The organism is Pseudomonas putida (assembly GCF_004357765.1).
In the GTDB taxonomy this organism is placed as follows: domain Bacteria; phylum Pseudomonadota; class Gammaproteobacteria; order Pseudomonadales; family Pseudomonadaceae; genus Aquipseudomonas; species Aquipseudomonas putida_U.
This window is the reverse complement of the sequence record NZ_SMTE01000011.1, coordinates 111,485-168,875: the sequence shown is the minus strand read 5'-3', so window position 1 is coordinate 168,875 and position 57,391 is coordinate 111,485. Positions and strand designations below refer to the sequence as shown.

General features: G+C 62.8%; 49 protein-coding genes (1 of these 49 only partly in view). 22 read left to right on the top strand and 27 right to left on the bottom strand.

Annotated elements, in window-relative coordinates:
- Positions 1-14 precede the first annotated feature (14 nt).
- From lhgO to E2H86_RS18180, 5 genes are all read left to right on the top strand, one after another.
- The gene (gene lhgO, locus E2H86_RS18200; protein ID WP_133330282.1) at positions 15-1,256 is read left to right on the top strand and encodes an L-2-hydroxyglutarate oxidase; all 1,242 of its coding nucleotides are present in this window, start codon (positions 15-17) and stop codon (positions 1,254-1,256) included.
- 123 nt (positions 1,257-1,379) lie between these two features.
- A complete protein-coding gene (locus E2H86_RS18195; RefSeq protein WP_133330280.1) occupies positions 1,380-1,874 on the top strand; it encodes a hypothetical protein in 495 nt (164 codons plus the stop codon).
- 542 nt (positions 1,875-2,416) lie between these two features.
- The gene (locus tag E2H86_RS18190) at positions 2,417-2,659 is read left to right on the top strand and encodes a hypothetical protein (protein WP_133330278.1); all 243 of its coding nucleotides are present in this window, start codon (positions 2,417-2,419) and stop codon (positions 2,657-2,659) included.
- A gap of 156 nt (positions 2,660-2,815) precedes the next feature.
- Positions 2,816-3,097, top strand: a complete 282-nt coding sequence (locus E2H86_RS18185; protein ID WP_133330276.1) for a DUF3077 domain-containing protein — start codon at positions 2,816-2,818, stop codon at positions 3,095-3,097.
- Positions 3,098-3,286: 189 nt separating this feature from the next.
- Positions 3,287-3,538: a DUF3077 domain-containing protein gene (locus E2H86_RS18180; protein ID WP_165976088.1), complete on the top strand. Its 252-nt coding sequence runs from the start codon at positions 3,287-3,289 to the stop codon at positions 3,536-3,538.
- A gap of 82 nt (positions 3,539-3,620) precedes the next feature.
- On the opposite strand, the gene E2H86_RS18175 is transcribed toward E2H86_RS18180, so the two are convergent.
- From E2H86_RS18175 to hrpB, 10 genes are all read right to left on the bottom strand, one after another.
- Entirely contained in the window at positions 3,621-4,055 is a 435-nt protein-coding gene (locus tag E2H86_RS18175; protein WP_133330272.1) for a hypothetical protein, read from the bottom strand.
- Positions 4,056-4,236: 181 nt separating this feature from the next.
- A complete protein-coding gene (locus E2H86_RS18170) occupies positions 4,237-4,587 on the bottom strand; it encodes a hypothetical protein (RefSeq protein WP_133330266.1) in 351 nt (116 codons plus the stop codon).
- 59 nt (positions 4,588-4,646) lie between these two features.
- On the bottom strand, positions 4,647-5,348 hold the full coding sequence (locus tag E2H86_RS18165; protein WP_133330264.1) for a transposase: 702 nt from the start codon (positions 5,346-5,348) through the stop codon (positions 4,647-4,649).
- Positions 5,349-5,576: 228 nt separating this feature from the next.
- Complete coding sequence (locus E2H86_RS18160; protein WP_133330262.1) at positions 5,577-6,101, bottom strand: hypothetical protein; 525 nt, start codon at positions 6,099-6,101, stop codon at positions 5,577-5,579.
- Positions 6,102-6,568: 467 nt separating this feature from the next.
- A complete protein-coding gene (locus tag E2H86_RS18155; RefSeq protein ID WP_133330260.1) occupies positions 6,569-6,889 on the bottom strand; it encodes a colicin in 321 nt (106 codons plus the stop codon).
- Position 6,890: 1 nt separating this feature from the next.
- On the bottom strand, positions 6,891-7,007 hold the full coding sequence (locus E2H86_RS26515; protein ID WP_368773737.1) for a polymorphic toxin type 50 domain-containing protein: 117 nt from the start codon (positions 7,005-7,007) through the stop codon (positions 6,891-6,893).
- Between the two features lie 465 nt (positions 7,008-7,472).
- Entirely contained in the window at positions 7,473-7,763 is a 291-nt protein-coding gene (locus E2H86_RS18145) for a hypothetical protein (protein ID WP_133330258.1), read from the bottom strand.
- Entirely contained in the window at positions 7,760-19,288 is an 11,529-nt protein-coding gene (locus E2H86_RS18140) for a two-partner secretion domain-containing protein (RefSeq protein WP_133330256.1), read from the bottom strand. The genes E2H86_RS18145 and E2H86_RS18140 overlap by 4 nt, the downstream gene beginning before the upstream one ends.
- 24 nt (positions 19,289-19,312) lie before the next feature.
- Complete coding sequence (locus tag E2H86_RS18135; RefSeq protein ID WP_243744077.1) at positions 19,313-20,995, bottom strand: ShlB/FhaC/HecB family hemolysin secretion/activation protein; 1,683 nt, start codon at positions 20,993-20,995, stop codon at positions 19,313-19,315.
- A gap of 166 nt (positions 20,996-21,161) precedes the next feature.
- Positions 21,162-23,690, bottom strand: coding sequence for an ATP-dependent helicase HrpB (gene hrpB / locus E2H86_RS18130; protein ID WP_133330252.1), 2,529 nt, complete (start codon positions 23,688-23,690; stop codon positions 21,162-21,164).
- 117 nt (positions 23,691-23,807) lie between these two features.
- Between hrpB and E2H86_RS18125 the strand changes: the two genes are divergently transcribed.
- Entirely contained in the window at positions 23,808-24,227 is a 420-nt protein-coding gene (locus tag E2H86_RS18125; RefSeq protein WP_133330250.1) for a polyribonucleotide nucleotidyltransferase, read from the top strand.
- A 23-nt stretch (positions 24,228-24,250) separates the two neighbouring features.
- Positions 24,251-25,120, top strand: a complete 870-nt coding sequence (locus tag E2H86_RS18120; protein WP_133330248.1) for a cation diffusion facilitator family transporter — start codon at positions 24,251-24,253, stop codon at positions 25,118-25,120.
- A 12-nt stretch (positions 25,121-25,132) separates the two neighbouring features.
- Here E2H86_RS18120 and E2H86_RS18115 read toward each other — a convergent pair whose 3' ends face one another.
- Entirely contained in the window at positions 25,133-25,957 is an 825-nt protein-coding gene (locus tag E2H86_RS18115; protein ID WP_133330246.1) for a DUF6515 family protein, read from the bottom strand.
- 395 nt (positions 25,958-26,352) lie between these two features.
- On the opposite strand from E2H86_RS18115, the gene E2H86_RS18110 reads away from it, so the two are divergent.
- The gene (locus tag E2H86_RS18110; protein ID WP_003249795.1) at positions 26,353-26,829 is read left to right on the top strand and encodes an Lrp/AsnC family transcriptional regulator; all 477 of its coding nucleotides are present in this window, start codon (positions 26,353-26,355) and stop codon (positions 26,827-26,829) included.
- A gap of 18 nt (positions 26,830-26,847) precedes the next feature.
- Entirely contained in the window at positions 26,848-27,051 is a 204-nt protein-coding gene (locus tag E2H86_RS18105) for a DUF2788 domain-containing protein (RefSeq protein ID WP_133330244.1), read from the top strand.
- Between the two features lie 15 nt (positions 27,052-27,066).
- Here E2H86_RS18105 and E2H86_RS18100 read toward each other — a convergent pair whose 3' ends face one another.
- The 4 genes from E2H86_RS18100 to E2H86_RS18085 form a co-directional block, all read right to left on the bottom strand.
- Positions 27,067-27,696: a pseudouridine synthase gene (locus tag E2H86_RS18100; protein ID WP_133330242.1), complete on the bottom strand. Its 630-nt coding sequence runs from the start codon at positions 27,694-27,696 to the stop codon at positions 27,067-27,069.
- Positions 27,697-27,702: 6 nt separating this feature from the next.
- Positions 27,703-29,166: an AMP nucleosidase gene (gene amn, locus E2H86_RS18095; protein ID WP_133330240.1), complete on the bottom strand. Its 1,464-nt coding sequence runs from the start codon at positions 29,164-29,166 to the stop codon at positions 27,703-27,705.
- Positions 29,167-29,238: 72 nt separating this feature from the next.
- Complete coding sequence (locus tag E2H86_RS18090) at positions 29,239-30,891, bottom strand: acyl-CoA dehydrogenase family protein (protein WP_133330238.1); 1,653 nt, start codon at positions 30,889-30,891, stop codon at positions 29,239-29,241.
- 95 nt (positions 30,892-30,986) lie between these two features.
- A complete protein-coding gene (locus E2H86_RS18085) occupies positions 30,987-32,978 on the bottom strand; it encodes a sensor histidine kinase (RefSeq protein ID WP_133330236.1) in 1,992 nt (663 codons plus the stop codon).
- Between the two features lie 266 nt (positions 32,979-33,244).
- On the opposite strand from E2H86_RS18085, the gene E2H86_RS18080 reads away from it, so the two are divergent.
- The 4 genes from E2H86_RS18080 (at position 33,245) to E2H86_RS18065 (ending at position 36,716) form a co-directional block, all read left to right on the top strand.
- Positions 33,245-34,042, top strand: coding sequence for a hydroxymethylpyrimidine/phosphomethylpyrimidine kinase (locus E2H86_RS18080; protein WP_133330234.1), 798 nt, complete (start codon positions 33,245-33,247; stop codon positions 34,040-34,042).
- Between the two features lie 14 nt (positions 34,043-34,056).
- Positions 34,057-34,680 (top strand): thiamine phosphate synthase, encoded by a 624-nt coding sequence (thiE, locus tag E2H86_RS18075; protein ID WP_133330232.1) that lies wholly within the window; start codon positions 34,057-34,059, stop codon positions 34,678-34,680.
- A 17-nt stretch (positions 34,681-34,697) separates the two neighbouring features.
- Positions 34,698-35,981: a glutamate-1-semialdehyde 2,1-aminomutase gene (hemL, locus tag E2H86_RS18070; RefSeq protein ID WP_133330230.1), complete on the top strand. Its 1,284-nt coding sequence runs from the start codon at positions 34,698-34,700 to the stop codon at positions 35,979-35,981.
- Positions 35,982-36,170: 189 nt separating this feature from the next.
- Positions 36,171-36,716, top strand: a complete 546-nt coding sequence (locus E2H86_RS18065; protein ID WP_133330228.1) for a tetratricopeptide repeat protein — start codon at positions 36,171-36,173, stop codon at positions 36,714-36,716.
- A gap of 3 nt (positions 36,717-36,719) precedes the next feature.
- On the opposite strand, the gene E2H86_RS18060 is transcribed toward E2H86_RS18065, so the two are convergent.
- The gene (locus E2H86_RS18060; protein ID WP_133330226.1) at positions 36,720-37,046 is read right to left on the bottom strand and encodes a DUF1820 family protein; all 327 of its coding nucleotides are present in this window, start codon (positions 37,044-37,046) and stop codon (positions 36,720-36,722) included.
- A gap of 184 nt (positions 37,047-37,230) precedes the next feature.
- Between E2H86_RS18060 and E2H86_RS18055 the strand changes: the two genes are divergently transcribed.
- From E2H86_RS18055 to lnt, 4 genes are read left to right on the top strand one after another with little or no spacing between them, the layout of a single operon-like run.
- Positions 37,231-38,229, top strand: coding sequence for a PhoH family protein (locus E2H86_RS18055; protein WP_133330224.1), 999 nt, complete (start codon positions 37,231-37,233; stop codon positions 38,227-38,229).
- On the top strand, positions 38,222-38,695 hold the full coding sequence (gene ybeY / locus E2H86_RS18050) for an rRNA maturation RNase YbeY (protein ID WP_133330472.1): 474 nt from the start codon (positions 38,222-38,224) through the stop codon (positions 38,693-38,695). The genes E2H86_RS18055 and ybeY overlap by 8 nt, the downstream gene beginning before the upstream one ends.
- A 27-nt stretch (positions 38,696-38,722) precedes the next feature.
- The gene (locus tag E2H86_RS18045) at positions 38,723-39,562 is read left to right on the top strand and encodes an HlyC/CorC family transporter (protein ID WP_133330222.1); all 840 of its coding nucleotides are present in this window, start codon (positions 38,723-38,725) and stop codon (positions 39,560-39,562) included.
- 8 nt (positions 39,563-39,570) lie between these two features.
- Positions 39,571-41,088 (top strand): apolipoprotein N-acyltransferase, encoded by a 1,518-nt coding sequence (gene lnt / locus E2H86_RS18040; RefSeq protein WP_133330220.1) that lies wholly within the window; start codon positions 39,571-39,573, stop codon positions 41,086-41,088.
- Positions 41,089-41,123: 35 nt separating this feature from the next.
- Here lnt and E2H86_RS18035 read toward each other — a convergent pair whose 3' ends face one another.
- On the bottom strand, positions 41,124-41,885 hold the full coding sequence (locus tag E2H86_RS18035; RefSeq protein ID WP_133330218.1) for a YdcF family protein: 762 nt from the start codon (positions 41,883-41,885) through the stop codon (positions 41,124-41,126).
- Positions 41,886-42,013: 128 nt separating this feature from the next.
- On the bottom strand, positions 42,014-42,328 hold the full coding sequence (locus tag E2H86_RS18030) for a hypothetical protein (RefSeq protein WP_133330217.1): 315 nt from the start codon (positions 42,326-42,328) through the stop codon (positions 42,014-42,016).
- Between the two features lie 226 nt (positions 42,329-42,554).
- Here E2H86_RS18030 and leuS point away from each other — a divergent pair, with 226 nt between their 5' ends.
- The 5 genes from leuS (at position 42,555) to E2H86_RS18005 (ending at position 48,631) form a co-directional block, all read left to right on the top strand.
- A complete protein-coding gene (leuS, locus tag E2H86_RS18025) occupies positions 42,555-45,161 on the top strand; it encodes a leucine--tRNA ligase (RefSeq protein WP_133330216.1) in 2,607 nt (868 codons plus the stop codon).
- Between the two features lie 60 nt (positions 45,162-45,221).
- A complete protein-coding gene (locus E2H86_RS18020; RefSeq protein WP_133330214.1) occupies positions 45,222-45,827 on the top strand; it encodes an LPS-assembly lipoprotein LptE in 606 nt (201 codons plus the stop codon).
- A gap of 38 nt (positions 45,828-45,865) precedes the next feature.
- A complete protein-coding gene (holA, locus tag E2H86_RS18015) occupies positions 45,866-46,903 on the top strand; it encodes a DNA polymerase III subunit delta (RefSeq protein WP_133330212.1) in 1,038 nt (345 codons plus the stop codon).
- Between the two features lie 186 nt (positions 46,904-47,089).
- The gene (gene arfA / locus E2H86_RS18010) at positions 47,090-47,254 is read left to right on the top strand and encodes an alternative ribosome rescue factor ArfA (RefSeq protein WP_016489355.1); all 165 of its coding nucleotides are present in this window, start codon (positions 47,090-47,092) and stop codon (positions 47,252-47,254) included.
- A gap of 60 nt (positions 47,255-47,314) precedes the next feature.
- On the top strand, positions 47,315-48,631 hold the full coding sequence (locus E2H86_RS18005; RefSeq protein ID WP_133330210.1) for a lytic murein transglycosylase: 1,317 nt from the start codon (positions 47,315-47,317) through the stop codon (positions 48,629-48,631).
- 87 nt (positions 48,632-48,718) lie between these two features.
- Here the strand turns inward: E2H86_RS18005 and E2H86_RS18000 are convergent, their stop codons facing one another.
- The 9 genes from E2H86_RS18000 to mrdA all read right to left on the bottom strand — a co-directional run.
- On the bottom strand, positions 48,719-49,657 hold the full coding sequence (locus E2H86_RS18000; protein ID WP_133330208.1) for a S66 peptidase family protein: 939 nt from the start codon (positions 49,655-49,657) through the stop codon (positions 48,719-48,721).
- Between the two features lie 86 nt (positions 49,658-49,743).
- Complete coding sequence (gene lipA, locus E2H86_RS17995) at positions 49,744-50,760, bottom strand: lipoyl synthase (protein ID WP_133330206.1); 1,017 nt, start codon at positions 50,758-50,760, stop codon at positions 49,744-49,746.
- Between the two features lie 2 nt (positions 50,761-50,762).
- Complete coding sequence (gene lipB, locus E2H86_RS17990) at positions 50,763-51,410, bottom strand: lipoyl(octanoyl) transferase LipB (protein ID WP_133330204.1); 648 nt, start codon at positions 51,408-51,410, stop codon at positions 50,763-50,765.
- Positions 51,410-51,685, bottom strand: coding sequence for a DUF493 domain-containing protein (locus E2H86_RS17985; RefSeq protein WP_133330202.1), 276 nt, complete (start codon positions 51,683-51,685; stop codon positions 51,410-51,412). The genes lipB and E2H86_RS17985 overlap by 1 nt, the downstream gene beginning before the upstream one ends.
- 73 nt (positions 51,686-51,758) lie before the next feature.
- On the bottom strand, positions 51,759-52,919 hold the full coding sequence (locus E2H86_RS17980; protein WP_133330200.1) for a D-alanyl-D-alanine carboxypeptidase family protein: 1,161 nt from the start codon (positions 52,917-52,919) through the stop codon (positions 51,759-51,761).
- A 214-nt stretch (positions 52,920-53,133) separates the two neighbouring features.
- On the bottom strand, positions 53,134-54,135 hold the full coding sequence (locus E2H86_RS17975) for a septal ring lytic transglycosylase RlpA family protein (RefSeq protein ID WP_133330198.1): 1,002 nt from the start codon (positions 54,133-54,135) through the stop codon (positions 53,134-53,136).
- Positions 54,135-55,145 (bottom strand): lytic murein transglycosylase B, encoded by a 1,011-nt coding sequence (gene mltB, locus E2H86_RS17970; RefSeq protein WP_133330196.1) that lies wholly within the window; start codon positions 55,143-55,145, stop codon positions 54,135-54,137. Before mltB ends, E2H86_RS17975 begins: the two co-directional genes overlap by 1 nt.
- Before the next feature lie 17 nt (positions 55,146-55,162).
- Complete coding sequence (rodA, locus tag E2H86_RS17965; protein ID WP_165976092.1) at positions 55,163-56,266, bottom strand: rod shape-determining protein RodA; 1,104 nt, start codon at positions 56,264-56,266, stop codon at positions 55,163-55,165.
- Between the two features lie 38 nt (positions 56,267-56,304).
- Positions 56,305-57,391 carry the 3' portion of a penicillin-binding protein 2 gene (gene mrdA / locus E2H86_RS17960; RefSeq protein WP_133330192.1) on the bottom strand. The gene runs 803 nt beyond the window's last position, so 1,087 of the gene's 1,890 nt are visible here — the last part of the coding sequence; its start codon lies off the right edge, out of view — the gene reads right to left on this strand; it ends in the stop codon at positions 56,305-56,307.

Here is a 57,391-nt window from a genome sequence, read left to right as displayed (position 1 = left end):
GAAGGAACAGACTCATGTACGATTTCGTGATCATCGGTGGCGGCATTGTCGGCATGTCCACTGCCATGCAGCTGGCTGACCGCTATCCAGGGGCACGCATGCTCGTGCTGGAGAAGGAAAGCGGCCCGGCCCAGCACCAGACCGGCCACAACAGCGGCGTGATCCATGCCGGCGTGTACTACACCCCCGGCAGCCTCAAGGCCAAGTTCTGCCTGCAGGGCAACATTGCCACCAAGCGCTTCTGCGATGAGCACGGCATTCGCTACGACGAGTGCGGCAAGCTGCTGGTGGCCACCAACGAACTGGAAATGGAGCGCATGCGCGCCCTGTGGGAACGCACCGCGGCCAATGGCCTGGAGCGCCACTGGCTGAGCGCTGGCGAGCTGCGCGAGCGCGAGCCGAACATCGTCGGCCTAGGCGGCATCTTCGTGCCCTCCAGCGGCATCGTCAGCTACGCCGAGATCACCGCGCAGATGGCCAAGGAGTTCCAGAAGAAAGGCGGCACCATCGTCTTCGGCAGCGAGGTCACGGCGCTGACCGAGCGGGCGGATTCGATCGTGGTGCAGACCGCAGGCGACACCTACATCACTCGCTACCTGGTGTCCTGTTCCGGGCTGATGGCCGACCGTGTGGTGCGCATGCTGGGCGTCGAGCCGGGCTTCACCATCTGCCCTTTCCGTGGCGAGTACTACCTGCTGCCGCCGCAGCACAACCAGATCGTCAACCACCTGATCTACCCGATTCCGGACCCGTCGATGCCGTTCCTCGGCGTGCACCTGACGCGGATGATCGACGGCACGGTCACCGTGGGGCCGAACGCGGTGCTGGCGATGAAGCGCGAGGGTTACCGCAAGTCCGACGTTTCACTGACCGACCTTGCCGGCATGCTCGGCCACAAGGGCATTCGCAAGGTGCTCAAGGACAACCTGCGCCCGGGCCTGACCGAGATGAAGAACTCGCTGTTCAAGGGCGGTTATCTCAAGACCGTGCAGAAGTACTGCCCGAGCCTGCGCAAGGAAGACCTCAAGCTCTACCCTGCTGGCGTGCGGGCCCAGGCAGTGTCCAATGAAGGCAAGCTCATCGACGACTTCCTGTTCGTCAACACCGCCCGCAGCGTGAACGTGTGCAACGCGCCATCGCCGGCGGCCACTTCGGCGATTCCGATTGGGGCGTATATCGTGTCGAAGGTGGAAGAGCAGGTGGGGGATAGTTTGGCGAAGGTGGTGGTGCAGGTGCCTCAGGCCAAGGTGGGGTGAGATAGGCGTTGGGGCTGCGCCGGGCAGCCTCTCCTAGAACCTTTTCACGCTGCCTGTGGACCCAGGCCTGCAGCACGCTCCCAGGGAGCCGGGAAATCGCCCGGCCCCCCTTGGAGAGTAGTCATGTCAAACCCTGCCAGCGCTGACCTTTGGTACACGCGTTCATTCACCGGCAAGCTCTATGTGCGCAAGGACGCAACGCTGATTCCCACCCGCCAGCATGCCTATGGTGCCGACCCGGACAGGCCCACCTATGAGCAGGCCTATTCCAACGACGGCTGGTTGCGCATGGGCGGCAGCGAACCTACCGTCTCGCTTGCATGCTCGTATCTGTCGAAAGGTCCGGATGGGCTGAGGTTCACGATTTCAGGCTGCGACGAAGACAGCGAGAGGAAGCTTGGCGTCAGCCGCAATGGATACCTGGGTTTCTACAAAGTCGCCGCAGTCACCGATCCCTGGTTGATCGAACCTGTCACGGTGGATGGCGATGTGCTCGTTTGTCGGCTCAAGGACCACCGGGGGCATGTGGTGAAGGCCGAGTTGGGCACAAGTGACCAGTACCTGAATGTGGAGACAGGCACTTCGCTCGAGTTCGCGATCGTTCATGCGCCAGATTGACGCTTGGTGATTCGATGTCCCGCCTGTGGGAGCGGCCTTGCGTCGCGAAAGGGCCGCAAAGCGGCCCCGACAATCCCGCAGCGACGCCATCTTTCAATCACCGCACTGTTCTCTCCAGTAAGTCTTTTCCCAACTTGAAACCAATTCCTTCAAAGCGAAACAGTCCTTTTTTGCACTTTTGCCGCACAAGCCACGGTGTATTCATTTCTGTCCGAAACAATCCGAGCACATAGTTGAGGCAGAAAAATCAGATTTGGGCTCTTTTCTGTAGGACGTTTCCCAAAGATACTGTTGCGGCCTATTTTCCATTGCGGCCTGGTCGAGATGCATTTTAGTCTCGGGGTGTCGTTGCACATCAACGACCGGCTTTGACAGGCCGCGATTGGGTTTTGGCATACGGCACGTCCTTATGGCGGCTGTATATGGGGCACGTTCGCGTGCGCCGGAGCTTGCCAATTCCTTCCGGTCTGTCAACCCATGTACAGCTGCCACCCCAATGTTTGACAGCAAACGGGTAGCAGCATCTCAGAAGGAATTGGATGATGCTGAAAGTAGTTCCCGACCCACCGAACAATCCCTACTCCCTCGAAGACACGCTGATGGTCGCCTCGAACTATGCGCGGTGCGCTGAAGCCGTGGTGCAGCAGGCTCTCATGATGCAGCCCGCGTCGCCGGCCACAGTCCTGGTCATGGCGACGGCGCATGAACTTGGAAGCCTGAGAAAGTTGATCGCCTCAGCTTTGGCTCAAGTCCAGCAGCGTTCAGATCAGCCTCGGCCCCACTAAGCCACAAAACGTTCTGTCTGGCCTGGCCTAATCGCGAGCGACCTTGCCTTACATGCTCGCTCTTCCCTTCCCTCAGCTTGAACGGTGGGCGTGTAGGAGCCGGCTTGCCGGCGATAAGGCCAGCCCAGGCACCCAAAACTTCAGGGAGATAAAACCATGCCCATGAACGATACCAGCCGCAGCTTCACAGTCGGCAAAACCAAGTTCTACCAAGGTGAAAACCAGACCCAACCTTTGTTCTGCATCGAGCCCGGCATCCCTTGCCACTACGCTCGGGAACAAGCTTCGGAGTTAATGGGCTGCGCCCGCGACATGAGCATCGCCGGCGTGATGGACGACAAACCTCAATGTGTGTGGGCTGCGCACTACCTCAGCGCGCTGGCCAAGGCCCTTTTGGATGATGCCGAGTTGGGCATGCAGCGCCGAGATGTGTACTGACTGAGCCGGCCTCTTCGCGGGTAAACCCGCTCCTACAGGTACTGCGCCGAATTCAAGAACAGCGCTGTACCTGTGGGAGCGGGCTTGCCCGCGAACACGGGCGAAGCCCGTGCCATCCCCCACCAAACCCGAGGACAAACCACCATGCCACCCTGCAAACCATCCCGCATCCCGCCACCCGAAGACCCAATGCCGCTGCCAACCTTTCGCCCCTGCCAATCCATCTTCACCGTGACCCCAACCACAACCCTCTCCTACGCCCAGGCAGAGGCGCAGAAATTGATGGAATGTGCCCGTTACCTGAACCACACCGGTGTATTGACGGGGGATCATCGCATGACAGCGGCGTCCCACCACATCAGCGCCATGGTCAAGATGCTGCTGGATGAAATCGAACAGGGGATGCTGCCGTCGCGGCTTCGGGGGCAATATTACGCGTGACCCTGCTGGCGTGATCGAATTGTCGGTCACGCTCTCACGCGGCGCATCGCCGGCAAGCCGGCTCCTACATTTTTCAACAGGCCTATTCAAAAGAGGCCGCGCGCCGCCCTTTCCAGTACCACCATAGGCTATAAGCCTTGGCCAACTCCGATGCGATCAATAGACCCGCCCAGAGCCATGGATTGATAGTAGGCAATAGCAGGATTACCGAAACCGAAGGAATCAAGAAAAAGAGGCGAAATGGTATTTGCGCTAGCGCCAAATAGATACCCAGCTTTTTTCCACAGCAAAGTAGGATGCCCGTAGCCAGAACAGAAATTTGGAGTGCGCCTCCCACCCAAACAAAAAACTCGAAATCTCCACCCCAGCGGCGTACGTTCTCAAGCGCGGCATTGAAGTCACTTAAAAACGGCACCATTCCCCGTGAAACACTGCCAGCGACGAAGATGAGCACATAAATTATATCTAGCGCTCCCCACACGCGCAGCAGACATTGCCGCCTTCGTACGAAACTCATTTCACCAACCCCACTCACCCTTAGCTTCATAACTGTCATTTGCTACCACTGGACGCCAATGCCACGAGCATCGACAACAGCGGATAGATTTATTTAACAGAACCAAATGGGGGCAGGCCAATTCTATTCGTCTAGCGAAAATAAATCTGCCCCCATTTCTTCGCTTCTTCTATTGGCCCGGCTAACTATTCCCCCGCAACGTCCACCATTGACAACTCAGATCAGGTTCAAACATCACCCTTGCCTCTGAAATTAATTCAGCGAAACCAAATACAACGCGAACTCCCGCTCCTGACCCATCACGCACCACCTCAATTATGTCAACGTTTTCCGAAGAAACCACCGCCACTTCCTGCTTGGAGAGTCTCAACACAACCTGAAAAGACTCCATAACCGCACTAAATGAGAAATCCATTTCAAGATCGCTATTTCTTGACTTAATTGTGTAACTACATAGCGCTAAATTTGGATCCACCTCAATAGGTTCGATACCAAACTCTTCCAAAAAATCATTTTTACTCGGAAATTTCATCATTGAGCCCTTAACAGAAATGAACAGAAATGGAGAAAAGTGGAGAAAAGGGGACAGATTTATTTTTCGCGGTTTCGCCTAGGCCTGCCTTGACCTCGCAACTCCACGCGTTGTCCATGGATTTTCTCTATTTCATCCACAAAGCAAGCCCCTCCGGTTAGCTGCCCTCTCTGCAAGGCTACACGGATCAAATCCGTTTCACTTGATGGTACGGCTTGGCGCATGAACTCGACGTACCGTGCACGACGACTCTCTGGTGTGTCGCCAAGTTCAACGAAGCAGGGATCTATGTCCAGCCAGTTACTGTCACCGTGATTCGTAATCCGCAGCCGGTAGCTCGACCACGGATAGTCACTCGCTTCCGCCACCATTCGGGCTTGAACCGGGTTCAACTCGATGTAGCGGCAACAGGCAAGCAGGTAAGTATCCGAGTCGACCACACTCGACTTGAAGCGGCTTTCCCAGAGAGTCCCGGTGCGCCCTTCCTGACGGTTTCTATAACGAGTGGCACGTGCCCCCAGTGCTTTCATTAACTGCCCCAGCCCCATGATGGATTCACCCGGCGCCAGTAACAGATGGACATGATTCGTCATCAGGCAGTAGGCATAGACCTTGACTCCGAAAACGTCTTTCAGCTCACGGAGATCAGCGATGTAACGCTGATAATCCGGCTCAGCGGAAAACACCACCTGCCGATTATGACCACGTTGTACCACATGATGCGGGTAGTTGGGCAATACGATACGCCCCATTCTTGGCATAACAACCTCCTTCCATAGTGGCCCTCAGCCTAGCCGACATAAAAAATAAATCTTCTTCCTTCCCGCAACTTAACCCAGACAATTGTAACCGTTGGTTAACAGGGGCACGCCAAAAAATAATAAGAAATAAAACCGCCCCCTTTTCCCATCAAATTCTATTCGTCTAGCAAAAATAAATCCGTCCCCATTTCTGAGACCGGTGCTGGGTGGGATAGTGCGCTTGGAGAATTATCGAAAAGACCAATCATGTATTGAAATACATTCAATCATTTGACTCGGCGCATGCTCCAGCGAAGCTCTATAGTCGGTTATAAAGCTAATTCCTTCTATATATCTACCGCTTTCAATTATTAAAAAATCGTCATCCACATCATTGAAATCAAGGTCATAATAATCATTAAGCAGCAGTAGGTCATCGCCAGGCATAACCGACTTGAATTTCCCTTGGTAGCCCTTTCCAACCACAACTCTATATAGTTTCTTGGCATCTCCAAAATCCAATGAAACCACATCATTTAGATAGCTGAATGACTCAACAGTCTTGCCAAGTCCGATAGCCGTACCGACTTTTGACCTGACTCCAACCCATCCCGCACTGCTAATCAAAACCTCATCAAGGCATGCATCAGACTCATACCAGTCAAAGATTCCAATTCTTTCTTGAATGCTGGAAAAATCCTCCCCCAGAGAAAATCCCGCCGCGCTTATACCCGGAATCAGCGCCGCCTTAAGATTAGGAATTAACATTGCCATGCACCACTACTCCCAAGCTTTCCACTGGCCAGCCTCATACTTCAAGCGGCTACCTTGCTTATCGTAATACTGCTGATACTTGGTAATTGTTCCTGGCTTGAAGCCTGCACTTGAGTCAATCACCCTGACTTCAGTTCCATCTTTGTACGTAAACTTATAGTACTCCGCCTCATGCCGACCTCCGCCAGAGTGGTATTGGACTTCCTTAATCGCTGGATGCCCTTCCACTGTAAATGCTTGTGCATTGCCAGAAGTGCCTGGCTTGGGAAAAAGGGGACAGAATTATTTAATTAAATCGAATAAAGGCAGATCAATTCTATTCGTCTAGAGAAAATAAATCTGCCCCATTGCTATTTTCTCTCCTAGTCAAAAATAAATCTGTCCCGTTTTCTCCGTTTTCTCTTCTGGTCGCCCCCATTTCTGGTCCATTTCTGCGCCCCCCATTTCTGCCTCTTCCAGAAGAAAACTCAGCTGTACTCTCGCCTAGAATATATAAAACCACTTAGAGGCTCTAATTCTCGCTTAGAGCCTTCCGCGCAAACGCATTCGATATCAATCCTATTGATAGCCTGTTTTTTCCCTCCCATTGCGTCTAGATTTATAGCTACAACCTCCAGACTTTCCAGATCGTACTCTGTTGGTTCACGATCAAGATAATATCGAATCAACACCAAACCATTTCCATCGTATCCGACAGCAACAGCTCTAATATCAGGATAGATTTCGCCAAGGAGAGCAATTCGAAAACATGCCACGAGCCAATCGGGTAGTTGTGCAGTAAATAGCATCTCAATTCCTCGCATCTGGAACAATATGGGCACCATTTTTCCCATAGTGAATCTGGCCTCTGGTAACTGACTGCCCTGTCCGTCCGTCTACCCCAATTGGTCTTCCAAAATCCGCAATTGGGTTACCACGCGAAAAAAGGGGACAGATTTATTTAGTATAACCAAGCGAAAAAAGGGGACAGATTTATTTAATAGAACCATATAAAGCATGCCAACTCTATTCGCCTAAAAATAAATCTGTCCCCTATTCTGTCATCCCCTATTCTGTCAGCGCCATGGTCAAGACGCTAATGGATGAGATCGAACAGGGGATGCTGCCGTCGCGGCTTCGGGGACAATATTACGCATGACCTCGATGGGGCGTGATCGAATTGTCAGTCACGCTCCATCAGGCCGATCTGGTGAAATCAGGGCCTGCCTGACAGCTTCCCCGTTATCCTGACACCGGGGAAGCGCCACAGCCTAAAAATAAATCTGTCCCCTTTTCCCATTTAATGACCCAAATAGGGGCAGACCAATTTTATTCGTCTAACGGAAATAAATCTGTCCCCATTCCTTTGAATCCGCCCCCATTCCTTTTGAGTCACTGCGTATGGGGTGAATAGCCACGCTGCATGCTTACAAGCAGTTGCTGAACAACTAGGAGAATTAACTCGAAGTGTCGTTCAGATGACTCCGTATAAGTAATTTCTTCAATTCTATTTTCAGCATCGCATAGCAAAGACCTAAGCCATCGTTCCTCGTATGCGACAATCTCCTGCTCTGCCTTGTACAAAGCGGTTTGCAGGTCGCCCGCGGCTAGTTCACCGCTCAGAAATAAAGAGCACGCGCGCTCAACAGCTTCAACTGCTTTAGGGTATAACCAGTCATTCATTCGCTAGCCCTACGAAGAATAGTAACCACGAGCTTTCCTGAGTTCTCAGTTACCACCCCGACATTTCCACTCCAGTAAACCGTCCGAGGAACCCCATCAACAACGGTATGCACTGGTTGCCCTGAACGGATTACATCATCAACGAGATTTGGCGACACGTTCCTACCCGGCACTTTTTCTCCAGCAGGTGCACCCAAGCCAGATGGCTGCATGCGATTAACTGCGTGCTCTGTATATAGGCGATCTCCGATTTGAGCATATGTCTTTCCTCCCTCTGAGACCTTGAGATAATCCTTCCAAGAGCCCCACAGAATTTTATCTCCCCCTTTTGCACCAGGTAAAGCAGTCTTCCCCCCTCCAAGCCCCCCACCAATCGCAACCCCTATTCCTACCCCAAGCTCCGTAGACGAAGCCGACTCAGACTGTATAACCTCAGCCCCACTACCCTGCATTATATGCAGATTATCCAGATACCCCTTCAGCCGCAGCTCCGTCGGTAGCTCCAAAGCGGCATTCCAGGCATCTGCCACATCATTTGCAGCACAACTCGGGCAATTCGCTGCGCCTATAGCCCAGAGCACAGCTTTGGACGGACCACTCGCCATACCTTCCAACGCTGACGCAAGCCCTTCCTGGCTCCCCTGCCCCTTAGCATTGAGGACCTCACGCATGTACTTCACGTCAGTCCGATAGTCCAGAGGGTCGACCAGTGCGACGTTATCGAGCATCTTTTTCAAGGCAGTCTTGTCTTGGAAGAGCTCGATCAACCCAACCCGCTCGTTGTTGTAGTCTGCCAACGAGACTTGGAACAGCGTGTCGTCCTTGAACTGGCTCAACTCCGTTCGCAGATAATCCGCAGCTCGAACGGTGTTCCCATCAGTGAGCACGCTATTCCAGCCGCGATCCACCATGGCTGCGGCTGTACGCAGCAGTTCCTGTTGTGCCTGGTCCTCGGTCAACCCGTTTTCAGCGGCGAACCGCCTCACCCGATCCTTGTCACTGGCAAACTCGACCTCGTTCGGGTGAAGCTGGCGGTTGTACAGCGTACTGTTCTGTGCGGCCCAAGCGCCGGTTTGCAAATCCTTGCCATCGCCCCCTCCCGCTGCTGCCGCGAATGCGCCGATCAACTGGGAATTCATGGCCAGCAGCTTTTGCTTCTGCTCCAGCGGCATGCTCTCGTACTGCTTGGCCAACTCATCCACTACCGCTTCATTCAGACCGGCCGCGAGCGCGCCTGACTTGAAATCACCACCACTCGCTTCGGCTGCCAGTCCGCCCATCACCGCATGCAAACCAATCTTGGCGGCACCGCCATCCGCCAAGCCGAACTGCTTGCCGACATCACCAACCCAGTTGAACCCCGCCGCCGCAAAGGTATTCGCCAAACTGCTGCGCAGCGCGTTATCGAACTGGCTATCACCGCCCAGCGCCTTGTCCAACACCGTGGAGGTGCCGTTCTGCAGCAATTGGTTGACACCGAATCGGCCAATGCCCTGCAGGCTGGAAAGACCTCCTTCGGCTACCACCTTACCCGCGTTAGGAAGGGCACCTTCGACGTTGGTGGTGGTGTTGGTCCAACCGTCGAACACTCCGGTGGTCAGGCCTGCCGTGATACCGGAGACCGCATACCCACGCAGGGCATCACTGGATGTCACATCCTTGACGACCAAGCCCAGGTTGCCTCGGTTATTGATCGTACTGATCGTCGCGGTGCTGGCCGCCCCCGACGCTACGGCGGTCAGCGCAACGTTGGCCCAGCCAGCCGCAACCGTCGAGCCGGCTGTCGCCCCGCCTGCAATCGCGGATAGAGATGCAGTCCCCGAGGCGGCCATTGCCGTACCTGACCCTGCAGTAGCGCCAGCGGCGGTTCCCAGGGCAGCACTTGCCGCCCCGGCTGTAAGATAGGTGACGACGATCGCAATCACTATCTGAGCCCCAGCCCCCAACCCAGAGTGGCTGTACTTCCAGCTATCGTGGACTTCCTGCACTCTGCGCCAATCCACATCACCGCGGGCCTCAGCGTCTTTCAACCAAGCGAGTTGAGGATCCGCCTCCACCATCGCATCAATGGTCTGGCTCACGGTCTTCTGATCGATATGCTTCAGGTCGACCTTCAGCCCTTCCACCGCCTTGATCGTCAGCGCCCCCTGAGCAAGCAACTGACTCTGCCTCAGGGTCTCGTCGGTGCTGCCCTTGCCTTTCATGCTGTTCCAGGCAAGGTCACCTTTGGACTTCTCATGGCTTTCCTGATGCAGGTCTTTCATCCCTTCGAAGGTGATCCCCCCACCACTCTCCAGGGTCAGGTCCTTGCCACTCTCCAGCTTGGCGACCTGGTAGGTCTGATCGCCCTCGCTCTTGAGCGTCAGGTTGCCGCCCGCGTGGACTTCACTTCCCACGTGGGTTAACTGGGTAACCTCATCACGCTGGGTCTTCTTGCTCCCCCAGTCGCCCTTTTTCTTCATGTCGTACAGCGAGTAGTCGCTGTCTTGCTGCGCCAGCAGGTTCAACTGCCCATCCGCCACCAGATAGGCCTCATCCCCAGCAGTGACGCGACTTGAAACCAGATTGAGGTCAGCACCGGATGCCAACACCACATCACCGCCAGCGGTGACGGTGGTCGCTACCTGGCTGACGTGGTCTTCCTGACTCGTGACCTTCTTGGTCTTGCTCGCCGAATGGGTTTCATCCGCTGCGGACACCAGATTGATGTTTTCCGTCGCCGACATCACCACATCCCGCTTGGCCTCAATCGCACTGGCCACCGCACTGACATCGCGCCCCGCACTCACCGTCAGGTCCCGCCCCGCCTGCACACTTGAGCCGTTCTGGGTCACGCTGCTGTCGGTATGGCGCACGCCGCGGTCATTGATCACCACCTGCTCGACCGAGGTCAGCTTCACATCGCGCCCGGCCTGCAGGGTGGTGTCGGCACCGCTGCTGAGCACCCCGCCGTTGTTGTCCAGGTCACGCCCGGCCTTGATCACCAGATCGTTCGCCGCTTCCACCCGGGAAGCGGTGTCGACGAAGTCGCGCTGCTGGGCGTAGCTGCCGTTGCTGCTCTGGTGCGAGGTCAGGGTGCGTTCGTTGATCACGTCCTGCACGGCTGTCAGGCTCACGTCGCGCCCGGCGATGATGCCGCCGGCCTTGTTCACCAGGTCGTTGCCGGCCAGCAGGTCGAGGCGGTTGCCGGCTTGCACCAGGCCGCTGTTGATCAGGTCGTTGCCGGCCTGGGCCGAGAGGTTGTTGCTGGCGCGCAGGGTGCCGACGTTGTCGAGGTTCTGGCCGGCGATCAGGCTGACGTCGTTGCCGGCGATCAACGCGCCGTTGGGCGCCAGGCGGTCGGTGCCGTGGGCCAGGTAGAGCACCGGCACCAGCACTTGCTCGCCGTTCACCTCGGCGGTTTCCAGCCAGACGATGTCGTGGGTCAGGGCGGCGACCTGCTCGGAGGTCAGGCTCACGCCCACGGCCAGGTCGAGCTGTTGCTTGCTCTGGATGGCGTTGTCCATCAGGTACTTGAACAACTGCTCGTCGCTGCTCTGGCCATCGATGAAGCGTTGGCCGGTGCGGGCGAGCACGGCTTGCTGGATCAGCTTCTGTTCGTAAAAGCCGTCGCCCAGGCGCTTGGCGCTGTCGTCGGGGTCGTAACCGAGGTTCTCCAACAGGTAGTCGGAGCTCATGAACTGCTTGAGGTCGGTGAGCACCGGGTTGGTTTCGATCAGGTACTTGTGCGGGTTGCTGCGTACGTTGCTGTCCGGCAGGCCTTGCACCCGCTCGATGGTGAGCGGGCCCTGGCCATTGAGCACGGTCGCCTGGGTGATGCTGTCCTCCACGCCCAGGCGGGTGTCGACTGCGCTGGCGGGGCCGGCGCTAGCTGCCTGGGCACGCTCGGCGGTGCTCAATGCGGTACTGCTGGCGGTCGCCAGGCTGGCGTCGGCGGCACGAATGTCGCGCCCCTCCACCAGCGGCAGGGGTTGCTGACGTTGTGCCAGCCCCAGGCTTGCGCCGCCGATGCTCCAACTCTGCGGGCCGCTGGCAGAAGTGCTGCCCGCCTCGCTGCTGAGGCGGAACAGCCCGTTCTGGCCGGTGGGCAGGCTGAAGCCTGGGAGCGCCAGCGGGTTGACTTGCTGTTGGGCGAGGTCCGGGGGCAGCTGCTGGTTGAGGGTGATACGGGTGGAGAACGCGGTGCCAGGCGCCGTGGTATCGGTGCGCGCACCACTGCCGATGTAGGCATAGCCCGGGCGCACTACACTGTTGTCGATGCCATTGCCGGCAGTGATGCTCACTGCGCCATTGGCCTGCATGACGGCGGCATAGCGCTGGTCACCCGAGGACAGTTTGCGGGTGCTGCCAAGGCTTACCAATTCGGCTTCGGTCTTGCCGATGAACTGGGCCAGGTCGGCTTCCAGCCCACCCAGGTTCGCGGGGTCGTAGCCCGCGCTCTCGAACCAGTACTTGTTGGTGATCGAGCTGGCGAGCTGATACAGCGACCCTGCATTGTTGGTGCGCTGCGAGCGCACGATGCGGGTGGTCTCGGTCTCGCCGGTCTCCACGCCGGTGTTGGTCAGGTTGTCGACCGTGGCCACCAGGTTGCCGCCAGCGCCGATGGTGCTGCTGCTGTTGAGCAGGTCACCGCCGTGGATGGTCAGGTTGCCGCCGGTGGTGATGCTGGAGGCGGCACTGGCGTCGATGACTTCGAACTTGTCGCGCTGGACGATTTCCCAGACGTGGTTGCGCTTGCCGCTGCAGTCGCCGGCGTTGTAGCCCTCGATACAGGCGACTTCGCCGACGCGGGCGGTGTAGAGGCCTTTGTCATCGGTCTGCAGCACCGCACGCACGTTTTGAATGGTGCTGGCCGCCAGGCTCATGGACAGGTCGCTCTGCAGCGAACCGGAACTGTTGACGATGCTGTTGGCCAGGGCGCCCAGGCCATCGCGGTCGATGCTGAGGCGACCCAGGCTGTAAACGTCGGCATAGCTGTTGGTCAGGCTGGCGACCCGCAAGCCCATGTCCTGGCCACTGAAGATCAGACCGCCGTCGCTGTTGAGCAGAGCGCCGGTGGTCAAGGTCAGTGCCTCGCCCGCCCCCAGGGTGCCCTGGTTGCTGACGCCGCCGGCGCCGAGGGTGAGCCCGGCAGCCGAGGTCAACCGACCAGCATTGCTCAACTGCCCCGCCACGGTAACGCGGGTGGCGCCGCCACCGGCAATGCTGCCCGTGCTGCCGAGATTCACCTGCCCGGCACCCAGGCCGAGGGTGCCGCGGCTGCTCAGGCGACCATTGCCGGTGTAGGTGCCGGTCAGATCGAGGCTCAGGCTGCCATCGCTGGCGATCAGGCCGTCATTGCTCCAGTTGCCGCCGCTGCCCACCAGCCCCTCGCTGGCCAGTAACTGTCCGCTGGCGGTCTGGCTGAAGTCGCCGACATTGACGCTCAGGCGCCCGGCCTGGATGACGTTGCTGTTGCTCCAGCTGGAGGCGTTGAGGGTCAGGGCGCCGCGGGTGACGATGCTGCCGCCGGCGCCGGTGACGTTGGCGGTGCTGATGGCGAAGTTGCCGTTGCCGACGTGCAGCAGGTTGCCGCCACCATTGAGGAAACTGCCGACACCCAGGGAGAGATCGCTGTTGGCCGTTTCCAGGGTGCCGTTGCGGTTGTCGAACTGGCCACCGATCTGCAACCGCGTGGTGCCACCGCTGCCCAAGGCACGCAGTTGGCCGGTCTGGTTGTCGAGGCTGGCTGCGCTGATCGCCAGGGTGCTGTCGCTCTCGATGATGCCCAGGCGGTTGTTCAGTGCGCCGCTGAGGTCGAGGTCGATGCGTTGGCCGGCGATCTGGCCATCGTTGTCGCCGCTGTTGTCGAAGCTGCCGCCGCTGACCTTGACCAGGCCCTGGGCGTACAAGCCGCCGTTGCGGTTGTCGAAGTCGGCGGTGGTGACCAGGGCGTCGCCGGCCTGCGCGGAGATCCGCCCACCGTAGTTGTCGATCCCCGCCAGTGCCTTGAGGGTGAGGGACTGCGCCTGGGTGATACCCCCTTGGCGGTTGTTGTTCAGGTCGTAGCCGTTCTTCAGCACGCCGCGCAGGTCGGCGTTGAGCGTTCCTTGCAGGCTCGACAGCACGCCGCCGCGGTTGTCCAGGTTGCCGGCCGTGACGCCGAGGTCGCCGGCGTCGGCAAGGAGGCGGCCACTCTGGTTGTCGATATCACCGGTCACCAGCACCAAGGCACCCTGACTCTGCAGGGTGCCCTTGGCGTTGCCCAGGCTGGCGGCGCGCACGTCGAGGCCGCCGTTCTGGCTGTAGATCAGGCCATCGGCGCTGTTGTGCAGTTCGCCGTCAACCGCCAGGGTCAGTTGCTGGTTAGCCGCGACGGTGCCGCGATTGCGGTTGTCCAGGCTGCTGGCGAACAGGCTCAGCAAGCCTTGGCTGGCGATCTGGCCGCCCTGGTTACCGACCTGGGTGGCGTCGATACGCAGCGGGCCGGCGCTGGCCAGCTTGCCGTTGACGTTGGTCAGGGCGCCGAGCAGCTTCAGGGTCACGGCGGCGTTGCCGATCAGGCTGCCGGCGCTGTTGTCCAGGCTATTGGCATTCACCTCCAGGGCCTGCTGGGCGCTGATGCTGCCGGCGCCATTGCCCAGGGCCATGGCGTTAAGGGTCAGGGCCGCGCCACTGTCGATCAGGCCGCCTTGGCCGTTGTTCAGCAAGCCACGGATGATCAGGCGCTGTCCGCCCGCACTGGACAGGATGCCGGCACCACTGTTGTCCAGGTTCGCCGCCGACACACTCAGGGCCTGCTGGCTGACCAACGCGCCACCGGCGCTGTTCTGCAGCTCGCCGCTGACCTGTACATCAAGCGCGCCGCTGCGGCTGGACAAGGTACCTTGGTTGCGGTTGTCGAGGCTGCCCAGGTCGGCGCCCAGGCCTTGCCAGCCCGAAACCAGACCGCCCTGGTTGAGCAGGCGCTGGGCAGTGACATGCAACTGCCCGCTGCTGATCAGTTTGCCGGCACTGTTGTCCAGGTCACGGCCAGACAGGTCGAGGCTTTGCTGGGTGGAGATTTCACCGCTGCGGTTGCTGAGGTCGCGTAGATGATCGAAGGTCAATGCGCCAGCGGTCGTGATCAGGCCGCCGTCGTTGTTCAGGTCGCCTGTGGCACTGCCGAAGTCGAAGCGAATGGTGTTGCCCAACAGCGAGCCTGCCTGGTTGTCCACGGAGCGGGCAGCGATATCCAGCAGGCCTGCGGCGTTGATCAGGCCTTGCTGGCCATTGTTCAGGCGGTCGAGCACCTGCAGGTCGAGGCCGCCACGGCTGCTCAGCGTGCCGCCGCTGTTGTCCAGGCTGGCAGCGTGAATATCGAGACTTTCGGCGGCGACCAGGCCTTTGATGGTGTTCAAGGCCTGGGCGATGCGCAGGGTCAGCGACTGGTTGCTCAGTACCTTGCCGCTGCCGTTGTCGAGGCTGCGGGCAGCCAGGGTGAAGGCCTGGGCCGAGGAGATCTCGCCGCCCTGGTTGTTCACTTCACCGAGGTTGTCGAGCACCAGCAGCGGGGCATTGATCAGGCCCTGACGGTTATCCAGCAGGCCGTGGTTCAAGTCCAAGGTCAATGCGCTGTTGCTGAACAGCTGCCCACCTTGCTGGTCCAGGCCAGTGGCATTGACCGCGAGCGCGCCGTCACTGGCGATGCGTCCGCCGTCGCGATTGCTCAGCTGACCGGTGGCCAGGTCGAGGCTGGCGCCACTGTCGATCCGGCCTTTGCGGCTGTTGTCGAGGCTGCTGGCCTCGATGCTGGCCAGCCCTTTGGCGCTGATGATGCCCTGGTCGGTGTTGGCGACCTGGGCCGCGCGCAAGTGCAGCGCGGCATCGGTGACCAGTTCACCGCCCTGGTTGAGCAGGTTGCCGGTGTGCTCGAGGGTCAACACACCTGCGCTGGACACACTGCCGGCGCGGTTGTCGAGTTCGCCGCTCGCCAGGCTCAGAGTGCCCTCGGCACTGATCAGGCCCTGGCGGTTGTCGAGCTTGCCTTGCAGCCTGGTGTCGATGGCGTGCTGGCTGAGCAGCAGGCCGCCGGTGTTGTCCAGGCTGTCACCGCGCATGCGCAGACCGGCCTGACCAGAGAGCACCCCCTTGCTGCGGTTGATCACCTCGGCGACGGCCATCTGCAACGAACCGTCGGCGAGTACCTTGCCGGCATCACTGTTGTCCAGGCGAGTACCGCCCAAGGTGACGTCAGCCTTGCTCGACAGCTCGCCAGCGCGGTTGTCCACCGCTGCGAACTGCAGATCGAGGTTGTGGGTGGCGCCTACCAGGCCGCCCTGACGATTGTCGAGGGTGTCACCGCTGAGTGCCACGGCCCCGGTTGAGACCAGCACACCGGCCTGGTTGTCGAGGTTGCCGACCTGCGCGCTCAACTCGGTGCCGGCAGAGACCTGCCCCTGCTGGTTGACCAGGCTGCCGGCGCGGACGTCCAGGCGTCGATCAGCGATCAGCGTGCCGCCCTGGTTGAGCAATTCGCCAGCGACGACCAGTACCTGGTCGGCGCGACTGCTGATCAGGCCCTGGCGGTTGTCCAAGCTGGCGCCGTGCAGATCCAGGGCATCGGCCGAGACCAGCCCCTTGAGATTGTTCAGCAGCTGGTCGATGCGCAGGGTCAGGCCCTGTCCGGCGATCAGTCGACCGTTGCGGTTATCCAGGCTGCGCGCCGCTAAGGTGAAGCTCTGGTCACTGGATATCTCACCTTGCTGGTTGTCGACTTCAGCGAGATTTTTCAGCACCAGCAGCGGCCCGTTGATCAGGCCCTGGCGGTTGCTCAACACGCCGTGGTTCAGGTCGAGGGTCAACGCAGCTTTGCTGAACAGTTCGCCGCCATCCTGGGTCAGGCCGGAGACGCTGGCGACCAGTGCCTTTTCACTGGCGATACGACTGCCCTGGCCGTTGTTGACCTGACCCGCCGTCAGCTCAAGACCCTCGCCACTGACCAGTTGGCCGCCCTGGAGATTGTCCAAGCGACCGAGATTGGCAGTGAGGTGCCCTTCGGCACTGATCAGCCCCTGAAGGTTGGCCAGCCCGCCGCCCAGGCGAATATCCAGATCCTCGCCACTGACCAGGCGCCCCTGCTGGTTGTCCAGTCGCTGACCGACGATGCTCATCGGCCCTGTGGCAGAGAGCAGGCCGAGGTTATGGTTGAGCACCTCGGCGACCTGTATTTGCAGCGCGGTGCCGGCCAGGACCTTGCCGCTGTCGCTGTTGTCCAGTCGGCTGCCTTGCAGGGTCAGGCCTTTGCTGGTGGAGATTTCCCCGCCACGGTTGTCGACTTCGGCCACGTTCAGTTGCAACGCGCTGGTGCCACCGACCAGGCCGTTGCCACGGTTGTCCAGGTGGGTGCCGGTGAGCAGCAGGTCACCTTGGGCTACCAGCTCGCCACCCTGGTTGATGATCCGACCAAGCTCGGCCACCAGCGCACGCTGGCTGGAAATCCGCCCGCCGCTGTTGTCCAGGCTGTCGGCTTGCAGACGAACCGGGCCGCCGGCACTGAGCAGGCCGCCACGGTTGTCCAACTGCGTACCGTTGTAGCTGAGGTCTGCCAGGCTGCTGAGCAGACCTTGCTGGCGATTGTCCAGGCTCGCGGCACGCACATCGAGCCCGGTCGCGGAAATCACCCCGCCTTCGTTGTTCAGCGCCTGATCCAGATGCAGGGTCAGGCTCTGGTTGCCCAGCAGCTTGCCGAGGCTGTTGTCGAGGCTTCGTGCGATCAGCACGAATGCTTGGGCGCTGGAGATCTCTCCCTGGCGGTTATCCACGCTGTCGAGTTCATTCAGCGTCAGCCGCGGCGCATTGATCAGGCCGCCCTGGTTGTTCAGATGGCCTTTGTTCAGTGTCAGGCTCAGTTCGCTGACGCTGGTCAGGCGACCACCGTTGCTCTGGTCGAGCCCCGTGACATTGGCGGTGAGTGCCTGGTTGCTGGCGATACGCCCGGCATCGCCGTTGCTCACCTGGCCGGCCTTGAGATCCAGCGTCTTGAGGCTGGTGAGCTGGCCAGCGCGGTTATCCACAGCGCCACTGGCCGTCAGGCCAAGGTGCTGGCCGGCGCGCACGGTCCCGGCAGCGTTGTCCAACTGGCCGACCTTGGCGTTGACCACGGTCGCGCCGTCAATCAGCCCGCCCTGGCCGTTGAGCAGGCGGGCGCCAGCAAGGTCGGCTTGGCCGCCGCTGAGCAGCCTGCCGGCGTTGCGGTTGTCGAGGGTGTTGGCGCTGGCCGTCAGTTGCCGCTTGGCACTGAGGGTGCCGCCTTGGTTGTTCAAGGTTTGCTGCGCTGTGACGTTCAGGTCACGACTGGTCACCACGGTGTTGCCCTGGTTATCGACGTGCTGGGCATTCAGGCGTACGTCGCCCGTGGTATTGCGGCTGTTGTCGGCGTTGATGCCCGCTTCGATGATGCCCTGGTTGCTCAGGCGCCCACCGCTGTCGAGGTTGATGCGCTGGCCGGCTGCGAGGGTCTGGCGGTTGTTCAGGTCACCGCGGGTGCGCACCTTCAGTTCATTGCCGGCATACACCGCCCCTTGGGCATCGAGCTGGCCAGCATTGATCGCGACCGAGCCCTTGGTTGCAGTGGCTTCGGCCATGCGCAACTGGCCGTTGGCATCGAGCTGGATATCGCCACCGCTGGCGATGAGTTTGCCGTCGAGCTTCACCCCGACACCGGCCTCGGTGCCCACCAACTTGATAGTGTTGGCGTACATGCCGCCCAAGGCCGAGGAATCGATGGCCAACTGCGGTGCCTGGGAGGGATCGCCAGCACGCGGGGTGGCGGCCAGCGTGCGTGCATCGACATCGTTGCTGCCGGCCACCACCGCCAGGTTGCGGGCCTGGATCTCGGCGTTGATCTTGGCACTGCGGGTGATGATCTCGAACTGATCGACATTGTTGGCGTTGAGCCCCGCACCCTCGATGGCGACGCTGCCCTGCTCCACCTGGTAGCGCTGCAACTGGCCATTTTCGATGACCGGCTTGCCGGTGGTGAGCGTGGCCTTGGGCGTGTTGATGAAGCAGCAGCCATTGCAGGTGACGCCATAGGGGTTGGCGACGATGACGTGGGCCGACTTGCCCGCCACCTCGGTATAGCCCTTCAACTGGCTCGGGTTGCCACCGTTGACCTCGTTGAGGATGGTGCTCGCCGCACGCCCGCCCAGGTTGCTGTTACCGATGATGATCCCGCCCAGCTGCGTTGACTGAGTGCGCTCGGTGGCGTTGTTGAGGATCACGCCCTGCTGGCCGACGTTGTAGTCGCTGAATTTGTTGTGCGACAGCCCGGAACCATTGGGCTTGGCGATATTGACGATGGGCACGCCATTGCCTGCCTGGCCGACGGTGGTGCCGCTGCCGTTGACCTTGATGCCGTCGGCCATGGCCACCAGCGGATGCCAGAACATCATGTTGGCCAGCATGAATGCCAAGCCGCGCTTGGACAGGCCCCAGAAGGTCTGGCGGGGTTGCAGGGCAGCCGAAGGCTGACGGGCCAGGAAGGCGAATTGACGAACGTCCATGTCGGTACTCGGAAAAGTCGAAAATTAGAGGTAGAAGTCCAGGCGGAAGTAAATCGGAGCCTCTGACTGCTCGATGGCGCTCGTCCGTTCGAGGGAGTGGGCGAAGGTCACGCTGGCGGCCAGGTTCTTGCCACGGGCGAACAGTTCGATGGCATCGCTGGACAGCCGCCCGCTCTGCCCGCTGTTGTAGCGATCATGGCGAATGGCGCCGACGTCGTAGGCCAGTCCCAGGCCATACTCGGTCAGCGTCGGGCGCAGCCAATCCCAGGCCACCTGCCGGCTCCAGCGCAGGTCGTTGCGCCAGTAGTAGCCGCTGTCGCCATTGAGGCTTTGGTCCTTGTAACCGCGGATCGACGATTGGCTGCCCAGGCTCATGCGCTGCGAGCTGAACAGTGGGTCCTCGCTGCGCTGGCCGGTGACCAGGCTGCTGAACAGCAGCGACTCGCCCCAGAGCTGGAGCGGCTGCAGGTAGCTGACCGTGGCGGTGTACTTGCGGTAGCGGGCGTTGGCCAGGCGCTCGCCAGTTTTGTCGTCGCGCTGTTTTTCACGCTGGGCATCGAAGGCGCCAATGCCTTCCTGCATGCCCAGGTCGAAGTTGACGAACGCGTTGCCGATACGCCGCCCGTGGTTGATACCGAACTGCGCTTCACTCAAGCGGTTGCTGTTGACGTCCACCTTGCTGTCTTCGATGAAGTTGTTGGTGCGCAGGTAGCTCAGGCCAGTGTTGAGGGAAGTCTTGCTCAGGGCATCGCGGTGGATCACACGTTCCAGGCGCAGTTGGTGGCTCTGGCTGTCACCGGTCTGCTTGAAGGTGAAACCCTGCCCCTCGCCCAGTGCGCGGTACTCGTTCTGGCTGTAGCTGTAGCTGAGGTTCCACCAGCCGAACGGCAGGTTGTAATAGAGCATGGCGCTGCGCGAGGTCTTCTGGTGGTCGCTGATGGCATCGTGGCTGCCACGCAGCATCAGCTGGTCGGCCAGACCCAACGGGCTGTCCCACTCCAAGCTGCTGCCCCACTGCTGTTCACCGGTGCTGCGCTGGCCGTCGTTGCTGCGCGACAGCCCCACACGCCAGGGCTTTTGCGGGGTGTTGCGCACCACCACTTCGCTGCCTCCCACGGCCTTGCCTGGGGTCAGCTCCATTTGCGCCTGATTGGACGGCAGGCGGTTGAGCTGGTCGACCATTTGTTCGATCTGGCGCAGATTCAAAAGATCGCCAGCGCGACCCGGGAAGCTCATGTCCAGTTCGCGGGCCGACAGTTTGCTGCCGTCAGCGGGCCTGAGCCCCTCTAGTCGCCCCTCCACCACGATGACCTTCAGGTGGCCACTGGACAGGTCCTGCTGGGGCAGGTAGGCACGGCTGGTGACCAGGCCTTTGGCGATGTAGCGATCGGTGATGTCCTTGAGCAGTGCGTTGAGCTGCACGACACCCAGGCATTGGCCCAGGTAAGGTTCGAGCAGGCGCTCACGCTCCGAGGAGGAAAGCGCATCGGCGCCATCGAGCACGATCTCGTCGATCGGGAAGCAGCGGCTATCGCTGGGTTTCGCCGGCGCCACCGTTTCGGCTTCTTTACCGGGCAACGCCTTGAGTTGCTCCAGGCGCCGTTGCTGCTCTTCCAGCAGGCGGTTTTGGCGATCGCGGATCAGATCCTGATCACCCGGCGTGCCGAGGGAAGCACCCGCGGCAACGGGAGAAACAGCGACCAGCATGGCGTACACGAGCCAGTCTTTGGCGCGCAGGCGCAAGGAGGGGAAAAACATGTTCGATCCTTCGAAACCGGGTAATACGGCAAAAAGCCGGTGATGTTAGGTGGCCATTATTTTGACGTCAATCACTCACCGATCTGCGGTATATGCTTAGCCCCCGCGCTTGCAATCAGGTCCCCCGCGGCTTGGCCCGCGCGGTGGCTTCGGCGATCAATGGATCTTCGGGCCAGTAATGCTTGGGATAGCGGCCTTTGAGATCCTTCTTCACCTCGGCATAGGTGGTGCGCCAGAAGTTGGCCAGGTCCTGGGTCACCTGCACCGGTCGCCGCGCCGGCGACAGCAGGTGCAACTTGACCTGCTGGCGACCTTGGGCGATGCGCGGGGTGTCGGCCAGACCAAACAGCTCTTGTAGGCGCACGGCAAGGATCGGTGGGTTTTCGCTGTAGTCCAGGCGGATGTTCGAGCCGGACGGCACCGTCAAGTGAGTCGGCGCCCACTCGTCCAAGCGCTGCGGCAAGGGCCAAGGCAGCAGGTTGCGCAGCATCGACGGCAGGTCCAGGGCGGCGAAATGGCTCAGCCGCGAAACCTTGCCCAGGTAAGGCTGCAACCAGTCTTCCAGGCTCGCCAACAGGGCCTCGTCGCCAAGGTCGGGCCATTGGCTGTGGCCGTCCTTGTCCAGGTCGAGCTGGCGCAGCAGCGCGACCCGCGCCTGCCATTGGCGCAGTTCAGGGGTCCAGGTCAGCAGATTCAGGCCTTTGCGCCGCACCAGGCCGAGCAGCGCCTTGGCCCGTGCCTCGTCGTCGAGGCCCGGCAGTGGTTCGCGGCTGAGGACCAGTTCGCCGACCTTGGTCTGGCGTTCGGCACGCAGCACCTGCTCGCGCTCGTCCCAGTCGAGGATATCGACGCGCTCGACCTGCTCGGCGAGCACATCGTCGAGCAGGCTCGGATCGAATTCGGCAGCGAGGTAAATCCGCTCTTCGCGCTGGCCCTGGCGGCTGCCCAGGTCGGCGATCACCAGCCAGGGACATTTCATCAGCGCATCGACCTCGGCGAACAACGCCGCCCGGCCATTGGCCAGGCGGTACTCGGCCCCCCCTTCGCGGCGCTGCTGGGCGACGCGGTCTGGGTAGGCCAGGGCCAGCAAGGCCCCCAACCAGCGTGGATGATCGGGGTCGGTAACCGCGGCCCGTGCCTTGCCGCGCAGCAGCCCGCGGTATTGGCGCGCCAGTTGCCGGGCTCGTTGCACACCGCCCTGCCCGCCTCGGCTGGCCTTGCTCTCGCCGCTGACCAGCGCCAGCCGAGTGTGCAGGTCGGCACCGCCACCACGCAGGATATCGCGCTCGCCGAGCAAGGCGGCGACATCGCAGGCCATGTTCGCCAGGCCCAGGTCCTGGCCTCGTAACAACAGATGGGCGATGCGCGGATGCGCCGGCAGTTCGGCCATGGCCTGGCCATGCTCGCCGAGCTGGTCACGGCTGCCCGGCTTGAACGCCCCGAGCCGCGCCAGCAGGTCCTGGGCTTGGCCGTAGGCGGCAGTGGGCGGCTGGTCGAGCCAGCGCAACTGGTCGGGGGCGACGCCCCAGCGCGCCAGTTGCAAAGCCAGGCCAGCCAAATCGGCCTGGAGGATTTCTGCGCTGCCATGGGCGGCCAACTGCTCATGCTGGGCCTCGGACCACAGCCGGTAACACACGCCGGGCTCCAGGCGGCCAGCGCGGCCGGCACGCTGGGTGGCGCTGGCGCGTGAGATACGTTGCGTGTCCAGCCGGGTCATGCCACTACCGGGGTCGAAACGCGGTACCCGGGCCAGACCTGCGTCGATCACCACGCGCACGCCATCGATGGTCAGGCTGGTCTCGGCGATGTTGGTCGCCAGCACCACCTTGCGCAGGCCCTTGGGCGGCGGGTCGATGGCGGCGCGCTGGGCATTCAGGTCGAGCTCGCCGTGCAGCGGGCACAGCAGGATGTCCTCGCGCTGACCGAGCGCCTCCTGCAGGCTCTGGTGGACGCGACGGATCTCGGCTTGACCGGGCAGGAACACCAGCACGCTGCCGGGTTGCTCGGCCAGGGCCTGGAGCACGCTGTCGACGACCCGCGGCTCGATGAACTCGCCTGGCTGGAACGGGCGCCCCCAGCGGATATCCACCGGGTGCATGCGCCCTTCGCTGCTGATCACTGGCGCCTCGTCGAGTAACCGCGACAAGCGCTCGCCCTCCAGGGTCGCCGACATCAGCAAGATCTTCAGCGGCGGGTCGTCGCGCAACAGCTCGCGGCCATTGAGGCTCAGCGCCAGGGCCAGGTCGGCGTCCAGACTGCGCTCGTGAAACTCATCGAAGATCACCAACCCCACGCCTTCGAGCGCCGGGTCGGCCTGCAGGCGGCGGGTGAGGATGCCCTCGGTGACCACTTCGATGCGGGTATTCGGCCCGACCTTGCTGTCCAGGCGGATGCGATAGCCCACCGTCTCACCGACCTTTTCACCCAGCTCGCTGGCCAGTCGTTCGGCGGCGGCGCGGGCGGCGAGCCGGCGCGGTTCGAGCATGAGAATGGTCTGCCCGGCCAGCCAGGACGCATCCAGCAGCGCCAGCGGCACGCGGGTGGTCTTGCCGGCGCCGGGCGGCGCCTCGAGCACGGCTTCGTCGCGGTTTTCCAGGGCCTGGCGCAGGGCGGGCAAGACAGCATCGATCGGTAATGAAATCATGGTGGTCCTCGAACAGTGCGGCGAGTATAACGGCGAACCGAGCCTGCCCTATCATGGTCTTAGCTTCAGGTGCTGGCGCTTCGCTTGCCCTGCTGAACATCTATTTCGGAGATCTACATGCGCATCCCATCCCGCGTCATCGGTGGCGCCCTCATCGTCACCCTGCTGACCCAGCTGACGGCCTGCGGCACGATTTTCTATCCCGACCGCCGCGGCCAGATCGGCGGCAAGATCGACCCCGTGGTCGCTGCAATGGACGCCATCGGCATCCTGTTCTACGTGATCCCCGGCCTGATCGCTTTCGGCATCGACTTCGCCACCGGCGCCATCTACTACCCAGGCGGGCGCACCGCCCAGGTCGATCCGGTCAAGCTGCGCGATGCGGTGAACGCGGACGGCAAGGTTGACAACGTCAAGCTGCAGGCCATTCTGGAAAGCGAACTGGGCCAGCGCCTACCGCTCAACGACCCGCGCCTGATCCAGCACCGCGGCAGCGTCGAGCAACTGGCTGCCTACGGCCTGGTCCCAGCCGCCTGAACCACGAGGACGCCAGCCCACGCATGATCACCTCGAGCGAACATCAGCGCCTGCTGCGCCTGGCCACCCGCGCTTCACTGTCGGTGGCCGTCATTCTGGTGGTCGGCAAGGCGCTGGCGTGGTGGTTGAGCGGCTCGGTCAGCCTGCTCGCTGGGCTGACCGACTCGGCCCTGGATGCGGTGGCGTCGTTCCTCAACCTGCTGGCCGTGCACTACGCCCTGCGCCCGGCCGATGATGACCACCGCTTCGGCCACGGCAAAGCCGAGGCTCTGGCTGGCATGGCCCAGGCGCTGTTCATCGGGGTCAGCGCGGTACTCATCGGCCTGCAGGCGATCGACCGCCTGCAAGCGCCCAAACCCTTGGGCGACACGGCCATCGGCATCGGCGTGATGCTGCTGTCACTGGTGCTGACCATCGCCCTGCTGGCCTTGCAGCGCAAGGTCATCCGCCTCACCGGCTCGACCGCCGTGCGCGCCGATTCGCTGCACTATCGCTCCGACCTGCTGCTCAACGGCAGCATCCTGCTCGCCCTGCTGCTGGCGCGTTTCGGCTGGCCACAGCTGGACGCGCTGTTCGGTCTGGGCATCGCCCTGTACATCCTCTGGAGCGCGCTGCAGATCGCCCAGGAGAGCACGTCTATCCTGATGGACAAGGAACTGCCAGGGGACATCGGCGAGGAGATGGTCGGGCTGGTGTTGGACATTCCTGGGGTGAAGGGCGTGCATGACCTGCGCACACGGGTGTCGGGCAACCAGTGGTTCGTCCAGTTGCATCTGGAGTTGCCTGGGCAGTTGCCGCTGCATGAAGCGCATACCTTGTGCGTGCGCGCCTCGGAGGTGATCCGCCAGCGTTATCCGCGAGCGGATGTGATGGTGCATGCCGATCCGGTGTGAGCGTGCCCGGCCTCAGTTGACGCTATACCCCCGCCCGCCGAAACAGGCTCCCAGGGCTCGTCGGTAATTGTCGGCGACATTGGCCGGAGGCGCATAGGTCGCCGTGGCCGGGTCGAACCCGGACTGGCTGACCGCCCAGCGGTGGCACTGGTAGCGGTCCTGGTCCTGTTGCTCCTGGCCCTGGCCGTACATGGGATAGGCCACCACGTCGTAGCCGCTGGCCGCCGGTGCCGCCACCACCGGTGCGGGCACTTGCGCCGGCGGGCTGACCACGACGTACTCCTGGCTGTCGGCCAGGTACTGGTAGTACGTGTCGGCCACCAGGAAGAACAACGCACCGCCCAGCCAGACCTCACGCGCGTAGGGCGGCAGGTAGCCCACTCGCACGCCGTAGGGCGGCGTCACCACCCGGTAGCCGCCGCCATGGGGGCGGTACCAGTAGCCACCGGAATAGAAATAATCCTCGCCGCGATACGGCACCTTCCAGTAGCGGTCCGGGAATCGGTCGACCTGTTGCCCTGGTCGGTACTGCGGTCCAGGTCCCCAGCCATTGCCATGGCCATCGGGACGGCCCTGCCAGTCGCCGCCGGGGCGCTGCCCGCCTTGCCAATGGCCGTCACCGCGACGGTGCGGGATATCCTGGTAATACCCTTGCCGCGCAGGCTGGGTCTGACGGACTTCGTCGCGCGAATTCAGTGCCCGCCCGCCGCCGTTGTCGTAAGCGCCTTGCGGGCCTGCGCCGGCATGCCCCTCCCCCGGGCCTTCGGCCTGGGCTCCCAGGCTGACCGCCAGGCCAAGCAAACCAACACCTGCCAACTGCCAGATGCGCGACTTCATGGTGTTCCTCTCGGTAATCAACGGCATGACGCCAGTTTACCCTGCCCCCAGGCGTGGCCCAGATGAAATTCGCGGCATTAAAAAAGGGAGGCCGTTGGGCCTCCCTTTGGGAATTGTCGTCCGTGCTCGACACTTGTGGCGTCGGCTCACCTCGCGCCGTCTTCTGGACGGTGCGTAGCCCGGGGGCCAGGCGGATCCTGTTGGATGGCTGGCCGCGACCGCCCGCTTGGGGCGCGTCGCCTTGGACTGTTGTCCGGGCAGTGATTCTGTAGGTAAAAAGATACGGGATGAGCTCCAGCAGCGGATTGCGAAGATTGCACGGATAAATAGCACTTGCGCAATTTTTCACCCTGGATTGATAATTCGACGCAATCCGAACAGAAAAGGCCTTTTCCATGAGCAAACTTGACCGCTACGACCTGAGCATTCTCGCCGAACTGCAGCGCGACGCCCGCATCTCCAACCAGGAGCTGGCCGAGCGCATCGGGCTGTCGCCGTCACCCTGCTCTCGTCGGGTCAAGCAACTGGAAGACGACGGCTACATCTCGCGCCAGGTCGCCCTGCTCGACCGCAAGAAGCTCGGCCTGAGCCTGACGGCCTATGTGTTGATCGGTATGGACCGCCACACTCCAGAGCGCTTCGAAACCTTCGAGGCGGCCATCCGCAACCTGCCGCAGGTCCTCGAATGCAGCCTGGTGACCGGGATGGATGCCGACTATCAGCTGAAAGTGGTGGTGCCGGACATGGACCACTACCAGAAACTGCTGCTCGGCAGCCTGACCCGCATCGAAGGCGTGACCAGCGTGCGTTCGAGCTTCGTGCTCAACCAGGTATTGGCCAGCACCGAACTCCCCCTGACCCACCTGCGTTGATCGCCCAGGAGAACATCGATGGATCCCGCCGTATTCGAAGAGTGGATGATGATCGTCCTGGTGACGATCCTCATCGGTTTCATGGGCTTCATTGTCTGGGACCTGGCGAAGAAGTCCAAAGCCGGGCGCTTCGGCACGTTGATTCTGTTCTTCGTGCTGGGACTGGGGGTGCTGGCCTTCATCATCAAGAGCGTGGTGGTGGCGTTTCTCGAAGGGGTCTAGCGAATGACCACCGACCTACAGCCGAGCCTCGACCTCACGCCAGCAGCCCTGCTCCAACCCCTCCAACGCCCACTTGCCAATCCGCACACGCACCAGCCGCAGCGTCGGCAACCCGACCGCCGCCGTCATGCGCCGCACCTGGCGGTTGCGCCCTTCACGAATCACCAGCTCCAGCCAGCTGGTCGGCACGCTCTTGCGAAACCGCACCGGCGGATTGCGCGGCCATAGCTGCGGTTCGTCCAGGCGTCGCGCCTCGGCCGGCAAGGTGGGGCCGTCGTTGAGCTCAACGCCGTCGCGCAGGCGCTGCAATTGCTCGTCGCTCGCTTGACCTTCGACCTGAACCCAGTAGGTCTTGGCCAGCTTGTGCTTGGGGTCGGCGATGCGCGCCTGCAGGGTGCCATCATTGGTCAACAGCAGCAGACCTTCGCTGTCACGGTCCAGACGTCCCGCCGGGTACACGCCTGGGATGTCGATGTAGTCCTTGAGCGTGGCGCGCCCTTCACCGTCGCTGAACTGGGTGAGCACATCGAACGGCTTGTTGAACAGGATCAGGCGTGGTTCGGCCGGCGGCGCCTTGGCCTGGCGGCGCGGGCCAGAAGGCCGCGCCTGAAGACGGCGCGGCTTGTTACGGGGAGGCAGGGACATGGATCCTCAGCGGAACGGCGGTTCATCGAAGCTGCGCAGTTTACGCGAGTGCAACGAATTGAGCTCGGTACGCAGCAGGTCGAGGGCCGCGATGCCGATCTTCAGGTGCTGGCTGACCGCACGGTTATAGAACGCATTGGCTGAACCGGGCAGCTTGATTTCGCTGTGCAGCGGCTTGTCGGAAACGCACAGCAAAGTGCCGTAAGGCACCCGTAGACGGTAGCCCTGGGCGGCGATGGTGCCGCTTTCCATGTCCACGGCCACGGCACGCGAGAGGTTGATCAATGGCCGCTCCTGGGCCCAGCGCAGCTCCCAGTTGCGGTCGTCGTAGGTCAGCACGGTGCCGGTGCGCAGGCGTTTCTTCAACTGCTCGCCTCGTTCGCCGGTCACTTGCGCGGCCGCTTCCTGCAATGCCAGCTGCACCTCGGCCAGGGCCGGGATCGGAATGTTCGGCGGCACCACACGGTCAAGAATACCGTCGCGGCGCATGTAGGCATGGGCCAGCACGTAGTCGCCGATGGTCTGCGACTGACGCAGGCCGCCGCAGTGGCCGATCATCAACCAGCAGTGCGGACGCAGTACCGCCAGGTGGTCGGTGATGTTCTTGGCGTTGGACGGGCCGACGCCGATGTTGACCAGGGTGATGCCGTCGCCGTCGGCGGCGATCAGGTGATACGCCGGCATCTGGTAACGGTGCCATACCACGCTGGCCACCAAGGCCTGGGCTTCGCCATTGTCCATGGCTTTTTCGATGATCACGTTGCCCGGTAGCACCATGCGCACGAAACGCGGGTCGTCACGCAGCTGCTCCAGGCCATGGGCGATGAACTGGTCGACATAACGGTGATAGTTGGTCAGCAGGATCCACGGCTGCATGTGCCGCCAGTCGCTGCCGGTGTAATGCACCAGGCGACGCAGCGAGAAGTCCACGCGAGCGGCATCGAACAGCGCCAGGGGCAGGCTCTCGGCCTTTTCCCAGTCGTACAGGCCGTCGGCGATGTTGTCGGTGGCCGCCGACAGGTCGGTGCTGGGGAACACCCTCGCCAGCTGGGCGGCGGTGATGCCGCTGCCGGCCAGTTCGTCACCCTGGTCGACGACGTAGGGGTATGGAATGTTCTGTTCGCTGACGCCGACTTCGACGGTGACGGTGTAGTCGTGCATCAGCGGCCGCAGCTGCTCCAGCAGATAGCCCCGGAACGCCGCCGGCTGAGTGACGGTCACGCTGTAAGTCCCGGCGACCTGCACCTTGGCATAGGCCCGGGTGGTGGCAGCCACCTCACCGTGGCTGAAGTAGGTCAGGCGCAGCGCCGGGTAGCGGAACAGCGCACGCGCATCGGCGTCCGGTTCGGTACGGTCCTTCAGATAACGCTTGAGGGCTTGGCTGAGGGCTCCGGTGGCCTGTTCATGCAGGGCCGCCAGACGATCGACGGCCTGTTCTGGGGTATCAACGACGATAAACGCTTGGCTCACACTGGGCTTCCTGTCTGGGCATGCATGGAAACATCTTGCCTGCCTTGCGTGGCAATTACACCCCCATCGTGATCAGCTCGGCCACAGTGGCGTGGCCCGCGCCACCAGCGCCTCGACATCCACGCCGCGGGGCAGTGCGCCATAGGCACGCCCCCCTCCCCCAAGACGACTGCCGATGAAGGCGTCGCTGACCGCTGTGTTGCCCGCTTCGAGCAGCAATTTGGCCTGCAGCGCCAGGGCGATGTCCTCTGTAAGTTGCCGGGCGCGGTACTGGATATCGCTGGTGTCGGCGAACGCCCCCTTGAGGTTGCCGATGTGCGTCGCCAAGCGCGGGTCGCCATGACCATCGCCCAGTTCGGCGAACAGTGCCTCCAGCACACCCGGCTCTTTGGCCAGCGCCCGCAGCACATCCAGGCACTGCACGTTGCCCGAGCCTTCCCAGGTGGAGTTGACCGGCGCTTCCCGATACAGCCGGGGCAAAATGCTGTCCTCGACGTACCCCGCCCCGCCGAGGCACTCGGCGGCCTCGTTGATCATCCCTGGGGCGCGCTTGCAGATCCAGTACTTGCCCACGGCGGTGACCAGGCGGGCGAAATGCGCCTGGCTGGGGTCGTCCAACTGCTCCAGGGCCTGACCCATGCGCAGGCTCAGGGCCAACGCCGCCTCGCTTTCCAGGGCCAGGTCGGCCAGCACGTTCTGCATCAGCGGTTGCTCGTTGAGCAATCGCCCGCCGACCTTGCGGTGCGCGCAATGGTGGGCGGCCTGGGTCAGGGCCTGGCGCATCAAGGCGCTGGAGCCGACCATGCAATCGAAGCGGGTCATCGCCACCATCTCGATGATGGTCGGCACACCCCGCCCTTCCTCGCCGACCATCCAGGCCAAGGCCCCGCGCAGCTCGATCTCGCTGGAGGCGTTGGAGCAATTGCCGAGCTTGTTCTTCAGGCGCTGGATGTAGAACTGGTTGCGGCTGTCATCGGGGCGATGGCGCGGCAGCAGGAAGCAGGACAGGCCCTTCTCGGTCTGGGCCAGGGTCAGGAAGGCATCGCACATCGGCGCCGAGCAGAACCATTTGTGGCCGACCAGCTCGTAGGCTTCGCCGGGCCCTGGGGTGCCGACCGGATAGGCGCGCGTGGTGTTGGCGCGCACGTCGGTGCCACCCTGCTTCTCGGTCATGGCCATGCCCAAGGTGACCCCAGCCTTGTGCCGATCGCCGACGTTGCGCGGGTCGTATTCGCGGCTCAGCACCTTGGGCAGCCAGTATTCGGCCAGTCCAGGTTGCAACTTCAACGCCGGCACCGCCGCAAAGGTCATGGTCAGCGGGCAACCGCTTCCGGCTTCGGCCTGGCTGTGCAGGTAGGTCATGCAAGCGCGCGCGACGTGTGCGCCTGGGCGGGGATCGGCCCAGGGCAGCGAAGGCAGGCCATGTTCGACCGCCGTGCGCATCAGTTCGTGGTAGGCCGGGTGGAACTCCACCAGGTCGATCCGATGACCATATCGGTCATGGCTGTGGAACTCGGGCTTGTGCGCGTTGGCCAGAAAGCCCGCTGCCATCAACGGCCCTCCGGCCAAAGCGCCGTAGGCATCGATTCGCGAAGCCGCCCAACCGGCGCCGAAACGGCTTGACCACTCCTGCAGCGGCAGGTCGAGGCGGTAGAGATTGGCACCGTCCAACGGCGGCGGCTGGTTGGTGACTTCGTGGGTCTCAGCGTACTGGTGCAGGTTCATCGGGTGCTCCTGGATCCGGGCATGCATGAACCCCCAGTGAAGCACCCCTCACCTCTCAGTCAAAGGGACAAAAATGACTAAACGTGTAGTTGACGCTAGAACCGCGTCACCCCAGACACCGCCCTCCCAGTCTGCGTCTGCACTTGGGCCAGGCTCACCTCGAGGCTGAATTCGAAGCGGCTGCCCAGCCCTCGCGTCGATTCATGGGACAGACGGGCTCCCAGCAACTCGCCCATCTGACGGCAGATCGACAGGCCGATGCCAAGACCGCCATAGCGTCGGGTCATCGAGCCATCGACCTGGAAGAAGCGTTGGTAAAGGATCGCCTGGTCGAGGTCGTCGAAACCAATCCCGCTATCGCTGACGACGAAGCTCAGGGCCAGCCGCTCAGGCCCCAGTCGGCGGCCCCTGACCTGCACGACCACGCCTCCCTGGTGCGTGAACTTGAGGCCGTTGTCCATCAGGCAGCCCAGGCAGCGCGCCAGTTTTTGCGCATCGCCCAGCAGTTCGTCGGGCACATCGGCAGGAATGTCCAGGCTCAGATACAGCCCTTTGCCAAGGGCCTGGGCGGCGCGGCCGGAGCGCAGGTCCTGAAGCATGCGCCGCAGGCCGAACGGCACGGCCTGAACCCGTAGGCGCCCGGCCTGCAGCTCAGTGAGAGTGAGGATGTCGTCGACCATCGCCATCATGTCCTGGGCCGAGCCTGCCGCCGTGCGGTGGTACTGAACCATCTCACCCTCCATGGGCAAGGTGTGCATCAGTTCCAGCGAGCCGATGACGCCGTTCATCGGCGTACGCAGCTCATGGGTCACGGTGGCGAGGAATTCGTCCTTCAGGCGATTGCTCCTGGCCAGTTGCTGGTTCAACTGCTCCAGGGTCCGGCCCGTGTCGCGCAGAGCCTGGGCCTGCTGCTCGCGCAAACTGTTGATGCGGTCGGCAAGGGCCAGCGACAACAGCGCCACTTCCAGCGCCGAACCGAGCTGGCTGGCATACATGGTGATGAACACATTGGGCAGATAGCCCAGCACCATCAAGGTGTTGACCAAGCCACCAAGGAGAAACGCCGACCAGGCGATAATGAACCAGCGCGCCACCCGCAGGCCGCGCCACCAGGCATAGATCCCGGCGGCGAAGATGCTGACGGTGAACAGCAGCGCCAGCAGCGTGGCCATGCGCAGGGCGATGCCGTAATGAAGGGTCACCGCCAGCACCATCACCAAGGCGCCGCCGACCATCAATAGCTGCAACAGCCGATCGAAACCTGGGCTGATCGTGCTCAGGCGCAGGAAATGGCGAGCGAACTGACAGCCGAACAGCCCTGCAGCACCGATGAACAATGGCGTCGCAGTGTTCGCCCACCAGGGGCTGTCGGGCCAGAAGTAGGCGACCCCGGCGCCGTTGACCGACACCTGGTAGAGCCCGAACGAGGCGATATAGAGGATGTAATAGAGGTAGCTGATGTCGCGCACGCTGAGGAAGATGAACAGGTTGTAGACCAGCATCACCAGCAATACGCCGTAGATCATGCCCAGTACATAGAGGCGCGTGGGCTGGGCTTCCAGGTAGGCTTGGGCGGACCACAGCGCCAGCGGCGCCTGCACCGAGCCCTCGCTTTGCAGGCGCAGATAGGCTGTGGTGGCCTGGCCCGGTTGCAGCGGCAGTTCGAAGAGGTAATTGTCCTGCTGGATCTTCCGACTGCTGTAGGGCAGCGTGTCGCCGGTGCGCTGGACCAGACGATGGACGCCCTGGGCATCCGGCAGATAGAGCTCGATGTGGTCCATCGGCGGATAGGCCAACTCCAGCAACCACTGTCGAGGCGCGGCTCCGGGCCTGGGCACGTAACGCAGGTCGACCTTCAACCAGAACACCGAGGTCGAATAACCGGCGTTGAGCACATTTTCATGATGGGTGCGAAAGCGGCTGGCGAAGGCGGCGGAGCTGACCTGGGCGATACTGGTGGTGCCATCCTGGTCTTCGAAGACCTGCATCGTCCGGCCCAATGGAAGGTGTCGGGTGGCGTCATCGAAGTCGACCGCCCCGGCCAGTGCGGGCAGCAGGCCCAACAGCACGATCAGCAAATAGCGCATACAGCCCCAGAATAGCCCGTCCAGTCGCGTCGCGTTTACCCTCCCATTCCTTTGAGGCGACGAAATCCGGCAGGCGCCGTTTATCGAGTTATCGGAGCACTCTAGCATAGCTATGGCAGCTATCAATGGGCCACCATTGAATTTGAAGAAACCGCTCTAATTCAATGCGTTAGACGATATTCCAGCACCGGAACTGACCACTCGATCAGCAAATCCCGTTTGTAGGACGATCCGCGCAAAAGGGTTTGGTGGTAAGCTCGCCGACCATGAATACCTACAGCTCCCGCCCCGTTGTCCTCTGTCTCTCCGGCCACGACCCCAGTGGCGGCGCCGGCCTGCAGGCAGATATCGAAGCCCTGATCGCCCAAGGCTGTCACGCCGCCCCTGCAGTGACCGCCCTGACCGTTCAGGATACCGTCAACGTTTCCGACTTCCGCGTGCTCGACCGCGAGTGGGTGCTGGCCCAGGCCAATGCCGTGCTCGCCGACTCGACCGTGGCCGCGGTCAAGCTGGGCATGCTCGGTTCGATCGAGATGGTCGACACCGTCGCCGAACTGCTCGCCGCCCACCCGCACCTGCCAATGGTCTGCGACCCGGTGCTGCGTGCCGGGGGCGGTGGCCGCCTGGGCAAGGACGAGGTCGGCTACGCGCTGCGTGAACGCTTGCTGCCGCTGGCCACCATCGCCACGCCCAACCTGCCGGAAGCGCGCATTCTTGCAGAGCTGCCCGAGGGCACCGCGGATGAGTGCGCCGAGAAGCTGCTGCCGTTCTGCCGGCACTTGCTGATCACCGGGGGTCACGGCGACGAGGAGGAGATTCACAATCGCCTGTACAGCCGCGACGGCCAGCACCATACCTGGACCTGCCAGCGCCTGCCGGGCAGTTACCATGGTTCGGGCTGCACCCTGGCCAGCGCCCTGGCCGGTCGCCTGGCCCTGGGCGAACAGCTCGACAGCGCCGTGCGCAGCGCCCTGGACTACACCTGGCGAACCCTGCGCGATGCCGAGCAACTGGGCAAAGGGCAGTTCGTTCCACGCCGTCTGCCCCTGGACTTCTGCTCCTGACACGAGGCCTTCAGATGAAGCTACGCGGTCTGTACGCAATCACCGATAGCCAGCTGCTCGCCGGCCGTTTCCTGTCCCATGTCGAGGCGGCGCTCGAAGGCGGCGTCTGCCTGTTGCAGTACCGCGACAAGAGCGACGACGCCGCGCGTCGCCTGCGCGAAGCCGAAGCGCTGATGAAGCTCTGCGAGCGCTACGGCACCCAGTTGGTGATCAACGACGACGCCGAACTGGCCGCGCGCCTGGGCGTGGGTGTGCACCTGGGCCAGACCGACGGCCCGCTGACCCCGGCCCGCGCCCTGCTCGGGCGTAATGCGATCATCGGCTCGACCTGCCATGCGCGCCTGGACCTCGCCCAACAAGCTGCCCACGAAGGCGCCAGCTATGTCGCCTTTGGGCGCTTTTTCAATTCCGTGACCAAACCCGGCGCCCCTGCTGCCAGCCTCGACCTGCTGGAGCAGGCCCGGGATCAGGTCAAGCTGCCGATCGCCGTGATCGGCGGCATCACCCTCGACAACGCCGCCCCGTTGGTTGCCCATGGCGCCGACCTGCTGGCGGTCATCCACGGCTTGTTCGGTGCCGACAGCGCGCAGGAAGTCACCCGCCGCGCCCGCGCCTTCAACGCCCTGTTCGCTTGCTGATTTCGAGAGAAAATCCCATGTCCCGTTCCGAATCCCTGTTCGCCCAAGCCCAGAAGCACATCCCCGGCGGCGTCAATTCGCCGGTCCGCGCCTTCAAGAGCGTCGGCGGCACGCCGCTGTTCTTCAAGCACGCCGAAGGCGCCTACGTGGTCGATGAGGATGACAAGCGCTACGTCGACTATGTTGGCTCCTGGGGCCCGATGATCCTCGGCCACAGCCATCCCGAGGTGCTCGCCTCGGTGCGCAAGCAGCTCGAGCATGGGCTGTCGTACGGCGCACCGACGGCCATGGAAACCGAGATGGCCGATCTGGTCTGCTCGATCGTGCCCTCGATGGAAATGGTGCGCATGGTCAGCTCCGGCACCGAAGCCACCATGAGCGCGATCCGCCTGGCCCGTGGCTACACCGGCCGTGACGCCATCATCAAGTTCGAGGGTTGCTACCACGGCCACTCCGACAGCCTGCTGGTCAAGGCCGGCTCCGGCCTGCTGACCCAGGGCGTGCCGAGCTCGGCGGGCGTACCGGCGGACTTCGCCAAGCACACCCTGACCCTGCCGTTCAACGATATCGCCGCGGTGGAGAGGACCCTGAGCGAAGTCGGCAGCACCGTGGCCTGCATCATCGTCGAGCCGGTGGCCGGCAACATGAACTGCGTACCGCCGGCGCCGGGCTTCCTCGAAGGCCTGCGCGAGCAATGCGACAAGCACGGCGTGGTGCTGATCTTCGACGAAGTGATGACCGGTTTCCGCGTGTCGCTCGGCGGCGCCCAGGGCCATTACGGCATCACCCCTGACCTGTCGACCTTCGGCAAGATCGTCGGTGGCGGCATGCCGGTCGGCTGCTTCGGCGGCAAGCGCGAGATCATGGGCTGCATCGCCCCGCTCGGCCCGGTCTACCAGGCCGGCACCCTGTCGGGCAACCCACTGGCGATGGCCGCAGGCCTGACCACGCTCAAGCTGATCAGCCGCCCAGGCTTCCACGACGAGCTGACTGCGTTCACCAGCCGCATGCTCGACGGCCTGCAGCAGCGCGCCGACGCCGCCGGCGTGCCCTTCGTCACCACCCAGGCCGGCGCCATGTTCGGTCTGTACTTCACCGGTGCCGACGACATCGTCACCTTCGAGGACGTGATGGCCAGCGACGCCGAACGCTTCAAGCGCTTCTTCCACCTGATGCTCGACGGTGGCGTGTACCTGGCGCCGAGCGCCTTCGAGGCCGGCTTCACCTCGATCGCCCACGGCGAAACCGAGCTGAAGATCACCCTGGACGCAGCAGAAAAAGCCTTCGCCGCGCTGAAGTGATGGGGAAGTCTGCACGGCCTCTTCGCGGGCAAGTCGGAGAGGCCGGTGCGGGCAATAACTGCCGATGCAATCAGCAGATGCTTCTTCAAAAGAGAATTTCGCGTAAAACTTTGTAAGGTTGGCGCTGCTTATCCCATAATGTGCCACCAGAGACATTGGCCGTAGCTTTGCAGAGGTAAGTCGATCCCCATGAACCGCACCGGCCGCGCCCTGACCCTGGGCTGCCTGTTGCTTCTTCAGCCCCTGCTGGCCCTGGCGGAGGGTAGTAACTCGTTGCTGATTCCAGCCACGGGCCGCTGCACCCTGAATGTCCAACCGCAAGATCTGGACAATGCCATCAAGGCCTGCGAGAAGATCGCCAGCGACGGGGATGCGCAGGCGCAGTACGAGCTGGGCGAGTTCTACTACACGCAAACGCCAAAAGCCTTGGACAAAGCCCTGAACTGGTTCGAGAAGGCCTCGCTGCAAGGCCACGCCGAAGCCCAGTATCGTCTCGGCGCCATGTTCTTCCATGGCGAAGGCGTCAAGGCCAACAACGTGCAGGCCTACATCCTGCTGAAAATGGCCGCGGTCAACGGCGCCGAGGATGCCTTGGACATGGCCGACGAAGTGACCGAGCAGATGCCCCGTGACGAGCTGGAACACGCCACCCAGGTGCTCGGCCAGATTTTCCGCAAGTACCTGCTGGAACTGCAGAACGCCGAAGGGCGCACGCCCTTCTCGCCGCTCCCCTGAGCCTTACCTCTCCGGCATCGGCATCGGGAACGGCATCACGTTGCCCCCGCCTTTGGCCTCGCTGATCTTCGCCGTCCCCAGCCGCTCCACTTCGTCGATGCGCACGATCGAATGCATCGGCACGAAACTGCGGATCACGCCCTCGAATTGGGTCTTGAGCTTTTCCTCGCTCGGATCGACGACCACCTGGGTGCGCTCACCGAAAACGAATTCCTCGATTTCCAGAAAGCCCCACAGGTCGCTCTGGTAGATCTGCTTGGCGTACATCTCGAAGACCTGACCCTGATTGAGGAAGATCACTTTATAGATGGCGGGTTCGCGTTTGCTCATGTTCGGCGGAATAACACATGCGTAAGAAAAGTCGCGCATGATACCTGCTCTGGCCCGTTCGCGGGCAAGTCGGGGTGCCGGAACACGCCGCACAGACCCTTGATCGTATCAGTGCTTTCGCCACTGCCCTTCTAGGGTTATTCTTGAGTTCACATTCATTGCCGTCGAGCGGCCAAAAAAGACCTTGAACGCACCCATACAACCTCATCGCTTCATCCTCGAGCCCTTCGAGGCCAACCGTTTCGCCAACTTGTGCGGCCAGTTCGACGAGCACCTGCGCCTGATCGAACAACGCCTGGCCATCGAGATCCGCAACCGCGGCAATCAGTTCGAACTGATCGGCGAACCCAAGACCACCTCCGCCGCCGAGCAGCTGCTACGCCGCCTCTACCGTGAGGCCAAGGCCACCGAGCTGTCCCCGGAAACCGTGCACCTGTACCTGCAGGAGTCCACGGTCGAGAACATCGACAACCCGGCGGTCAACGAAGTCAGCGTGTCGCTGCGCACGCGCAAGGGCAATATCCGCCCGCGTGGCGTCAACCAGCAGCGCTACGTCAAGGAAATCCTGGCCAACGACATCAACTTCGGTATCGGCCCGGCCGGCACCGGCAAGACGTACCTGGCCGTGGCCTGCGCCGTCGATGCCCTGGAGCGCGAGCAGGTGCGCCGCATCCTGCTGGTGCGCCCGGCGGTGGAAGCGGGCGAAAAGCTCGGCTTCCTGCCCGGCGATCTGGCCCAGAAGATCGACCCGTACCTGCGCCCGCTGTACGACGCCCTTTACGAAATGCTCGGCTTCGAGCACGTGGCCAAGCTGATCGAGCGCCAGGTGATCGAAATCGCCCCGCTGGCGTACATGCGCGGCCGCACCCTGAACAACAGCTTCATCATCCTCGACGAGAGCCAGAACACCACGCTCGAGCAGATGAAGATGTTCCTCACCCGCATCGGTTTCGGCTCCACCGCGGTGATCACCGGCGACATCACCCAGGTCGACCTGCCGCGTGGCACCAAGTCCGGTCTGGCCCACGTGATCGAGGTGCTCAAGGACGTACCGGGCATCAGCTTCACCCACTTCCAGCCCAAGGACGTGGTGCGTCATCCGCTGGTGCAGCGCATCGTCGAAGCCTACGACCGCTTCGACGCCCGCCAGACCAAGCCCGAGGTCAATGGCAAAGATGCTTGAACTCGATCTGCAACGGGCCACGGATGCCGCCGCCCCGGATGACGACGCCTTCCGCCGTTGGTGCGCGCTTGCCTTGCGCCAGCGCAGCGCCGACTCGGAAATGACCATCCGCCTGGTCGACGAAGCCGAAGGACGTGAGCTCAACCATACCTATCGGCACAAGGACTACGCGACCAACGTGTTGTCGTTCCCGGCCGACGTGCCCGACGAACTGCTCGATATCCCGCTGCTCGGCGACCTGGTGATCTGCGTCCCGGTGGTCGAACGTGAAGCGGCCGAGCAAGGCAAGGCGCTGGAGGCCCACTGGGCGCACCTGGTGATCCACGGCTGCCTGCACCTGCTGGGCTACGACCACATCGAAGACGACGAGGCCGAGGAAATGGAAGCGCTGGAACGACAATTGCTTGCCGAACTGGGGCATCCCGACCCCTATGCCGAAGACGAATCAGATTCCCTTACACACTGAACATTGCAAGGATCACGAGTAACCGCCATGAGCGAAGACCGATCGAGCAACGGGCAAAAGTCCTGGCTGGGTAAACTGACCCAGGCTTTTGCCCATGAGCCGAAAAACCGCCAGGAGCTCCTCGAGCTGCTGCGCGAAGCCCATCAGAACAAGCTGCTCGACAGCGAAGCACTGACCATCGTCGAAGGCGCCATCCAGGTCGCCGACCTGCAGGTGCGCGACATCATGGTCCCACGCTCGCAGATGATCAGCATCAAGGCCCACCAGTCGCCTCGCGAATTCCTGCCGGCAGTGATCGACGCCGCGCACTCGCGCTATCCGGTGATCGGCGAGAGCCACGACGATGTGCTCGGTATCCTGCTCGCCAAGGACCTGCTGCCGCTGATCCTCAAGGAGAACGGCGACAGCTTCAACATCAAGGATCTGCTGCGCCCAGCCACCTTCGTGCCCGAGTCCAAGCGCCTGAACGTGCTGCTGCGCGAGTTCCGCGCCAACCACAACCATATGGCCATCGTCATCGACGAATACGGTGGCGTGGCCGGCCTGGTCACCATCGAAGACGTGCTGGAGCAGATCGTCGGCGACATCGAGGACGAGCATGACGTCGAGGAAGACAGCTACATCAAGCCGCTGCCCAGCGGCGACTTCCTGGTCAAGGCGCTCACCCCGATCGAGAACTTCAACGAATTCTTCGACAGCGCGTTTTCCGACGATGAATTCGACACCGTCGGCGGCCTGGTGATGAGCGCCTTCGGTCACCTGCCCAAGCGCAACGAAACCACCGAGATCGGCGCCTACAAGTTCCGTATTCTCAACGCCGACAGCCGGCGGATACACTTGCTGCGCCTGACCCCGATCACCCGCTAAGGACAATCATGCGTTGGATCACCCGCCCCGGCTGGCCCGGTAACCTGCTGGCCGTGGCGGCCGGCGCTTCCACCCTCCTGGCCCTGGCGCCGTTCGACATCTGGCCGCTGGCCATCCTGTCGATCGCCCTGTTCTACCTCGGCCTGCGCGAGCTCAGTCCGCGCCAGGCCATGGGCCGCGGCTGGTGCTTCGGCTTCGGCCTGTATGGCGCCGGCACCTGGTGGATCTACGTCAGCATGAACACCTACGGCGGCGCCTCGCCGCTGCTGGCGATCCTCTTGTTGCTGGCGTTCTTCGCCGCTCTGGCCTGGTTCTTCGCCCTGCCCGCCTGGTTGTGGGCGCGCTGGTTGCGGCGTAACGAAGCCCCCCTTGCCGACGCCCTGTGCTTCGCCGCCCTGTGGCTGCTGCAAGAGGCCTTCCGGGGCTGGTTCCTCACCGGATTCCCCTGGCTCTACGCCGGTTACAGCCAGCTCGACGGGCCATTGGCCGGTCTGGCGCCGCTGGGTGGCGTGTGGCTGGTGTCCTTTGCCCTGGCGCTGAGCGCGGCACTGTTGTGCAACCTGCATCGACTGCGTGTACGCCCCTCGTTCCTGGCCGTCGGCGTGGTGTTGTTGCTGGCACCTTGGGTAACGGGGCTGGCACTCAAGGACCACGCCTGGACCAAACCAGCCGGCGAACCGCTCAAGGTTGCGGCGTTGCAGGGCAATGTCGCCCAGGACCTGAAGTGGGACCCGGCGCACATCGATGCGCAGCTGGCGCTGTACCGCGACATGAGCTTCAGTTCCAAGCCGGTCGACCTGCTGGTGTGGCCGGAAACCGCCGTGCCGGTGCTCAAGGACCAGGCTCAGGGCTATATCGATGTGATGGGCCGATTCGCTGCCGACCGCCATTCGGCGCTGATCACCGGAGTGCCGGTGCGCGAGGTGGTGCATCACCAGCGTCGCTACTACAACGGCATCACGGTCACAGGCGAGGGCGACGGCACCTACCTAAAGCAGAAACTGGTGCCATTCGGTGAGTACGTGCCGCTGCAGGACATGCTGCGTGGCCTGATCGAGTTCTTCAACCTGCCGATGTCGGACTTCGCCCGTGGCCCCGAGGACCAGCCGCTGCTACAGGCCAAGGGCTACCAGATAGCCCCGTACATCTGCTACGAAGTGGTCTATCCGGAGTTCGCCGCCGGCCTGGCGGCACGCAGCGACCTGCTGCTGACGATCAGCAACGATACCTGGTTCGGTACCTCCATCGGCCCGCTGCAGCACTTGCAGATGGCGCAAATGCGGGCACTGGAGGCCGGCCGCTGGATGATCCGCGCCACCAACAACGGCGTGACCGCGCTGATCGACCCGTTCGGGCGCATCACCGCGCAGGTGCCGCAGTTCCAGCGAGCGGTGCTGTATGGCGAGGTGGTACCGATGCAGCAACTGACGCCGTACCTGCAATGGCGTTCGTGGCCACTGGCGATCGTCTGCGTGTTGCTGTTCGGCTGGGCGCTGGCGGCTGGGCGGATTGCCAAGACCGTCTGAGGTGCCACTCGGGGCGGTTCGGCGCCCCGACAACCTCAATAGAACAGCCGGTACCCCACCAATCCCACCGCTTCGTTGAGCAACTGCCCGCTCTGCCACATCGCCCGGCTCTCGGGCAACAACCCCGCGAAGGGCCGGGCATGGTCGCCACCGAGGAACCCCATCGGCGCCGGCACCACCTCGAACCCGGCACGCTCGAAACTCCAGCGTGAGCGCTGCATGTGCCAGGATTGGGTCACCAATACCACTCGGCGAATGCCCAAGGGTTGCAGGATCCGGGCGCTGAACTGGGCGTTCTCCCAGGTGGTGCGGCTGGCCTCTTCCTTCCACTTCACCTCGACACCGAAATCCTCTTTCAGGCGATCGGCCATCAACTGCGCCTCGCTGGGCGGCGTGCCGTAATGCAGCCCACCACTGATCAGTAATGGCAGGCCGCTGGCCTTGGCCAGTCGCGCGGCAAAGCGCATGCGCTCCAGGGCCGTGGCAGTCGGCTGGTCGTCGCCGCCCCAGGCCATGTCGCCCCGCTCACGGCCAGCGCCCAAGACGACGATGGCCTGGGCCTGTTCGGCCAGCCCGGACCACGCCGTCAGCGGCAATGGTGGCTCGGTTTCCAGCAGTCGTGCCGACTCCTGCACCACCCATGGCAGGCTCATCAGCCACAGGCCACCCAAGCCCAGGGCAAAACACAGTGCTGCCAGCCGTGGCCGCCGCGTGCGCAGCCACCAGGCGGCGAGCAGCAGCAGAAACAGCAGGCCGGGCGGCAACAACCATTGTTTGATGAAAAATCGAATCGGCATCTACACACCTCCATGGAAGGCGTGCAGCCTAAGAGGAACGGCGCCGGGCAACAAGTCGTCGCCGGCGCCGATCGTGAGCAGTGCATTGAAGTCCCGGGGCGCGATGGCCTGCGCCAGGTGCTGAACGGCTAGCGATGCGGCAGCGTCCTGGATCTCGCCGTGCTGGCGGGGCGTCTCTTGTCCTTGAGCCAGATGATCTTTGCCGAGGTCGGTTCCGCTTGCGGGTAAGCACCGGCACAGGCATTGCGGCGTTCCGGGAGCGAATCCAGGTAGGCCTTGATCACTTCGAACTCTGCGTGGCTCAGGCCGCGCAACTCCAGCTCGGCTGGCATCTCGTCACGCAATCGCACCGATGTCCGGGCCACTTCCAAGGCCAGGCCAAGACGGTCGATCAGGCGTTCGTAAAGCTCCGGTTTGATTGCGGGTAGCTGCGTCTCTCCCATCCGTTCACCTCATTGAAGATAAGAATATCTCCCCCCAACAGTGAGCTTAGCGTCACTGCGAAAAGCAGCCGGGCGCTGCGACCAGCGGGCATTCGCAATCAGGGTTTCCCACGATGCGCGGCGCTGCTGTATGCTACGGCGTTCACTCTCACGACACCGGAGTGCCGGACGCAGCGAGGTTCCGCTGCCTGGAACAAGGTCTCTTCTCTCTCAGCATAAAGTAGCCATGCACGAACAATACACGCCCCGTGATATCGAAGCCGCCGCCCAGAAGTTCTGGGACGAGCAACAATCGTTCGCTGTTACCGAACAGCCAGGCAAGGACACCTACTACTGCCTGTCGATGTTCCCGTACCCGAGCGGCAAGCTACACATGGGCCACGTGCGCAACTACACCATCGGTGACGTGATCGCCCGCTACCAGCGCATGCTCGGCAAGAACGTCCTGCAGCCGATGGGCTGGGACGCCTTCGGCATGCCGGCGGAAAACGCCGCGATGAAGAACAACGTCGCGCCGGCCAAGTGGACCTACGAAAACATCGACTACATGAAGACCCAGCTCAAGAGCCTGGGCCTGGCCATCGACTGGGCACGTGAAGTCACCACCTGCAAGCCGGACTACTATCGCTGGGAGCAGTGGCTGTTCACCCGCCTGTTCGAAAAAGGCATCATCTATCGCAAGAACGGAACCGTGAACTGGGACCCGGCCGACCAGACCGTGCTCGCCAACGAGCAGGTCATCGACGGCCGCGGCTGGCGTTCCGGCGCGCTGATCGAGAAGCGCGAGATCCCGATGTACTACTTCCGCATCACCGACTACGCCGACGAGCTGCTGGAAAGCCTCGACGAGTTGCCGGGCTGGCCTGAACAGGTCAAGACCATGCAGCGCAACTGGATCGGCAAGTCCCGCGGCATGGAAGTGCAGTTCCCGTTCGACCAGGCCAGCATCGGCCACGAAGGCACACTGAAGGTCTTCACCACCCGTCCTGACACCCTGATGGGTGCCACCTATGTCGCCGTTGCCGCCGAACACCCGCTGGCCACTCAGGCCGCGCAGGGCAACCCGGCGCTGCAGGCGTTCATCGACGAGTGCAAGAGCGGTAGCGTGGCCGAAGCCGACATGGCCACCCAGGAGAAGAAGGGCATGCCCACTTCCCTGTTCGTCCAGCACCCGCTGACCGGCGAGAAGCTGCCGGTTTGGGTGGCCAACTACGTGCTGATGCACTACGGCGATGGCGCCGTGATGGCCGTACCGGCCCACGACGAGCGTGACTTCGAGTTCGCCCACAAGTACAACCTGCCGGTCAAGGCCGTGGTCCGCACCAGCGCCGGCGATGAAGTTGGCAGCGAGTGGCTGGCGGCTTACGGCGAGCACGGCCAACTGATCAATTCCGGCGAGTTCGACGGCCTGGACTTCGCCGGTGCCTTCGACGCCATCGAAGCGGCCCTGATCCGCAAGGAGCTTGGCAAGTCGCGTACCCAGTTCCGCCTGCGCGACTGGGGCATCAGCCGCCAGCGCTACTGGGGCTGCCCGATCCCGATCATCCACTGCCCGTCCTGTGGCGACGTACCGGTGCCGGAAGACCAGCTGCCGGTCACCCTGCCGGAGAACGTGGTACCGGATGGTGCCGGTTCGCCGCTGGCGCGCATGCCCGAATTCTACGAATGCACCTGCCCGAAATGCGGCACCGCGGCCAAGCGCGAAACCGACACCATGGACACCTTCGTCGAGTCGTCCTGGTACTTCGCCCGCTACGCCTCGCCCAACTACGAAGGCGGCATGGTCGACCCGAAAGCCGCCAACCACTGGCTGCCGGTCGATCAGTACATCGGCGGTATCGAACACGCCATCCTGCACCTGCTGTACGCACGCTTCTTCCACAAGCTGATGCGTGACGAAGGCCTGGTGACCTCCAACGAGCCGTTCAAGAACCTGCTGACCCAGGGCATGGTGGTCGCCGAGACTTACTACCGCGTGGCCAGCAACGGCAGCAAGGACTGGTTCAACCCCGCCGACGTCGAAGTCGAGCGCGATGCCAAGGCCAAGATCATCGGCGCCCGCCTGAAGACCGACGGCCAGCCGGTGGAAATCGGCGGCACCGAGAAGATGTCGAAGTCGAAGAACAACGGCGTCGACCCGCAATCGATGATCGACCAGTACGGTGCCGACACCTGCCGTCTGTTCATGATGTTCGCCTCGCCGCCCGACATGAGCCTGGAATGGTCCGACTCCGGCGTCGAAGGCGCAAGCCGCTTCCTGCGCCGCGTCTGGCGTCTGGCCCAGGCCCATGTCGGCCAGGGTCTGCCGGGCAAACTGGACGTCGCCGCCCTGGATGACGCGCAGAAGGTCATCCGTCGCGCCATTCATGCCGCGATCAAGCAGGCCAGCACCGACGTGGGTCAGTTCCACAAGTTCAACACCGCCATCGCCCAGGTGATGACCGTGATGAACGTGCTGGAAAAAGCCCCGCAGGCTACCGCACAGGACCGCGCCCTGCTGCAGGAAGGCCTGGAGGCCGTGACCCTGCTGCTGGCGCCGATCACCCCGCACATCTCCCACGAGCTGTGGCAGCAACTGGGCCACACCGAGGCAGTCATCGACGCGGCCTGGCCAGTGGTCGACGAGAGCGCCCTGGTGCAAGACACCGTCACCCTGGTGGTGCAGGTCAACGGCAAGCTGCGCGGCCAGGTGGAAATGCCGGCCGCCGCGAGCCGCGAGGAAATCGAAGCCGCCGCCCGCAGCAACGAGAATGTCCTGCGCTTCATCGATGGCCTGACCATCCGCAAGGTCATCGTAGTGCCGGGCAAGCTGGTCAACATCGTCGCCAATTGATGGCAACGCCCGCCCGCAGACCTGCGGGCGGGCGGAACAGGCTCAAGAGGGAGCAACAACATGATCAAACGCAATCTGCTGGTGATCGGCCTGGCCGTCGTGCTCAGCGCCTGCGGTTTCCAGCTGCGCGGCACCGGCACCACCGAACTCAGCCTGAAGGAAATGGACGTCAGCGCACGTAACGCCTATGGCGATACCGTCAAACAGCTGCGCGAAGTCCTCGAGCGCAGCGGCGTCAAGCTGACCACCGCCGCCCCATACCGCCTGGTCCTGACCAACGAGAAGGAATCCCAGCGCGCCGCGACCTACAGCGCCGGCAGCCGCTCTACCGAGTATGAACTGACCACCGAACTGGACTACAGCATCCTCGGCCTGAACAACCTGGAGCTGCTCAGCGACAAGCTGGAAGTGCGCAAGGTCTATGTGCATGACGGCGACAACATCACCGGTTCCGACCAGGAAGCCACCCAGGCCCGCGAAGAAATGCGGCGCGACCTGGTGCAAGGCATGGTCGTGCGCCTGCAGATGCTGACCCCGGCCCAGCTCGACCAACTGCAGCAGGAAGCCGACGCCCGTGCCAAAGCCCAGGCCGAAGCCCTGGAAGCTGCACGTCGTCAGCAGGATGAAACCCCGCAACAATCGCCCATGGAAGTCCCGGCCAACTGAGCCGCTGCGGGGCACTTAGGTGCCCCGCTCTTATCCCCATGAAGCTCGCTCCCGCCCAACTCAACAAACACCTGCAAGGCAACCTGGCCCCTGTCTACGTGGTCAGCGGCGACGACCCGTTGCTGTGCCAGGAGGCCGCCGACGCCATTCGCAATGCGGCTCGTCAGCAAGGTTTCGATGAACGCCAGGTGTTCAGCGCCGACGCCAACTTCGATTGGGGCACGCTGCTGCAGGCCGGCAATAGCCTGTCGCTGTTCGCCCAACGCCGGCTCTTGGAGCTGCGCCTGCCCTCGGGCAAGCCTGGCGACAAGGGTGGCGCGGCGCTGATGGAGTATTGCGCCAACCCCGCCGAGGACACCCTGCTGCTGGTCAGCCTGCCCAAGCTCGATGGCAGCGCGCAGAAGACCAAGTGGGGCAAGGCCTTGATCGAAGGCGCACACTGCCAGTTCATTCAGATCTGGCCGGTGGACGCCCAGCAATTGCCGCAGTGGATCAACCAACGCCTGTCACAGGCAGGGTTGTCGGCCCAGCGTGACGCGGTCGACCTGATCGCCGCGCGGGTCGAAGGCAACCTGCTGGCTGCCGCGCAGGAAATCGAAAAGCTCAAGCTGCTCGCCGAAGGCAACCAGATCACCGTTGAAACGGTGCAGTCCGCCGTAGCCGACAGTGCCCGGTTCGATGTCTTCGGGCTGGTCGATGCCATTCTCAATGGCGAGGCGGCACATGCCCTGCGCATGCTCGAGGGGCTGCGCGGCGAAGGCGTCGAGCCGCCGGTGATTCTCTGGGCACTGGCCCGCGAGTTGCGCCTGCTGGCCGGCCTGGCCCAACAGTTCAGCCAAGGCGTGCCTTTGGACAAAGCCTTCAGCCAGGCCCGCCCGCCGGTCTGGGACAAGCGCCGGCCCCTGGTCAGCAAAGCCCTGCAGCGCCTCTCGGCGCGGCGCTGGGCCCAACTGCTGCAGGATGCCCAGCGTATCGACGCGCAGATCAAGGGCCAGGCCGAGGGTTCGCCGTGGACCGGGCTGGCGCGGCTGGCGCTGTTGATGGCTGGGCAGCGGCTGACGCTGCCGCCGGAGTGATGGCGTTGGCGGCTCTGGATTTGGGGTGGTTATGAGATCGAGCGCCGCGCGGGCGGCGCTCGATCTCATAACTTCCACAAATTTCGCGACAAGCACCACACTCTTGCCCCATAAGCAGAATCAATTGGCCCACCCCCGCCCAAGCCCCTAAAGTGCCCCCGACACCAACCCCCATGGGAACCCACCATGAGCAAAAAGCCGAAAAAGCACGGCCCCAACAAGGCCAAGTCCATCGTCGCCCAACCCTTGTTCCGCTGCCGTCAGGAACGACCGGACAAGGGCAAAGGCAGCTACCGCCGCGAAGCCTTCCAATCGAGAGATTGGGAGGCTTCTTACTTTTTGGCGGCATGAAAGCATCGTAAGCGCAGGCATGATATGGTCATCACCTGACCTGTATTTCTGGATCTGTGCATGCTCCTCAGTCTTCTCCCTCGCTGGGAATCCCGCCAGCTGATCGCAGCTTCGAGCTTCATCCTGCTTGTCGCCTGCGCAGAAAAACCCACGGCGGCCGATGCCCTGCCCCTGGCGCCCGCCCAGCCCGCCCCCGTCGTGAACCTGCCCAGCAGCCCCCCTGACACCAGCACCGAAATCCAACCGCTGCAAACCTTCGCCCAATGGCAAGCCGGGTTCCGCCAGCAGGCCCTGCAGGCCGGTATCACGGCGAGCCTGTTCGACCGAGCGTTTCTCGGCGTCACACCCGACATGGACGTGATCAAGGCCGATCGTAGCCAACCCGAATTCACCCGCCCGGTCTGGGAATACCTCGACGGCGCCTTGTCGCCACTACGGGTGCGCAAAGGCAAGCGCCTGCTGGAAGAAAACGCCGAGTTGCTCACCCGCATCGAGCAGCGCTACGGCGTAGACCGCCAGGTACTGGTCGCGGTCTGGGGCATGGAAAGCAACTTCGGCCAGTTCCAGGGCAACAAGTCGGTGATCCGCTCGCTGGCCACCCTGGCCTACGAAGGGCGCCGTCCCCAGTTCGCCCAGGACCAACTGATCGCGGCCCTGCAGATCCTCCAGCACGGCGATATCCAGCCCGACGCCATGCGCGGCTCGTGGGCCGGGGCCATGGGCCAGACCCAGTTCATCCCGACCACCTACAACACCCATGCGGTCGACTTCGATGGCGACGGTCGCCGCGATATCTGGAACAGCACGCCAGACGCCCTGGCCTCGACCGCGCACTATCTGCAGAGCTCGGGCTGGAAGCGTGGCCAACCCTGGGGCTTCGAGGTACAGGTGCCGTCGGGGTTCGACTACTGGCAGGCTGACGGTACCTCGCGCAAGCCGGTCAATGAATGGCTGCAGATGGGCGTGAAACTGCCTGCTGGCACTCAGCTACCGGCCGGCAGCAACCAGCTGCCCGCCGCCCTGTTGTTGCCTGCCGGCGCCCGTGGCCCGGCGTTCCTGGTGCTGGACAATTTCCGCAGCATTCTCAAGTACAACAACTCGTCTTCATACGCCATGGCCGTGGGCTTGCTCGGCGACCGTTTCTCGGGGTGGGGTTTCATTGCCGGCAGTTGGCCGAAGGAAGACCTGCCGCTGAGCCGTAGCGAGCGCATGGAACTGCAGAACCTGCTCAACGCCAATGGTCATGATGCGGGCAATGCCGATGGCATCATCGGCGCGAACACCCGCAAGGCCATCCGCAACGCCCAGCAAGCCCTGGGCTGGCCAGCTGATGGATATCCGACGCACAAACTGCTCGAGAGCCTGCGCCGACAGTGACGCCCCAATCGCCGGCAACCTGGCTCCTGCACATCACCTGCAGGCGCTGGCTTGCCGGCGATGGGCTGCTTTGCAGCCCCGGCAATCTCAAACTGCGAACAAATCCTGCTGCAACACCAGCTGTTGCTTCTCACTGTCCAACAGCACCCGAGCCCCCAGCGGCAGGCACACGTTCGGGTCGCAATGCCCACTGCGCCACCCCGCCAGCACCGGCACGCCCAACGGGCCGAATATCTCCAGCAATAGCGGCGTCAAGGCCGCCACCGTGATCCCGGCAAAGTCGCCTACCAGTACACCCTTCAGGCCCTCCAGTTTGCCCGCCAGGCGCAACTGGGTCAGCAGCCGATCGACACGGTACAGTGGCTCGTTGACGTCCTCGATGAACAGGATCGCCCCTTCGCATTGCAACTCGCCGGTCGTGCCCAGCGTGGCGCCCAGCATCGACAGGTTGCCGCCAAGCAGGCGCCCCGTTGCCGTACCCGGCACCACGCAGTTCAAGGGAAACTCGGCGGGATGCGCAATGGCGTCGCCCCGCCGTACATGTCCGCCCAACTGAGCGATCAATGACGACTCGGTCGGTTGCAGCTTGGCTCCCAGCAGGTCGGCATTGAGCATGGCGCCATGAAAGGTCACCAGTCCGGCATGCTGGTTGAACACGTTATGCAGCGCGGTGACATCGCTGTAGCCGATGAACGGCTTTGGATGGCGGCGAACCAGGTCGAGGTCGAGGCGATCGAGCAGGCGCATGCTGCCGTAGCCACCGCGCATGCACAGGATGGCATCGATGGCCGGGTCGGCGAAGGCATCGTGCAGGTCTTGCAGGCGCTGCCCATCGCTGCCGGCCAGGTAGCCTTCGCTGGCACTGACGCTCGGGTACAGCCGGCTCCGATAACCACGCTCGGCAAACCATTGCTGAGCCTTCTGCACGTCCAGCCGTGCCGGGCCGGCGGGTGCCACCACGGCAAAACAGGCTGCCGCCGACAACGCCTTGGGCAAGCAGGATTCAGTGGATTCGGCGCAGTTCATCTGCGACTCCTTGCAACCATCGTTCTCAAACAAAAATGCCGATGCCACCTCACGGCGTGCATCGGCATGTATGGCCCAGGCCAGGCTCAGAGCTTGATCTTGGCCTCGTGCGCCTGCTGGTCGGCATGGTACGACGAACGCACCAACGGACCGGAGGCGACGTTCTTGAAGCCCATCTTGTAGCCTTCCTCGGCGAACCAGGCGAAGGTGTCCGGATGCACGAAACGCTGCACTGGCAGGTGGCTGCGCGAGGGCTGCAGGTACTGGCCGAGGGTCAGCATGTCGATGTCATGCTCGCGCATGCGGTGCATCACTTCGATCACTTCATCGTCGGTCTCGCCGAGGCCGAGCATCAGGCCCGACTTGGTCGGCACGTGCGGCACCAACTGCTTGAAGCGCTGCAGCAGGTCCAGCGACCAGTCATAGTCCGACCCCGGCCGCGCGGCCTTGTACAGGCGTGGCACGGTTTCCAGGTTGTGGTTGAACACATCCGGTGGCTCGTTGGCGGTAATCTCCAGGGCCACGTCCATCCGGCCACGGTAGTCCGGGACCAGGGTCTCGAGCTGTACGCCTGGCGACAGTGCGCGGATCTCGCGAATGCAGTCGGCAAAGTGCTGGGCACCGCCGTCACGCAGGTCGTCACGGTCCACCGAGGTGATCACTACGTACTTCAGACGCAGGTCAGCGATGGCGATGGCGAGGTTTTTCGGCTCGTCCACATCCAGCGGCTTCGGCCGGCCGTGGCCGACGTCGCAGAACGGGCAGCGGCGGGTGCAGATATCACCCATGATCATGAAGGTCGCGGTGCCGCCGGAGAAGCACTCGCCCAGGTTCGGGCAGGAGGCTTCTTCGCAAACGCTGTGCAGCTTGTGCTTGCGCAGCAGTTGCTTGATGCGGTCGACCTCTGGCGATACCGGGATGCGCACGCGGATCCAGTCGGGCTTTTTCGGCAGTTCTTCGGTGGGAATGATCTTCACCGGGATGCGTGCCACCTTCTCGGCACCACGCAGCTTGACCCCGGCTTCCACCTTCTTCGGTGCTGGGCGCGGGGGGGCATCCTGGGTAGGGATCTGGTTCGGCACGGCTTCTTGCACAGTTGTCATAATCAGTCGATTCCGCCCGTCAGGGTCGTCTGCTCAGCATAGTCGAGGTGCTTGACCAGCTGTCCGCGCAGCCTTGTCCTGACCTCGTCGAGTTCGATCGGACCTGCCAGGTCGCGCAGCTGGGTCATGGCCAGCCCCGCATACCCACAGGGGTTGATTCGGCGGAATGGCGCAAGGTCCATGTCCACGTTCAAGGCAAGGCCATGGAAGGAGCGGCCATTGCGAATCCGTAGGCCGAGGGAGGCGATCTTCGCTCCGTCGACGTAGACGCCTGGGGCGTCGGGCTTGGCCACGGCAGTGACGCCGTAGCTGGCGAGCAGGTCGATCAGGGTCTGTTCGATCCGGCTGACCAGTTCGCGCACACCAAAGCCCAAGCGGCGGACATCCAGCAACAGATAGGCTACCAGTTGCCCGGGGCCATGGTAGGTCACCTGGCCACCGCGGTCGGTCTGCACCACCGGAATGTCGCCTGGCACCAGCAGGTGCTCGGCTTTCCCGGCCTGGCCCTGGGTGAATACCGCTGGATGCTCGACCAGCCAGATTTCATCCTGGCTGTCCGGGCTGCGTTGCTCGGTAAAGCGACGCATGGCCTCGAGCACCGGTTCATAGGGCTGCAGGCCAAGCTCGCGAATACCGAGACACAAGGGCATCAGAGCACCATTTTCACGATGCCGGTCGCGCGCAAGGCGCTGTTGATGTCGTGCAGCTGGTTCTCGCTTTCGGCAACGATGTGCAGCTGCACCGTGGTGTACTTGCCTTCCTTGCTCTGACGCTCGGCCAGGGTGGACAGGTCGACCTTGGCATGCTGGCAAAGAATGTCGATCACCGTGTCCTTGAAGCCGACAACGGTGTCGCCGATGACCTTGATCGGATAATCGGCGCAGGGGAATTCGATTTTGTGCGACTTGACGTCAGGTTCGCTCATGGCGGAAACGGCCTCGTAAGCCGTGGCAACAACAATGCCCCCGCGCGATACGCGGGGGCATGCAGGTCACGTATCAGTTGAACAACCCGTAGAAGAATAGACGGATGCTATCCCACATACGACGGAAGAAACCACCTTCCTCGACGCCGTCGAGGGCAATCAGGTCGGCGCTGTGAACCACTTTCTCGTCCAGTTTGACTTCCACTTTACCGATCACGTCACCTTTGGCGATCGGAGCGGTGAGCTGCGGGTTCAGGGTCATCGAAGCGACCAGGCGTTTCAATTGGCCTTTAGGCATAGTCAGCGTCAGGTCGTTGGCGAGGCCCGCCTTCACCTGGCTGGTGGCGCCCTTCCAGACCGGGGCCTGGGTCAGCTCGGTGCCCTTCTGGTAGAAGGTCTGGGTTTCGAAGAAGCGGAAACCATAGGTCAGCAGCTTCTGGGTCTCGGCGGCACGAGCCTGCTCGCTGTTGGTGCCGAAGACGACGGCGATCAGGCGCTGGCCATCGCGTACGGCCGAAGCCACCATGCAGTAACCGGCCTCCTCGGTGTGGCCGGTTTTCAGACCGTCGACGGTCTTGTCACGCCACAGCAGCAGGTTGCGGTTGGGCTGCTTGATGTTGTTCCAGAAGAACTCTTTCTGCGAATAGATGGCGTAGTGGGCCGGGTCGATGTCGATGATCGCACGGGCCAGCAAAGCCATGTCGTGGGCCGACGAGTAGTGCTCCGGGTTCGGCAGGCCGGTCGGGTTCATGAAGTGGCTGTTGCTCATGCCCAGATCAGCGGCGGTCTTGTTCATCATGTCGGCGAAGGCGTCTTCGCTGCCGGCGATGTGCTCGGCCAGGGCGACCGAGGCGTCGTTGCCGGACTGGATGATGATGCCGTGCAGCAGGTCGCTGACGCTCACCTGGCTACCCACCTTGATGAACATGCGCGAACCGCCGGTACGCCAGGCGTTTTCGCTGACGGTGACCGGGTCGTTCTCGCCGATCTGGCCACGGCGGATGTCCAGGGTGGCGATGTAGGCGGTCATCAGTTTGGTCAAGCTGGCCGGTGGCAGGCGTTCGTCACCGTTGTTCTCGACCAGCACGTTGCCGCTGGAGGCGTCCATGAGCACGTAGGACTTGGCGGCCAGTTGCGGTGGCGCCGGCATCATCTGCTCCGCTGCGAAGGCAGCAGGCATGATCATCAGCAGTACGGGCAGGCAAAGGCGTTTGGCAAGGTTGGTGATATTCATCCGTCTCTCGAGAATCGCTAATGGTCTGATGTTCCCTGGGCTACATCATGCGCCCAGCGCCAGTCAGTCTAATGGTTGCGGCTGTGCTGCCGCTTTGCCCGGAAAATGCGGCGCGATGTCGCGGCGGGCAAAAGCGGCCATTGTACATGGGCGGGCGTTGCAATTCATGACAAAACCGACAGCTTGAGGCACAGGCCTCAAGCCGCGACAGCTGTCAGTCTGCTGTGACCAGCTTGGCCTGCCCAAGGTTCGCCATGCGAATGCTGTCCTGCGCTTGCTGGACCTCACCCTGGCTGTTGATCGGCCCAAGCCGCACGCGATGCAGGGTCTGCTGGTTACGCACGATGGAACTGATGAACACCGGCGCGCTGACCATGGTGCTCAGTTTCGCCCGCAACAACTCGGCGGCGTCCGGGTTGGCGAAGGCACCCACCTGAAGGAAGCTGCCGCCATTGTTTACCGGCACGCTGCCGCCACCCACCTGCACCGGCACCACCGGTGCCGCATGCTGTTGCGCCGGAGGTGTCCACTGCTCGACCCGACCGGTGCTGGCTGGCACCGGCTGGGCCTGGGCCACCTGCGGCTCCTTCAGCACCAGCGGCGGCTTCTGGCCACGCTGGGCCCACCACTGCTGCGGATCGATGCCCTCGACGCGGACATGGGCCGTGCCGATCTCGGCGTAACCGAGCTTCTTCGCCGCGGCATAGGACAGGTCGATGATGCGGTCGGAATAGAACGGACCACGGTCGTTCACCCGCAGGATGACGCTGCGGCCGTTGGCCAGGTTGGTCACCTTGACGTAAGCCGGCAACGGCAAGGTCTTGTGCGCCGCGCTCATGCCGTACAGGTCGTACAGTTCGCCGTTGGCGGTGTTCTGCCCGTGGAACTTGGTGCCATACCAGGAGGCGGTGCCTTCGGCGCGGTAGTTGCGCGAGTCCTGCATGGGGTAGTAGGTCTTGCCCAGTACCGTATACGGGTTGGCTTTGTAGGGGCCGGTGTGCACGGTGGGCGTGGCATCGGGAATCTTGTTCACGTCCACGTCCCACCAAGGCGCGCCGTCCTTGTGGGCTCGGTTGATGTCGAGGCCCGGTTGGGCGCGGACGACATTACCGCTCTGGGTCGGGGTCGGGCGGTGGGAAGAGCAACTGGCCAACAGCACGCCGACGGCGAGGCAGGTCAGCAGCTTGAAGGAGTTACCAGAGATGATTGCGCGCATTACTTGACGCCCCGTGCTTGGACCAGCTGTTCCGAAAGCTGATGCACCGCCATGGCGTACATCACGCTGCGGTTGTAGCGAGTGATCGCGTAGAAGTTCTTCAGGCCCATCCAGTACTCAGGGCCATTGTCACCCTCCAGACGGAAGGCGGTGACCGGCAGATCATCGCGCAGCGCATCATGACTCGACCAGCCCAGCGCTCGCAACTCCCCAACCGTCTTGACCGGCTCGATACCGGTGGTCAGGCCTTCGTCGACGCGCTCGCCCTGAACCTGGGCACGGCTTACCACCGGTTCGCCGGCGACCCAACCGTGACGCTTGAAATAGCTCGCGACACTGCCGATGGCATCGTCGGGGTCGGTCCAGATATTGATGTGGCCGTCGCCGTCGAAGTCCACCGCGTAGTTGCGGAAACTGCTCGGCATGAACTGTGGCAGGCCCATGGCACCGGCATAGGAACCCTTGAGGGTCAGCGGGTCGAGTTGCTCCTCGCGGGCCAGCAGGAGGAATTCGCGCAGCTCCTTGCGGAAGAACTCCGCCCGCGGCGGATAATCGAAGCCCAGGGTCGACAGTGCATCGATCACCCGGTAACTGCCAGTGTTGCGGCCGAAGAACGTCTCCACACCGATGATCGCGACGATCACCTGTGCCGGCACACCGTACTCCTGTTCGGCACGCGCCAGGGCAGCTTCGTGCTGACGCCAGAAATCCACACCACGGGCGATGCGCGCGTCGGTGATGAACATTGGCCGGTATTCCTTCCACGGCTTGACCCGCTCGGCCGGACGCGAGATGGCGTCGAGAATCGACTGTTTGCGCTGCACCTCGCGGAACACGCCCATCAACTGCTCGCCGGCAAAGCCATAGTCGCGGGTCATCTCGCCGACGAATTCGGCTATCTGCGGCGAGCCGTCGTAATCGCCGGCCTGGGCCTGCTGGACAGCGCCGAACAGGCTTACCGCACCGATCCACGGTACACAACGGACAGCCCAGTTACGCACTGCTTGCATGAAATTCTTCACCTTATTCAAACCTGCGCGATCCATTTGCGGTGCGTGTGGATCGACATCAAAACGCCAAACGCTGACAGCAGCGTCACCAACGAAGTTCCGCCATAGCTGATGAAGGGCAGCGGCACCCCCACTACGGGCAACAGGCCACTGACCATACCGATATTGACGAACACGTACACGAAGAAGGTCATGGTCAAGCTGCCTGCCAGCAGCTTGCCGAACAGGGTCTGGGCCTGGGCGGTGATCACCAGACCACGGCCGATCAGCAGCAGGTAGACGATCAGTAGCAGGCAGATGCCGACCAGACCGAACTCTTCCCCGAGCACGGCGATGATGAAGTCGGTATGGCTCTCAGGCAGAAAGTCCAGGTGCGACTGGGTGCCCAGCAACCAGCCCTTGCCGAACACCCCGCCGGAGCCGATCGCGGCCTTGGACTGGATGATGTTCCAGCCCGTCCCCAGCGGATCGCTTTCCGGGTCGAGGAAGGTCAGTACCCGCTGCTTCTGGTAGTCGTGCATGACGAAGAACCACATGGCCACCGCCACCGGCACCGCCGCCGCCAGCACGCTGAGAATCCAGCGCCAGCGCAGGCCGCCCATGAACAGTACGAAGGCACCGGAAGCGAGAATCAGCAGCGCGGTACCCAGGTCGGGCTGACGCACGATGAGGATGAACGGCACGCCGATCAGCACCAGGCTGATCGCCACGTGCTTGAGATGCGGTGGCAGGGTGCGCTTGGACAGATACCAGGCGATGGTCGCCGGCATGATGATCTTCATGAATTCCGAGGGCTGGAAGCGAATCACCCCGGGAATGTTGATCCACCGCGTGGCGCCCATGGCGTTGTGGCCCATCACGTCCACCACCACCAGCAGGCACACGCCCGCCAGGTAGGCCAGCGGCACCCAGCGGGCCATGAAACGCGGTTCGAGCTGGGCGATGATGAACATCGATACCAGGCCGATGCCGAACGAGCTGGCCTGCTTGAGCAGCAGGTCCCAATTCTTGCCGCTGGCCGAATACAGCACGAACAGGCTGCCGGCCGCGAGAGTGAGAAGGATGATCAGCAAGGGGCCGTCGACGTGGATACGCTGCAGGAAGCTGGCGCGTCGACGCATCACGTCCTCGCTGGAGAGCATGCGATCGAAATTGTTCTTCACGGGGCCGTTTCCTCGGCGACGGTGGCAGGCGCGAACTCGGGCTTGAGATGGCCACTTTCATCGAGCAGCCAGGCATCCATGACCTGACGCACCACGGGGGCGGCGACACCAGAACCGGACTCACCGTTCTCGACCATCACCGAGACCACGATCCTCGGATCGTCGGCCGGGGCAAAGGCCACGAACAGGGCGTGGTCGCGGTGGCGCTCCTGGAGTTTGTTGCGGTCGTACTTCTCGCCCTGCTTGATCGCTACCACCTGGGCGGTGCCGCTCTTGCCAGCGATGCGGTACTGGGCTCCTGCGGCGGCCTTGCGCGCGGTGCCTCGAGCGTTGTGCATCACCTGCTCCATGCCGTGGGTCACCTTGGCCCAATCGGACTTGTCGCGCAGGACGATGTTGTCCATCGGGTTCTCGTCCACAGGCGGCTGTCCTTCGATGGTCTTGGCCAGATGCGGTCGGTTCCACACACCTTTGTTGGCGATCAGTGCGGTGGCCTGGGCCAGTTGCAAAGGCGTGGCCTGCATGTAGCCCTGGCCGATGCCGAGAATCAAGGTCTCGCCCGGGAACCAGGCCTGGCGACGGGTGGCGCGCTTCCACTCACGCGACGGCATGAGCCCTGCGGACTCCTCGAACATGTCGAGGGAGACCTTCTGGCCGATGCCGAACTTGTTCATGTAGGTCGACAACCTGTCGATGCCCATCTTGTGCGCAAGATCGTAGAAGTAGGTGTCGTTGGAGCGCATGATCGCGGTGTCCAGGTCGACCCAGCCGTCGCCGGTACGGTTCCAGTTGCGGTACTTGTGGTCATAGTTGGGCAACTGGTAGTAGCCAGGGTCGAACACCCGGCTACTGGCATTGACCACGCCGCTGTCCAGGCCGGCGATGGCCACCGCCGGCTTGATGGTCGAGCCTGGCGGATAGAGGCCACGCAGCACCCGGTTGAACAGCGGCCGGTCGATCGAGTCGCGCAATTCGGCATAGGCCTTGAAGCTGATGCCGGTGACGAACAGATTGGGATCGAAGCTTGGCTGGCTGACCATCGCCAGCACCTCGCCAGTGCGCGGATCGAGCGCCACCACCGCG

What these genes read in the sequence shown, in the direction of transcription:
- E2H86_RS18170 (WP_133330266.1), bottom strand. Translation starts at nt 4,587, where the DNA reads ATGAAATTTCCGAGTAAAAATGATTTTTTGGAAGAGTTTGGTATCGAA.
- hemL (WP_133330230.1), top strand. Translation starts at nt 34,698, where the DNA reads ATGTCCCGTTCCGAATCCCTGTTCGCCCAAGCCCAGAAGCACATCCCC.
- E2H86_RS18005 (WP_133330210.1), top strand. Translation starts at nt 47,315, where the DNA reads ATGCTCCTCAGTCTTCTCCCTCGCTGGGAATCCCGCCAGCTGATCGCA.
- leuS (WP_133330216.1), top strand. Translation starts at nt 42,555, where the DNA reads ATGCACGAACAATACACGCCCCGTGATATCGAAGCCGCCGCCCAGAAG.
- E2H86_RS18145 (WP_133330258.1), bottom strand. Translation starts at nt 7,763, where the DNA reads ATGAATGACTGGTTATACCCTAAAGCAGTTGAAGCTGTTGAGCGCGCG.
- E2H86_RS18030 (WP_133330217.1), bottom strand. Translation starts at nt 42,328, where the DNA reads ATGGGAGAGACGCAGCTACCCGCAATCAAACCGGAGCTTTACGAACGC.
- E2H86_RS18120 (WP_133330248.1), top strand. Translation starts at nt 24,251, where the DNA reads ATGATCACCTCGAGCGAACATCAGCGCCTGCTGCGCCTGGCCACCCGC.
- E2H86_RS18065 (WP_133330228.1), top strand. Translation starts at nt 36,171, where the DNA reads ATGAACCGCACCGGCCGCGCCCTGACCCTGGGCTGCCTGTTGCTTCTT.
- E2H86_RS18135 (WP_243744077.1), bottom strand. Translation starts at nt 20,995, where the DNA reads ATGCTGGTCGCTGTTTCTCCCGTTGCCGCGGGTGCTTCCCTCGGCACG.
- lhgO (WP_133330282.1), top strand. Translation starts at nt 15, where the DNA reads ATGTACGATTTCGTGATCATCGGTGGCGGCATTGTCGGCATGTCCACT.
- E2H86_RS17975 (WP_133330198.1), bottom strand. Translation starts at nt 54,135, where the DNA reads ATGCGCGCAATCATCTCTGGTAACTCCTTCAAGCTGCTGACCTGCCTC.
- E2H86_RS18140 (WP_133330256.1), bottom strand. Translation starts at nt 19,288, where the DNA reads ATGGACGTTCGTCAATTCGCCTTCCTGGCCCGTCAGCCTTCGGCTGCC.
- E2H86_RS18165 (WP_133330264.1), bottom strand. Translation starts at nt 5,348, where the DNA reads ATGCCAAGAATGGGGCGTATCGTATTGCCCAACTACCCGCATCATGTG.
- mltB (WP_133330196.1), bottom strand. Translation starts at nt 55,145, where the DNA reads ATGCAAGCAGTGCGTAACTGGGCTGTCCGTTGTGTACCGTGGATCGGT.
- holA (WP_133330212.1), top strand. Translation starts at nt 45,866, where the DNA reads ATGAAGCTCGCTCCCGCCCAACTCAACAAACACCTGCAAGGCAACCTG.
- E2H86_RS18090 (WP_133330238.1), bottom strand. Translation starts at nt 30,891, where the DNA reads ATGAACCTGCACCAGTACGCTGAGACCCACGAAGTCACCAACCAGCCG.
- E2H86_RS18155 (WP_133330260.1), bottom strand. Translation starts at nt 6,889, where the DNA reads ATGCTATTTACTGCACAACTACCCGATTGGCTCGTGGCATGTTTTCGA.
- E2H86_RS18180 (WP_165976088.1), top strand. Translation starts at nt 3,287, where the DNA reads ATGCCGCTGCCAACCTTTCGCCCCTGCCAATCCATCTTCACCGTGACC.
- thiE (WP_133330232.1), top strand. Translation starts at nt 34,057, where the DNA reads ATGAAGCTACGCGGTCTGTACGCAATCACCGATAGCCAGCTGCTCGCC.
- E2H86_RS18060 (WP_133330226.1), bottom strand. Translation starts at nt 37,046, where the DNA reads ATGAGCAAACGCGAACCCGCCATCTATAAAGTGATCTTCCTCAATCAG.
- lnt (WP_133330220.1), top strand. Translation starts at nt 39,571, where the DNA reads ATGCGTTGGATCACCCGCCCCGGCTGGCCCGGTAACCTGCTGGCCGTG.
- E2H86_RS18080 (WP_133330234.1), top strand. Translation starts at nt 33,245, where the DNA reads ATGAATACCTACAGCTCCCGCCCCGTTGTCCTCTGTCTCTCCGGCCAC.
- E2H86_RS18125 (WP_133330250.1), top strand. Translation starts at nt 23,808, where the DNA reads ATGCGCATCCCATCCCGCGTCATCGGTGGCGCCCTCATCGTCACCCTG.
- E2H86_RS18160 (WP_133330262.1), bottom strand. Translation starts at nt 6,101, where the DNA reads ATGGCAATGTTAATTCCTAATCTTAAGGCGGCGCTGATTCCGGGTATA.
- lipA (WP_133330206.1), bottom strand. Translation starts at nt 50,760, where the DNA reads ATGACAACTGTGCAAGAAGCCGTGCCGAACCAGATCCCTACCCAGGAT.
- E2H86_RS18085 (WP_133330236.1), bottom strand. Translation starts at nt 32,978, where the DNA reads ATGCGCTATTTGCTGATCGTGCTGTTGGGCCTGCTGCCCGCACTGGCC.
- E2H86_RS18045 (WP_133330222.1), top strand. Translation starts at nt 38,723, where the DNA reads ATGAGCGAAGACCGATCGAGCAACGGGCAAAAGTCCTGGCTGGGTAAA.
- E2H86_RS17980 (WP_133330200.1), bottom strand. Translation starts at nt 52,919, where the DNA reads ATGAATATCACCAACCTTGCCAAACGCCTTTGCCTGCCCGTACTGCTG.
- E2H86_RS18195 (WP_133330280.1), top strand. Translation starts at nt 1,380, where the DNA reads ATGTCAAACCCTGCCAGCGCTGACCTTTGGTACACGCGTTCATTCACC.
- E2H86_RS18105 (WP_133330244.1), top strand. Translation starts at nt 26,848, where the DNA reads ATGGATCCCGCCGTATTCGAAGAGTGGATGATGATCGTCCTGGTGACG.
- E2H86_RS18115 (WP_133330246.1), bottom strand. Translation starts at nt 25,957, where the DNA reads ATGAAGTCGCGCATCTGGCAGTTGGCAGGTGTTGGTTTGCTTGGCCTG.
- lipB (WP_133330204.1), bottom strand. Translation starts at nt 51,410, where the DNA reads ATGCCCTTGTGTCTCGGTATTCGCGAGCTTGGCCTGCAGCCCTATGAA.
- arfA (WP_016489355.1), top strand. Translation starts at nt 47,090, where the DNA reads ATGAGCAAAAAGCCGAAAAAGCACGGCCCCAACAAGGCCAAGTCCATC.
- E2H86_RS18020 (WP_133330214.1), top strand. Translation starts at nt 45,222, where the DNA reads ATGATCAAACGCAATCTGCTGGTGATCGGCCTGGCCGTCGTGCTCAGC.
- hrpB (WP_133330252.1), bottom strand. Translation starts at nt 23,690, where the DNA reads ATGATTTCATTACCGATCGATGCTGTCTTGCCCGCCCTGCGCCAGGCC.
- ybeY (WP_133330472.1), top strand. Translation starts at nt 38,222, where the DNA reads ATGCTTGAACTCGATCTGCAACGGGCCACGGATGCCGCCGCCCCGGAT.
- E2H86_RS18110 (WP_003249795.1), top strand. Translation starts at nt 26,353, where the DNA reads ATGAGCAAACTTGACCGCTACGACCTGAGCATTCTCGCCGAACTGCAG.
- E2H86_RS18100 (WP_133330242.1), bottom strand. Translation starts at nt 27,696, where the DNA reads ATGTCCCTGCCTCCCCGTAACAAGCCGCGCCGTCTTCAGGCGCGGCCT.
- E2H86_RS18185 (WP_133330276.1), top strand. Translation starts at nt 2,816, where the DNA reads ATGCCCATGAACGATACCAGCCGCAGCTTCACAGTCGGCAAAACCAAG.
- E2H86_RS18175 (WP_133330272.1), bottom strand. Translation starts at nt 4,055, where the DNA reads ATGAGTTTCGTACGAAGGCGGCAATGTCTGCTGCGCGTGTGGGGAGCG.
- rodA (WP_165976092.1), bottom strand. Translation starts at nt 56,266, where the DNA reads ATGCGTCGACGCGCCAGCTTCCTGCAGCGTATCCACGTCGACGGCCCC.
- E2H86_RS17985 (WP_133330202.1), bottom strand. Translation starts at nt 51,685, where the DNA reads ATGAGCGAACCTGACGTCAAGTCGCACAAAATCGAATTCCCCTGCGCC.
- E2H86_RS18190 (WP_133330278.1), top strand. Translation starts at nt 2,417, where the DNA reads ATGCTGAAAGTAGTTCCCGACCCACCGAACAATCCCTACTCCCTCGAA.
- E2H86_RS18035 (WP_133330218.1), bottom strand. Translation starts at nt 41,885, where the DNA reads ATGCCGATTCGATTTTTCATCAAACAATGGTTGTTGCCGCCCGGCCTG.
- E2H86_RS18000 (WP_133330208.1), bottom strand. Translation starts at nt 49,657, where the DNA reads ATGAACTGCGCCGAATCCACTGAATCCTGCTTGCCCAAGGCGTTGTCG.